This is a genomic window from Streptomyces sp. R44 (genome assembly GCF_041053105.1).
GTDB lineage: Bacteria > Actinomycetota > Actinomycetes > Streptomycetales > Streptomycetaceae > Streptomyces.
The window spans coordinates 6,971,541-7,027,428 of record NZ_CP163444.1; the positions used below are offsets into that span (position 1 = coordinate 6,971,541).

Sequence of the window (55,888 nt, forward strand, 5' to 3'; positions counted from 1 at the left end):
GAGTCGAACACCCGCTGCGCCGCCCGCAGCCGCTCCGGGAGCACCGACAGCAGCTCGGGGGCGATCCGCAGCGGGGGAGTGTCGGCGATCGGGAAACGGGCCGTGGTGCGGACCGCGTCCAGGCTGGCCTTGCCGCACAGCCCGCACGAGGACGTCGTGTACACGTTCCGCTCAAGGGTGATGTCCGGGACCTTCACCCCGGGGGCCAGCTGCACGTCCACCACGTTGTACGTGTTCCGGCCGTCGTCCGTGGCGCCCGCGCAGTACACGATGTTCCGCACGTCCTCGGCCGCCGCCAGAACCCCTTCGCTCACCAGGAAACCCGCCGCGAGCGCGAAGTCGTCGCCCGGCGTGCGCATGGTGATCGCGATCGGCCGCCCGTTCAGCCGGATCTCCAGCGGCTCCTCCGCCACCAGGGTGTCGGGCCGCGTGGTGACCGCACCGCCCCGGATCCGCAGGACACGCCGTCGCTCGGTGACCCGTCCCATCGTGACCGCACTCGATTCTCTCCGCAGGAAGGCCGGGAAGGCCCTGACCGCCCCATTCTCCGCCACGCCCCACCCCCGCAGGCGCAGCCGCGCACCCGCTCGTCCCCGGCCCGTTGTCACGGTCGGCCAAGCGATTCGGGGGAATGTTGGTGGTTTACGTCACCTGTTACTGATCAGTCGCTGGCAAGACTGGGGGATCCTGCCGGACGAACGAACCACCTAGGGGGTCCCGAGTATGACGGGCACTCGCATTGCCGCGCTCGGGCACTACCAGCCCGCCAAGGTGCTGACCAACCACGATCTCGCCGAGCTCGTCGACACGAGCGACGAGTGGATCCTCAGCCGGGTCGGCATCCGCACCCGCCACGTCGCCGGGCCCGACGAGCCCGTCGACGAGCTCGCCGCCCACGCGGCCGGCAAGGCGATCGCCACCGCCGGCCTCACCGTCGACGACATCGACCTCGTCCTCGTCGCCACCTCCACCGCGATCGACCGCTCGCCCAACACGGCCGCCCGCGTCGCCGCCCGCCTCGGCATGGGATCGCCCGCCACCATGGACCTCAACGTGGTCTGCGCCGGCTTCACCCACGCCCTGGCCACCGCCGACCACGCCATCCGGGCCGGGGCCTCCCGCCGCGCCCTCGTCATCGGCGCCGACAAGATGACCGAGATCACCGACTGGACCGACCGCACCACCTGCGTCCTCACCGGTGACGGGGCCGGCGCCGCGATCGTCGAGGCCACCGAGACCGACACCGGCGCCATCGGCCCGGTCCTGTGGGGCTCCGTCCCGGAGATGGGCCACGCCGTCCGCATCGAGGGCACCCCGCCGCGCTTCGCCCAGGAGGGCCAGTCCGTCTACCGCTGGGCCACCCAGCAGCTGCCCGCCCTCGCCCGGCAGACCTGCGAGCGCTCCGGCATCGCCCCCGAGGACCTCGCGGGCGTCGTCCTGCACCAGGCCAACCTGCGGATCATCGAGCCGCTCGCCGCGAAGATCGGCGCCGTGAACGCGGTCGTGGCCCGGGACGTCGTCGACTCCGGCAACACCTCGGCCGCCTCCATCCCGCTGGCCCTGGCCAAGCTGGTCGAACGCGGCGAGCTGCCGTCCGGCGCCCCGGTCCTGCTCTTCGGCTTCGGCGGCAACCTGTCGTACGCGGGACAGGTCGTCCGGGTGCCGTAGGGGCTCCGGGGATTCCGGGACCCGGGGCCTCGGCCGGCTGGGCGCCGGCCTCCGGCCCCAGGGGTCGGGGCCGTGACCCGTTCGGCGGAGACCGGTGGCGGCGGACCCGGCGCGGACCTAGCTTCGATCGCGGTGAGGGTCGTCCCTTCCCGGACGCGGAATCGCTCCGCTTCCGAGCCCTCACGCGATCTGGAGGACCGCCATGCGCGCGATACGTGCCGCTTCCGCCGCCCTGCTCAGCGCCGTCGCCGTCGTGTCGGTCGCGCCCCTGGCCCTGGCCGGCGACGGCAACAACAACATCACGTCGTTCGGCTTCTCCGTCACCCCCGCGACGATCGCCCCCGGCGGCACCGTCACCCTCACGTCCGAGGGCTGCGAAGTCCCGTCCGTGACCGTCACCTCCACCGTGTTCGAGACCGTGACCCTCAACGAGGGCCGCCCGGGCACCGCGACCGTGGACGTCGACGCCAAGGCCGGCGCCCAGTACGAGATCACCTTCGACTGCAAGGGCGAGCGGGGCACCGCGCCGCTCACCATCACCCCGGGCGGCGACACCGGCGGCACCACCGGACACGACACCGCCACCCACACCGGAGCCCACAAGGGCGTGAAGGCCGGCTACGGAACCGCCGCCGCCTCCGGCGCCGACACCGACGGGCTCGGCACCACCGAAGTCGTCACCGGCGTCCTGCTCATCGCCGGAGCGCTCGGCGCCGCCGTCGTGCTCACCCGCCGCCGCGCCGACGGCCGCACCTGACGGCCGGGCCCCGGGGGCCAGAAACGGCCCCTCCGCCCCGGTGTGACGAGGTCCGGGGCGGAGGGGCGCCAGCACACGGCGCACGACACACGACACACGGCGCACTGCACACGGCGCACGGCACACGGCACACGAGGAGGAGCGCGGACGTGGGGCGTGCGGACGGCACGGGAGGCCCGGACGGCACGGCACAGCCGGACCGCACCGGACGGCGCGGCGCCTGGGGCGTCGTCGCCGTCGTCCTCCTCGTCGGCGTCCACCTCGTGCGCGGCGGTACGGGGGAGCTCCAGGGGTCCGGCCCGCCGCAGCCCCTCGCCGCGGCCGCGCCCGACGGGACCCGCGCCGGCCTCGCAGCCCTCGCCCCCTTGCCCGTACCCCCTCCGCTGCCCGCCTCGCCCCCGGTCCGGGTCCGCGTCCCCGCCGTCCGCGTCGACGCCGCCGTCACCGGGGTGGGACTCGACGCCGACGGCTGGATCGAGGCCCCGCCGCCCGAGGACGGCCGGCTCGCGGGCTGGTTCACCGGCGCGGTCACCCCCGGCGAGCGCGGCACCGCCGTCGTCGTCGGCCACGTCGACACCCCGAACGGCCGGGCCGTCTTCTACGACCTCGGCGCCCTTGCCAAGGGACACCGCGTCGAGATCGCCCGCCGCGACGGCAGGACCGCCGTCTTCGCCGTGTACGGGGTCGAGGTCGTCCCCAAGCAGAACTTCCCCGCCGAACGGGTCTACGGCGACGCCGACGTCCCCGAACTGCGCCTGATCACCTGCGGCGGCACCTTCACCGAGGAGAACGGCTACGCCGGCAACGTGGTCGTCTCGGCCCGTCTGGTCGAGGTGCGCTGACCACCCTCTTCTCCCCACCCGAACCCTTCTTTGTCCCCAGGCGGGAAAAAGTGGGGCCGGATTCCTGCGCAACTTCTTCCCACCCCGGTACGCCACTGCTACGTTCCCCTCGAAAGCCCGAACACGAGCGTGTGCGAGAGGGAGGGACGCGTGAGGCGCATGACGGCACGACCTGCCAACCGGCACCAGGCGCGACTCCTCCGGCTGTTGCGCGACGGAGGACCCAACTCCCGCGCGCAGCTGGGAGACCAGATCGACCTCTCGCGCTCCAAGCTCGCCGTCGAGGTCGACCGGCTCCTGGAGACCGGCCTCGTCGTCGCCGACGGCCTCGCCGCCTCCCGCGGCGGCCGCCGCTCGCACAACATCCGCCTCGCGCCCGAACTCCGCTTCCTCGGCATCGACATCGGCGCCACGTCCATCGACGTGGCCGTCACCAACGCCGAGCTGGAGGTGCTCGGGCACCTCAACCACCCCATGGACGTCCGCGAGGGCCCCGTCGCCGTCTTCGAACAGGCCTTGTCGATGGCGGCGAAGCTCCGCTCCACGGGCATCGCGGAAGGATTCGACGGCGCCGGCATCGGCGTCCCCGGACCCGTCCGCTTCCCCGAGGGCGTCCCCGTCGCACCCCCGATCATGCCCGGCTGGGACGGCTTCCCCGTACGGGAGGCCCTCAGCCAGGAACTCGGCTGCCCCGTCATGGTCGACAACGACGTGAACCTCATGGCCATGGGGGAGCAGCACGCCGGCGTCGCCCGCTCCGTCGGCGACTTCCTCTGCGTCAAGATCGGCACCGGCATCGGCTGCGGCATCGTCGTCGGCGGCGAGGTCTACCGCGGTACGACGGGCAGCGCCGGCGACATCGGACACATCCAGGTCGAACCCGAGGGCCGCCCCTGCGCCTGCGGCAACAACGGCTGCCTGGAAGCCCACTTCAGCGGCGCCGCCCTGGCCCGCGACGCCGAGGATGCGGCGCGCGCCGGCCGCTCGGAGGAGCTCGCCGCCCGCCTCGCGGCGGCCGGACACCTCACCGGCGCCGACGTCGCCGCGGCCGCCGCCGCGGGCGACGCCACCTCACTCGCCCTCATCCGCGAGGGCGGCAACCGGGTCGGGCAGGTCATCGCCGGACTCGTCAGCTTCTTCAACCCCGGTCTGGTGGTGATCGGCGGCGGCGTCACCGGCCTCGGTCACAACCTCCTCGCCAGTGTCCGCACCCAGGTCTACCGGCAGTCCCTGCCCCTGGCCACCGGCAACCTCCCCATCGTCCTGGGCGAGCTCGGCCAGACCGCCGGCGTCACCGGCGCGGCCCGCCTCATCAGCGACCACCTCTTCTCCCCGGCGTAACCGCCGGTCCGTGGGCACACGTTCCTCCCCCGAACTCCGTCCGGGGGGACCCCCAGGCGGAACGGGTGGGCACACACCACCCACCGGGCCGCATCCGCCCGCCCACCCCCGAACCCCACCACCCCAGGCCACCCCACCGCCGGACGGCCACCCGCACCCGCCCGCCGAGGGGACCCCCGTCATGCCCCAGAACCACCCACCCCTGCTCACCATGTCCGGAATCACCAAGTCCTTCCCCGGCGTCCGCGCCCTCGACGGCGTGGACCTCGACGTCACCCCCGGCGAGGTCCACTGCCTCCTCGGCCAGAACGGCGCCGGCAAATCCACCCTCATCAAGGTCCTCGCCGGCGCCCACCAGCCCGACGACGGGCACATCACCTGGAACGGCGAACCCGTCCGGCTCCGCTCCCCGAGCGCCGCCGTCCGCCTCGGCATCGCCACCATCTACCAGGAGCTCGACCTCGTCGAAGGCCTCACCGTCGCCGAGAACGTCCACCTCGGACACGAGCCCACCACCGCCGGCTTCGTCCGCACCCGCGCCGCACGGGCCACCACCACCGCACTCCTCACACGCCTCGGCCACCCCGAGATCGACCCCGCCCGCCGCGTCGGCGAACTCTCCGCCGCCCAGCAGCAGATCGTCTCCATGGCCCGCGCCCTCTCCCACGACGTCCGTCTCATCGTCATGGACGAACCCTCCGCCGCCCTCGACCCCGACGAGGTCGACAACCTCTTCCGGATCGTCGCCGACCTCACCGCGGAAGGCGTCGCCGTCGTCTACATCTCCCACCGCCTGGAGGAGATCCGCCGCATCGGCGACCGCGTCACCGTCCTCAAGGATGGCCGGGCCGTCGCCCGCGGACTGCCCGCCGCGACCACCCCCACCCGGGACGTCGTCGCCCTCATGACCGGCCGGGACGTCCCGTACGTCTTCCCGGACCGGCCCGACCGGACCCCCACCACCGAACCCGTCCTCCGCGTCCAGGGCCTCGCCAGGAAAGGGGAGTTCGAGCCGCTCGACCTCGAACTGCGCCCCGGGGAGATCGTCGGCCTCGCCGGGCTCGTCGGCTCCGGCCGCTCGGAGATCCTGGAGACCGTCTACGGGGCGCGCAGACCCACCGCCGGCCGCGTCCTCGTCGACGGGCGGCCCCTGCGGCCCGGCAGCGTCCCCGCCGCAGTCCGCGCTGGCCTCGGCCTCGCCCCCGAGGAACGCAAGGCCCAGGGCCTGCTCCTCCTCGAATCCGTCACCCGCAACGTCTCCCTCTCCTCCCTCGCCCGCTTCTCCCGGGCCGGCTGGATCGACCGCACCGCCGAACGGGCGACCGCCAGGGCCGCGACCCGCGAGCTGTCCCTCCGCCCCGACCACCCCGACGCCCGCGTCCGCACCCTCTCCGGCGGCAACCAGCAGAAAGCGGTCCTCGCCCGCTGGCTGCTCCGCGGCTGCCGGGTCCTCCTCCTCGACGAACCCACCCGCGGCGTCGACGTCGGCGCCCGCGCCGAGCTGTACGCCGTCATCCGCCGCCTCGCCGACGACGGCCTCGCCGTCCTCCTCGTCTCCAGCGAGGTCCCCGAAGTCCTCGGCCTCGCCGACCGCGTCCTGGTCCTGCGCGAGGGCCGGGTCGTCCACGAGGCGCCCGCCCGCGACCTCGACGAACACCGCGTACTCGACCTCGTGATGGAAGGGAGTCCGACGGCATGACGCTCACCAGCCCGGCCGAGGTGCCGGCCCGGGAAGGCCGCCGCCGCGCACTCGGCCTGAGGGCCGACGTCCGCAACCTGTCCCTGCTCGGCGTCCTGGCCGCCCTGGTCGCCGTCGGCGGCCTCACCCGGCCCGCAGAGTTCCTCGCCACCTCCAACCTCCAGCTCGTCCTGACGCAGGCCTCCGTCATCGGCGTCGTCACCGTCGGCATGACCTTCGTCATCACGAGCGGCGGCATCGACCTCTCCGTCGGCGCGATCGTCGCCCTCGCCTCCGTCTGGGCCACCACCCTCGCCACCCAGGAGTTCGGCTTCGCCGGCATCCTCTTCACGGCGGTGGTCGTCGGCCTCGGCTGCGGCCTGGTGAACGGCGTCCTCGTCGCGTACGGCGGGATGGTCCCCTTCATCGCCACCCTCGCGATGCTCGCCTCCGCCCGCGGTCTCGCCCTGCAGATCACCGACGGCAGGACGCAGATCGTCACCGTCCCGTCCGTCCTCGACCTCGGCGTCCCCGACGCCTACGTCCTCGGGATCCCGCCGCTGGTCCTCGTCTTCGCCGCCGTCACCGCCGCCGGCTGGGTCGTGCTCAACCGCACCACCTTCGGCCGCCGCACGATCGCCGTCGGCGGCAACCCCGAGGCGGCCCGCCTCGCCGGCATCGACGTCCGCCGCCAGCGCCTCTTCCTCTATCTGCTGTCCGGCCTGTGCTGCGGCGTCGCCGCCTTCCTCCTGATCGTCCTCGCGGGGTCCGGCCAGAACACCAACGGCAACCTGTACGAACTCGACGCCATCGCCGCCGCGATCATCGGCGGCACCCTCCTCAGCGGCGGCCGCGGCACCATCGTCGGCTCCGTCCTCGGCGTCCTCGTCTTCACCACCATCACCAACATCTTCGCCCTCAACAACCTGCAGAGCGACGTCCAGCAGATCGCCAAGGGCGCGATCATCGTCGCCGCCGTCCTGGTCCAGCGCCGCACGGTCCGCGACACCGACGCCTGACCTCCCCCTGTAGTCCCCTCCGCAGTTCCCCCGCAGTCCTTCCCCCGCAGTCCTTCCCCCGCAGTCCTTCCCCCGTAGTCCTTCTCCTCGAAGGGTTGACCCGCCATGCCCGAAACCAGCCGCAGACACCTCCTCCTCGGCGGTGCCGCCGTCTCCGCAGGAGCCCTCCTCACCGCCTGCACCAGCAACGAACCGAGGAACGCCAAGGACACAGCCCCCGTCGCGAGCGCCGCCCCCGCCGCCGACGACAAGCCGGGCACCCCCGTCACCATCGGCTTCGCCGGACCGCAGGCCGACCACGGCTGGCTCAACGCCATCAACGAGAACGCCGAACGGCGCGCCAAGAAGTACTCCGACGTCACCCTGGAGATCACCGAGGGCTCCAACGACACCGCCGCCCAGATCGGCCAGGTCCAGACCCTCATCAACAAGAAGGTCGACGTCCTCGTCGTCCTCCCCGCCGACGGCAAGGCCCTCACCCAGGTCGGCCTCCAGGCCATGAAGGCCGGCATCCCCGTCGTCAACCTGGACAGGATCTTCGCCTCCCCACAGGCCTACCGCTGCTGGATCGGCGGCGACAACTACGGCATGGGCCTCAACGCCGGCCGCTTCATCGGCGAACAGCTCAAGGACAAGCCGGACGCCACCGTCGTCGAACTCGCCGGCATGGACAGTCTGGAACTCACCAAGCAGCGCACCCAGGGCTTCGACGACGCCCTCAAGAACTACCCCAACATCCGCAAGGTCGCCCGCCAGGCCGCCGACTTCACCGTCGAGTCCGGACAGGCCAAGATGGCCCAACTCCTCCAGGCACAGCCGAAGTTCGACGCCCTGTGGAACCACGACGACGACCAGGGCGTCGGCGCGCTCCGCGCCATCGCCCAGGCCGGCCGCAAGGACTTCCTCATGGTCGGCGGCGCCGGAGCCAAGTCCGCCATGGACGCCATCAAGGCCGACGACAGCGTCCTCAAGGCCACCGTCCTCTACCCGCCGACCATGGCCGCCTCCGCGATCGACCTCGCCCGCGCCCTCGGCCAGAAGAAGGGGATCGGCGGCATGGCCGAGCTGGAGATCCCCGCCTCGATCACCCTCTACTCGGCCGTCGTCACCAAGGAGAACGTCGACGAGTACCTCCCCACCGGCTTCAACTGACCTCGCCGGTCCCGGGAGCCACTCGCCGCGCACCACGAAACGGAGGAACCGTATGGAACAGACGGAGAGCGGGGCCGCACCGCCGGCGCTCGGCGTCGGCATGGTCGGCTACGCGTTCATGGGCGCCGCCCACTCACAGGGCTGGCGCACCGCGGGCCGCGCCTTCGACCTGCCGCTGCGACCGGTCCTCGCCGCCGTCGCCGGGCGCGACGCCGACGCCGTCCGGGCCGCCGCCCGCCGGCACGGCTGGGCCGCCGCAGAGACCGACTGGCGGGCCCTGATCGCCCGCGAGGACGTCCAGCTCGTCGACGTCTGCACCCCGGGCGACAGCCATGCGGAGATCGCCGTCGCCGCCCTGGAGGCCGGCAAGCACGTGCTGTGCGAGAAACCGCTCGCCAACTCGGTCGCCGAGGCCGAGACGATGGCGGCGGCCGCCGAGGCCGCCGCCGCCCGCGGCCAGATCGCCATGGTCGGCTTCAACTACCGCCGGGTGCCCGCCCTCACGTACGCCCGCAGCCTCGTCGCCGACGGCCGGCTCGGCACCCTGCGGCACGTCCGCGTCACGTACCTCCAGGACTGGCTCGTCGACCCCGACTTCCCGCTGACCTGGCGCCTGGAGCGCGAGCACGCCGGCTCGGGCGCGCTCGGGGACCTGGGCGCCCACGCCGTCGACCTCGCCCAGTACCTCGCGGGGGAGCCGCTGGTCGGCGTGTCGGCGCTCACCGAGACCTTCGTACGGAAACGGCCGAGGCTCGCCGGAGCCGGCGCGGGCGGTCTCGGCGGGGGAGCGGGCTCGGAGGAGTACGGGCAGGTCACCGTCGACGACGCCGCCCTCTTCACCGGGCGGCTCGCCTCCGGGGCGCTCGCCTCCTTCGAGGCCACCCGGATGGCCTCCGGACGCAAGAACGCGCTGCGCCTGGAGATCAACGGCGAGAAGGGCTCCCTCGCCTTCGACCTGGAGCGGCTCAACGAACTGTCCTTCCACGACCACACCGAGCCCGCCGTCTCGGCCGGCTTCCGCCGCATCCTCGTGACCGAACCCGGCCACCCGTACCTGGAGGGCTGGTGGCCGCCCGGCCACGGACTCGGCTACGAGCACACCTTCGCCCACCAGGCCCGCGACCTCGTCCACGCCATCGCCGGCGGCACCGCCCCCGCGCCCTCCTTCGCCGACGGCCTCCAGGTCCAGCGCGTCCTGGCGGCGGTGGAGGACAGCGCCCGGAACAACGCCGTCTACACCCCCGTACCGACCACCCCCGTACCGACCACCCCCGTACCGACCACCCCCGTACCGACCACCCCCGTATCCGGCTAGGAGGCGCCCGACCGTGCCACGACCCTTCACCCTCTTCACCGGCCAATGGGCCGACCTGCCCCTGGAGGAGGTCTGCCGGCTCGCCCGCGACTTCGGCTACGACGGCCTCGAACTCGCCTGCTGGGGAGATCACTTCGAAGTCGACAAGGCCCTCGCCGACCCCGCGTACGTCAAGGGGAGACGCGAACTGCTCGACGCGTACGGCCTGAAGTGCTGGGCGATCTCCAACCACCTGGTGGGACAGGCCGTCTGCGACCATCCGATCGACGAACGCCACCAGGCGATCGTGCCCGCCCGGATCTGGGGCGACGGCGACGCCGAGGGGGTCCGGCGGCGGGCCGCGCGCGAGCTCGCGGACACCGCGCGGGCCGCGGCGGCGCTCGGCGTCGACACCGTCGTCGGCTTCACCGGCTCGTCGATCTGGCACCTGGTGGCGATGTTCCCACCCGTCCCCGAGCGCATGATCGAGCGCGGCTTCGAGGACTTCGCCGAACGGTGGAACCCGATCCTCGACGTCTTCGACGCCGAAGGGGTGCGCTTCGCCCACGAGGTGCACCCCAGCGAGATCGCGTACGACTACTGGACCACCCAGCGGGCCCTGGACGCCGTCGGCCGCAGGCCGGCCTTCGGGCTCAACTTCGACCCGAGCCACTTCGTCTGGCAGGACCTCGATCCCGTCGGCTTCCTGTGGGACTTCCGCGACCGGATCTACCACGTGGACTGCAAGGAGGCCCGCAAGCGGCTCGACGGCCGCAACGGGCGGCTCGGCTCCCATCTGCCCTGGGGCGATCCCCGGCGCGGCTGGGACTTCGTCTCCGCCGGGCACGGCGACGTGCCCTGGGAGGACGTCTTCCGGATGCTGCGGTCCATCGGCTACGGCGGACCGGTCTCCGTGGAGTGGGAGGACGCCGGCATGGACCGGCTGACCGGGGCGCCCGAGGCGCTCTCCTTCCTCAAGCGGTACGACTTCGACCCTCCGGCGGCCTCGTTCGACGCCGCCTTCGGGGGCGGTGACTGACGTCCCGCGCTTCCACCGCGGAGGCTTTGTCCTCTCGCGGTGGAAAGTTCGACCGATGCGTGCACAAGGGGTTCACGGAGTGGACGAACCTCGCTACGGTCCCTGATGTGTACATGGCGTAACTGGCCCCTTCGACCAGCGTGACGGCGCACGCCGGTCCCCGGACACCCGCACACCCCTACTCCGGAGGACATCCGTGCACAGACAACGACTCCGAGCCAGGAAGACCCTCGCCCTCCTCACCGTCGGACTCCTCGCCCTCGGCGCCCCCCAGGTCCTCGCGGCCGAACCCGAAACCCCCGCCGCCGCTTCCGGCGAGGAGTTCCAGCAGGTCACCCTCGCCAAGGGCGGCGAGGAAGTCGGCGAACCCATGTCCCTCGCCGTACTCCCCGACCGCAGCGTCCTGCACACCGACCGCGGCGGCGAACTCCGCCGCACCGACGCCGCCGGCAACACCACCGTCATCGGCACCGTCCCCGTCTACTCCCACGACGAGGAAGGCCTCCAGGGCATCGGCCTCGACCCCGACTTCGCCCGGAACAGGGCCATCTACCTCTACTACGCCCCACCCCTGGACACCCCCGCCGGCGACGCCCCCAACGACGGCACCCCGGCCCAGTTCGCCCCGTACGACGGCGTCAACCGCCTCTCCCGCTTCACGCTCGACACCGACTTCACCCTCGACAACAGCAGCGAGAAGAAGGTCCTCGACATCCCCGCCACCCGCGGCATCTGCTGCCACGTCGGCGGAGACATCGACTTCGACGCCCAGGGCAACCTCTACCTGTCGACCGGCGACGACTCCAACCCCTTCGCCTCCGACGGCTTCACCCCCATGGACACCCGCCCCGGCCGCAACCCCGCCTTCGACGCCCGCCGCACCTCCGGCAACACCAACGACCTCCGCGGCAAGATCCTCCGCATCAAGGTCGCCGACGACGGCAGCTACACCGTCCCCGACGGCAACCTCTTCGCCCCCGGCACCGCCAAGACCCGGCCCGAGATCTACGCCATGGGCTTCCGCAACCCCTTCCGCTTCAGCGTCGACAAGACCACCGGCGTCCTGTACGTCGGCGACTACGGCCCCGACGCCGGCGCCGCCGACCCGAAGCGCGGCCCCGCCGGACAGGTCGAGTTCGCCCGCGTCACCCGACCCGGCAACTTCGGCTGGCCCTTCTGCACCGGCAAGAACGACCCCTACGTCGCCTACGACTTCACCACCGGCACCTCAGGCGCCACCTTCGACTGCGCCGCACTGAAGAACGAATCCCCGTACAACACCGGACTCGTCGACCTGCCCCCGGCCGAACCCGCCTGGATCCCCTACAACGGCGGCTCCGTACCCGAGTTCGGCACCGGCTCCGAATCACCCATGGGCGGACCCGTCTACCGCTACGACCCCGCCAACACCTCCCCGGTCAAGTTCCCCGAGTCCTACGACGGCGACTTCTTCGCCGGAGAATTCGGCCGCCGCTGGATCAAGCGCATCGACCAGGACACCGACGGCACCGTCCGCTCCATCAACCCCGTCCCCTGGACCGGCACCCAGATCATGGACATGGCCTTCGGCCCCGACGGCGCCCTCTACGTCCTCGACTACGGCACCGCCTGGTTCGGCGGCGACCACAACTCCGGCCTCTACCGCATCGAGAACGCCACCGGCGGCCACTCACCCGTCGCCGAAGCGAGCGCCGACAAGACCTCCGGCACCGCACCCCTCAAGGTCACCCTCTCCGCCGCCGGCACCACCGACGCCGACGGCGACCCCCTCACCTACAGCTGGGACTTCGGCGACGGCACCACCGCCACCACCGCCAACCCCACCCACACCTACCGCACCAACGGCACCTACGTGGCGACCGTGACCGCCAAGGACACCACCGGCCGCACCGGATCCGCCTCCGTCCACCTCACCGTCGGCAACACCGCACCCAAGGTCACCCTCCGACTCCCCACCGACGGCGCCCTCTTCTCCTTCGGCGACGACATCCCCTTCAAGGTCACCGTCAACGACCCCGAAGACTCCGCCACCGGCCCGATCGACTGCACCAAGATCAAGGTCACCTACGTCCTCGGCCACGACAGCCACGGCCACCCCGTCACCACCGCCAACGGCTGCACCGGCACCATCAAGACCTCCGCCGACGGCGGCCACGACGACGACGCCAACATCTTCGCCGTCTTCAACGCCGAATACACCGACAACGGCGGCGGCGGACAGCCCGCCCTCACCGGCAGCGACCAGGCCAAACTCCAGCCCCGCCACCGCCAGGCCGAACACTTCGACACCCAGAGCGGCATCCGCACCTACGACAAGACCCAGGCCCACGGCGGCCGCACCGTCGGCGACATCGACAACGGCGACTGGATCGCCTTCACCCCCTACCACCTCGCCGGCGCCACCCACCTCACCGCCCGCATCTCCTCCGGCGGCGCCGGCGGCCTCCTCGAAGTCCGCACCGGCTCACCCACCGGCACCCTCCTCGGCACCGCCCCCGTCCCCGTCACCGGCAGCTGGGAGACCTTCCAGGACATCGACATCCCCCTGCGCGCCGCACCCCGCAGGACCACCCAGCTCTACCTCGTCTTCAAGGGCGGCGCCGGAGCCCTCTACGACCTCGACGACTTCACCCTCTCCAGCACACCCATCGACCGCACCACCAAGCGCGTCCTCGTCTTCTCCAGGACCGCCGGCTTCCGCCACGACTCCATCCCCAGCGGCATCACCGCCCTCAAGGAACTCGGCGCCGACAACAACATCGTCGTCGACACCACCGAAGAACCACGCCAGTTCACCACCGGCAACCTCGCCCGCTACGACGCCGTCGTCTTCCTCTCCACCACCGGCGACGTCCTCGACACCGACCAGCAGACCGCCTTCGAGCAGTACGTCTCCGCCGGCGGCGGCTACATGGGCATCCACGCCGCAGCCGACACCGAATACGACTGGGGCTTCTACGGCGGGCTCGTCGGCGCCTACTTCCAGTCCCACCCCCAGATCCAGCCCGCCACCGTCCGCGTCGAGGAGCACACCCACCCCGCCACCGCCCACCTCGACGGCCCCTGGCAGCGCACCGACGAGTGGTACAACTACCGCACCAACCCCCGCGAGCAGGCCCGCGTCCTCGCCACCCTCGACGAGACCACCTACCAGGGCGGCACCATGAAGGGCGACCACCCCATCGCCTGGTGCCAGACCTACGGCGGCGGCCGCTCCTTCTACACCGGCGGCGGCCACACCAAGGACTCCTACACCGAACCCGCCTTCCGGCAGCACCTCCTCGGCGGACTCCAGTACGCCACCGGCCGGACCAAGGCCGACTGCAGCCCGCAGACCGGCTACCGCAGCCTCTTCAACGGCGAGACCCGCGAGGGCTGGAAACAGGCCGGACCCGGCGCCTTCGACGTCACCGACGGCGAACTCCGCTCCACCGGCGGCATGGGACTCCTCTGGTACCAGGCCAAGGAATTCCGCTCCTACTCCCTCACCCTCGACTGGAAACTCACCGGCGACTCCAACTCCGGCGTCTTCCTCGGCTTCCCCGCCTCCGACGACCCCTGGTCCGCCGTGAACAACGGCTACGAGGTCCAGATCGACGCCACCGACACCCCCGACCGCACCACCGGAGCCGTCTACGGCTTCAAATCCGCCGACCTCAAGACCCGCGACCAGGCCCTCCGGCCGCCCGGCCAGTGGAACACGTACGAACTCCGCGTCACCGGCGAACGCCTCCAGGTCTTCCTCAACGGCGTCAAGATCAACGACTTCACCAACACCGACCCGGCCCGCAGCCTCACCGACGGCCACATCGGCATCCAGAACCACGGAGCCGAGGACCAGGTCGCCTTCCGCGACATCCGCATCAAGGAACTCCCCTCCTGACGGGACCTCCCGTCCGACGGACCGTCTGAAGCCGGCGTCCGACGAACCGTCCGACGAACCGTCCGACGCCCGCCGTCCGACGAACCGTCCGACGCCCGCCGTCCGACGCGCATGCCCTACGGGAGCCGCCCTCTCACGGGAGCCGCCCTCTCACGGGAGCCGCCGTCCGACGGGAGTCCGCCACAGCCGACGGTGGGCGGGGAGGCGCCGTACCCCCCGCCCACCGTCACCACCACCCCCCTTCTCCTCCAGCTCTCCTCCAGAGGGAGGCCGACGCCATGACCACCGCACCCCGCACCGGAATCTGGCTCATCGGCGCGAGAGGCTCCGTCGCCACCACCACCGTGGCCGGCTGCGCCGCCCTCGTCGCCGGACTCCACCCGCCCACCGGCATGGCCACCGAGACACCCGACCTCGCCGACGCCGGCCTCCCCCCGCTCGCCTCCCTCGTCTTCGGCGGCCACGACACCACCGACTGCCCCCTCCCCAAACGCGCCGAACAACTCACCACCGCCGGCGTCCTCCCGCACGGCCTCGCCCACGCCGTCGCCACCGAACTCGAAGCCGCCGACCTCGAGATCCGCCCCGGCGGACCCGCCCCCGGCGACACCCGCACCGACGAACAGCTCATCACCGCCTTCACCATCGACCTGACGGACTTCCGCCGAAGGATTGGCCTGGACCGCGTCGTGGTCGTCAATGTGGCCTCCACGGAGCCGGCGTCGGGGGGCGCCGGGCTCCCACCCAGCACCCTCTACGCCGCAGCGGCACTCCGCGCCGGCTGCCCGTACGTCAACTTCACCCCGTCCACCGGACTGCGACACCCCGCCCTCGCCGCACCGCTCGCCGCCACCGGACTGCCCCACGCGGGCCGCGACGGCAAGACCGGACAGACCCTCCTGCGAGCCGTGCTCGCCCCGATGTTCCGCCAGCGGGCCCTCACCGTACGCGCCTGGTCCGGCAGCAACCTCCTCGGCGGCGGTGACGGAGCCGCCCTCGCCGACCCCGCGGCCGCCGCCGCCAAGAACGCCGGCAAGGAACGCGTCCTCACCGACACCCTCGGCACCACCGTCGAAGGCCAGGTCCACATCGACGACGTCCCCGCCCTGGGGGAGTGGAAGACCGCCTGGGACCACATCGCCTTCGACGGCTTCCTCGGCACCCGCATGATCCTCCAGACCCTCTGGCAGGGCTGCGACTCCGCCCTCGCCGCCCCCCTCGTCCTGGACCTCGCCCGCCTCACCGCCCGCGCCCACGAAACCGGCCGCACCGGCCCCCTCGACGACCTCGCCTTCTACTTCAAGGACCCCGAAGGCACCCCACCGGCCTCCCTCGCCGACCAGTACCACCGCCTCATCGCCTTCGGCCGCACCCTCGCCGACCCCACCCCGGGGCAGGGCGCCCGATGACCGGCCGCGCCGCCGGAACGGCACGCGCCTGGGCGGAGCTGCTCCGCGTCTCCGCACTGCCCTCCGTACCCGGCGACGCCCTCGCCGGAGCCGCCACCACCGGGGCCCGCCCCGGCCGCGGCACCCTCCACGCCATCGGCGCCTCCCTCTGCCTGTACGAGGCGGGCATGGCCCTCAACGACTGGGCCGACCGCCACGAGGACGCCCTCGAACGCCCCCATCGGCCCCTCCCCTCGGGCCGCGTCACACCCGGCGCCGCCCTGGCCGCCTCGGCGGCACTGACCCTCGCCGGCCTCGGCCTCGCCTCCCGCGCAGGCCGCCCCGCCCTCGTCACGGCCACCGCCCTCGCCACCACCGTCTGGGCCTACGACCTCGGCCTCAAACACACCCCGGCCGGCCCCGCCACCATGGCCACCGCCCGCGCCCTCGACCTCCTCCTCGGCGCGCTCGCCTCAGCCAAGCCGACACCCCGACCCGCCCTCGACGCCGCCCGCGCCCTCCCTTCCGCCGCCCCCGACGCCGCCCGTGCCCACCCTTCCCCCGCCGCCCTCGACGCCGCCCGCGCCCTCCCCTCCGCCCGCCGCCCTCCTCGCCGCCCACACCTACGCCGTCACCGCCGTCTCCCGACACGAAACCCGGGGCGGCTCCACCCGCACCCCCCTCGCCGCCCTCGCCGTGACCCTGGCGGTCGCCGGAGCGACCTCGGGCACGGGGAAGGGCGCCGTCACCGGAGAGGTCCCGCGGAATCCGCCTCCCCCGGGGGCCCCCGCCCCCCCCCCCCCCCCCCCCCCCCACCCTCCCCGCTCCCACCTCCCCCCTCTCCCGTCGGCTCGGGCCATGGCTGGTCCTCGCCTACGCCCGCACCCCCCGCCACCCTCCTCCTGCACGCCGCGCTCAACCCGTCCGCGGCGCTCACCGAGCGGGCCGTCGGAGGTGGGATCCGGGCGACGATCCCGCTCCAGGCCGCGCTGGCCGCCCGAGGTGGGGCGCCCGGGACCGCGCTCGCCCTCCTCGGCCTGGTCCCGGCCGCCCGCGCACTCGCCCGAAAGGTGAGCCCGACATGAGCCACCCCTCCCCGGTAGGCCACCCCGACGACGGCACGGCACTCCGCCCCGCCCCCCGCTTCGGCTACGGCACCAACGGGCTCGCCGACCTCCGTCTCGACGACGCCCTCGCGCTGCTCGCCGACCTCGGCTACGACGGTGTCGGGCTGACCCTCGACCACATGCACCTCGACCCCCTCGCCCCCGACCTGGCCGCCCGCACCGCCCGGGTCGCCCGGCGCCTGGGCGAGCTCGGGCTCGGTGTGACCGTCGAGACCGGCGCCCGCTACGTCCTGGACCCGCGCCGCAAGCACGGCCCGTCGCTGCTCGACCCGGACCCGGAGGACCGCGCCGCCCGCGTACGACTCCTCCTGCGGGCCGTGCGGGTGGCCGCCGACCTCGGCGCGCACGCCGTGCACTGCTTCAGCGGCACCCTCCCCGCCGGCACCCCGTCCGACGAGGCCTGGAAGCGGCTCGTCTCCTCACTCCCTCCCGTCCTGGAGGCCGCCGAAGCGGCCCGCGTGCCCCTCGCCGTCGAACCCGAACCCGGTCATCTCCTCGCCACCCTCGACGACTTCCACCACGTGCGCGGTCTCCTCGGAAACCCCCCTCCCTCGGTCCTCGGTCTCACCCTCGACATCGGCCACTGCCAGTGCCTCGAACCCCTCCCTCCCGCCGACTGCCTCCGCACCGCCGCCCCCTGGATCCACCACGTCCAGATCGAGGACATGCGACGCGGTGTGCACGAACACCTCCCGTTCGGCGACGGGGAGATCGACTTCCCGCCCGTCCTGGCCGCCCTGGCGGAACTCACCGCGGCCGGCTACCCGGGCCTGACGGTCGTCGAGCTGCCCCGGCACTCCCACGCCGGCCCCGAACTCGCTCGCTCCTCCCTCTCGTTCCTGCGCCAGGAGACCCCGGCATGCTGACCGAAACCGCCCGAGCCTGGCTGGACACCGCCCTCGCCGATGCCGCCGGCGGCACCCCCGCCTGGGAACCCCACTTCGTGGCCGCCGGTCGGCACTGCGGCCCCGCGCACGCGGACGAGGTCCGCACCCGCCTCCTCCGGGCAGCCGGCGCCGGGCCCGACACCCTCGCCCGCCTCTACCACCACGGCACCGCCGCCGAACGCCGCGCCGTCCTCGTGGCCCTCCCCTCCCTCGTCACCGGCCCGCAGGCCCTGCCCCTCGTCGAGGACGCCCTCCGCACCCACGACACCACCCTCGTCGCCGCCGCCCTCGGCCCCTACGCCGCCACCCACCTCACCCCCCACGCCTGGCGGCACGCCCTCCTCAAGTGCCTGTTCACCGGAGTCCCGGTCGCCGCCGTGGCCGGTCTCGCCGAGCGCGCCGCCGGTGACACCGAACTCGCCCGGATGCTCGCCGACCACGCCGCCGAACGCACCGCCGCAGGCCGCCCCCTCCCCGCCGACCTGGCCCGCGTCCTCGTCCTCACCGCCCCCGCCGAGGAGTCCTGATGCGCATCTTCGACCCGCACATCCACATGACCTCGCGCACCACGGACGACTACCGGGCGATGCACGGCGCCGGTGTCCGCGCCGTCGTCGAACCCTCCTTCTGGCTCGGCCAGCCCCGCACCTCGCCCGCCTCCTTCCTCGACTACTTCGACTCCCTCCTCGGCTGGGAGCCGTTCCGCGCCGCCCAGCACGGCATCGCCCACCACTGCGCCCTGGCCCTCAACCCCAAGGAGGCCAACGACCCCCGCTGTACCCCCGTCCTCGACGCGCTGCCCCGGTACCTCGCCAAGGACGGCGTCGTCGCCGTCGGCGAGATCGGGTACGACTCCCTGACACCGGCCGAGGACACCGCCCTCGCCGCCCAGCTCCAGCTCGCCGCGGACCACGGCCTGCCGGCCCTCGTCCACACCCCGCACCGCGACAAGCTCACCGGCCTGCGCCGCACGATCGACGTCGTCCGCGAGTCCGCCCTTCCCCCGGACCGCGTCCTCCTCGACCACCTCAACGAGACCACGGTCAAGGAGGCCGCCGACAGCGGCGCCTGGCTCGGCTTCTCCGTCTACCCCGACACCAAGATGGACGAGGACCGGACGGTCGCGATCCTGAAGGAGTACGGCACCGGCCGCGTCCTCGTGAACTCCGCCGCCGACTGGGGCCGGAGCGACCCCCTCAAGACCCGGGCGGTCGCCGACGCGATGCTCGCCGCCGGCTTCACGGACGACGACGTCGACCAGGTCCTGTGGCGCAACCCCGTCGCCTTCTACGGCCTGGGCGGACGCCTCCACCTCGACCTCCCCGCCCCACCGGACCTGCACGAGGGCAACTCCGTCCTCCGCGGCGGGGAATGAGGCGCCCCGATGCGCTTCCGGCACCCGGACGGCTCCACCGTCCACCTCGCCTACTGCACCAACGTGCACCCGGCCGAGACCCTCGACGGCGTCCTCGCCCAGCTCCGCGACCACTGCGAGCCGGTCCGCCGCCGCCTCGGCCGCGACCGCCTCGGCATCGGCCTCTGGCTCGCCCGGGACGCCGCCCGCTCCCTGACCGCCGACCCGGCCTCGCTCCGGGCGCTGCGTGCCGAGCTCGACCGCCGGGGCCTCGAAGTGGTCACCCTGAACGGCTTCCCCTACGAGGGCTTCGGCGCCGACGAGGTCAAGTACCGCGTCTACCGGCCCGACTGGACCCGCCCCGAACGCCTCGCCCACACCACCGACCTGGCCCACCTCCTCGCCGCTCTCCTCCCCGAGGACGTCACCGAAGGCTCCGTCTCCACCCTCCCGCTCGCCTGGCGGACCCGATGGACCACCCGGGCCGCCGCCACCGCCCACACCGCCCTGACCAGCCTCGTCACCCGACTCGACGCCCTGGAGGACCTCACCGGGAAGAACATCCGGATCGGCCTCGAACCGGAACCCGGCTGCGCCGTCGAGACCGTCGCCGACGCCGTCGCCGCGCTCACCTCCGCGCCGGGCCTCCGCGGCCCTCGTATCGGCGTCTGCCTCGACACCTGCCACCTCGCGACCTCCTTCGAGGACCCGCGCACCGCCCTGGAGTCGCTCGCCGACGCCGGCATCACCGTCCCCAAGGCCCAGCTCTCCGCCGCCCTGCACGCCGAGCACCCGCACCTCCCCGAGGTCAGGACCGCGCTCGCCGCCTTCGCGGAACCCCGCTTCCTCCACCAGACCCGCACCAGAACCGCCGCCGGCCTGCGCGGCACCGACGACCTCCCCGAAGCCCTGGCCACCCCGGCCCCCGGACCCGGCGGGAAGCCCGGCACGGCCCCCGGCCACGGACTTCCCGACGCGACCCCGTGGCGCGCCCACTTCCACGTACCGCTGCATACGCCCCCCGCCCCTCCGCTCGCCTCCACGCTGCCCGTCCTCCGGGACACGCTCGCCCTCCTCGTCGGCGGCCCGCATCCCCGCACCCGCCACCTGGAGGTCGAGACCTACACCTGGCAGGTCCTCCCTCCCGACCGGCGCCCCCGCACCCGGGCCCGGCTCGCCGACGGCATCGCCGCCGAACTGACCCTGGCCCGCGACCTGCTGACCGACCTCGGCCTCAAGGAACTGCCATGACCGACCTCGGCCTCAAGGAACTGCCATGACCGACCTCGGCCTCAAGGAACTGCCATGACCGACACGCGGCCCACCCCCCTCCTGGTCCTCGACGTCGTCGGTCTCACCCCACGACTCCTCCCGCACATGCCCCACCTCGCCGCCCTCGCCCGCAGCGGCTCCCAGGCCCCGCTCTCCACCGTCCTGCCCGCCGTCACCTGCACCGCTCAGACCACCTTCCTCACCGGCACCCTCCCCGCCGAGCACGGCATCGTCGGCAACGGCTGGTACTTCCGCGAACTCGGCGACGTCCTGCTGTGGCGCCAGCACAACGGCCTCGTCTCCGGCGACCGCCTCTGGGACGCCGCCCGCCGCGCCCACCCCGGCTACACCGTCGCCAACATCTGCTGGTGGTACGCCATGGGCGCCGACACCGACATCACCGTCACCCCCCGACCCGTCTACTACGCCGACGGACGCAAGGAACCCGACTGCTACACCCGTCCCCCCGCCCTCCACGACGAACTCACCGAGAAGTTCGGCACCTTCCCCCTCTTCCACTTCTGGGGCCCGGGCGCCGACCTCGTCTCCAGCCGGTGGATCGTCGACGCCACCCGGCACATCCTCCGCACCCGCCGCCCGGACCTCGCCCTCTGCTACGTCCCGCACCTCGACTACGACCTCCAGCGCTACGGCCCCGACGATCCGCGCTCCTTCCGCGCCGCCGCCGAGCTCGACACCGTCCTCGCCCCGCTCCTCGCCGACGCCCGCGCCGAGGGACGCACGGTCGTCGCCCTCTCCGAGTACGGCATCACCCGCGCCGACCGGCCCGTCGACATCAACCGCGCCCTGCGCCGCGCCGGCCTCCTGGAGGTCCACACCCAGGACGGCATGGAGTACCTGGACCCCATGACCTCCCGGGCCTTCGCCGTGGCCGACCACCAGATCGCGCACGTCTACGTCCGACGCCCCGGCGACCTGCCGGCCGTCCGGGAAGCGCTCGCGGACCTCCCCGGTCTCGACACGCTGCTCGACGACGACGGCAAGAAGGAACACGGCCTCGACCACCCGCGCTCGGGGGAGCTGGTCGCCCTCGCCGAGCCCGACGCCTGGTTCACGTACTACTACTGGCTCGACGACGCCCGCGCCCCCGACTTCGCCCGGCTCGTCGAGATCCACCGCAAGCCCGGCTACGACCCCGCCGAACTGCTCATGGACCCGCTCGACCCGTACGTCCGGATCAGGGCGGCCAAGGAGATCGCCCGCAAGAAGCTCGGCATGCGCTACCGGCTCGCGGTCGTCCCTCTGGACCCGTCACCTCTTCGCGGCAGCCATGGCCGCCTCCCCACGAGCGAGGACGAAAGTCCGCTCATTCTGTGCTCCACCCCCCGCGCCGTAAGCGGCCGCGTCGCGGCCACCGATGTGAAGAACCTGCTGCTCAGGCTGGCCGGAGTCACGTAGGACCGCCACGACCCCGACCGGAATCCAGTGAAGCAGACCCCGACGACAGCCAAGGAGTTATCCACAGATGAGTCGTATCCGCCGCACCGGCCGTACCGACAGCGCCGCCGACCCCGAGCTCGGCAGGCGGCTCAGCAGGCGCGACATGCTGGGCGTCGCCGCCGGCGCGACCGCCGCCGCCCTCCTCGGCGCCGCGGCGCCCGCGGCGGCGGCCACCGCCGCCGACCCCGCGACCCAGGGGGAGGGGTCCGGCCGCCCCGTCCTGCCGCCGGGGCGCCTCGGCATCCAGCTCTACTCGCTGCGCGACAAGGTCGCCACCCTCGGCTTCGCCGCCGTCTTCGCCGAGCTGCAGAAGTACGGCTACGACGAGGTCGAGTACGCCGGATACGGCCAGGGCGCCGCCGGCCCGCTGACCCTCGCCGAGCTGAGGAGCCTCACCCGCGACCACGGGCTGCGGGCCATCGGCAGCCACGTCGGCTACTACGCGAACGACCCCGCCGCGTACACCTTCGCCCAGAACCTCGACCGGGTCCTCGACGACGCCGCCGCCCTCGGCCTGGCGCACATCGGCACCGCCTCCGGCCCCTGGCGCTACGGCGCCACCGTGGACGGCTGGAAGCGCTGTGCCGAGGAGTTCAACCGGTTCGGCGAGGCGGCGCGCGAGCGGGGCATGAAGTTCTACCAGCACAACCACTCGGAGGAGTTCTCCTTCGCCACAGACCGCCCCGACGTCCGGCTCTACGACGTCCTCCTCGCCGAGACCGACCCCGAGCTCGTGCACCTGGAGATGGACGTCTTCTGGGCGTACGTCGGCCAGTACCGCTACTCGGTCCGCCCGGACGGCACCCCCGCGCCGTTCGACCCCCTCGACTACGTCCTGGCCCAGCCGCAGCGCTATCCGCTCTTCCACGTGAAGGACGGGGACCGCGACGACTCGGTGGTGCCCTACGGCTACCGGATGACCGACGTGGGGGACGGGGACATCGACTACCGGCGCTTCATCTCCGCGGTCGACCGCACCCACCACGGCAGGAGCGGCCACCACTGGCAGACGGAGCGCGACAACCCCGTCGACTCCCTGACCTTCGCGCGCAGGTCCAGCGCGCACCTCCACTCGCTGCGAGAGAAGGGCTGACCGGGGGCGCGCGGCTCTCGTCACCCTGCGCGTACGGGGGCGAGCAACCCGTACGGGGGGTGGGGCGGTCCGGACCGGATCGCGGTCGATGAGGCCGTCCCACCCCACTGACCATGGAAAACGCTGGTGAAAGGCACCTCGAACCCCTGGTAGAGTTATCTCTGTCGCCGCGGGGGAAACCCCGGAGCGACAGACACCTTGTCCGGGTGGCGGAATGGCAGACGCGCTAGCTTGAGGTGCTAGTGCCCTTTATCGGGCGTGGGGGTTCAAGTCCCCCCTCGGACACCACGTGAAAGTGCCGGTCGATCTCGAATCGACCGGCATTTCGCGTTATCCACAGGTGGGGCATCGTCCGAGTTCAGAGGGGTGGACGGCGCCTATCCTGGGGGAGTGAACGAGAACATTCCTCCTTGCCCCCAGTGCTCCAGTGAGCACACGTACGAGATGAACAATCTGGTGGTGTGCCCGGAGTGCGGCCACGAGTGGGTTCCCGCCGCCGAGGGCGCGACCGGCTCCGCCGATGCCCCCGGGGAGCGTGTGATCAAGGACGCCGTCGGCAACGTGCTCAGTGACGGCGACACCGTGACCGTCGTCAAGGCGCTCAAGGTCAAGGGCAACCCGTCCGGCATCAAGGCCGGCACCAAGGTCCGCAACATACGCCTCGTCGACGGCGTCGACGGCCACGACATCGACTGCCGCATCGACGGCTTCGGGGCGATGCAGCTCAAGTCGAGCGTGGTCAAGAAGGCCTGACGCGCCCCCGCCGTCCCCGGTCGCACTCACCGCGCGGGGGGCCCGCCACCGTCCTAGGCTGAGGTGATCGTGCGTCGCCCACCGAGCGGCGGAGGCATCCCATGGCCGACGGCACCGACGGCAGCACCCCCTCAGGACCTCCCCCTTCCGGTCCACCCTCCGGGCCCCTGAGCGGCCCGCCCCCGCGGAGGCCCTCGGGGAGGTGGTTCCTCCTCGCCCTACTGATCGGCGGGATCGGCCTTGTCGTGGGCCTGGTCGGCATCCTCATGGGTGCGGGGGTTTTCGACGGCGGTGGGCGGGCCGAGGGGGAGACTCCGGGACCGGCGTCACCCTCGACGCCCGCATCGCGGAGTACCGGGACCACTCCATCTCCCGCACCGACAGCTCTGACCTCCGTCGACCGTGCGCACGCCTTCGGTGAGACGCAGAAGTACGCGGACGGGGTCGAGGTGACGGTGTCCGTGCCGAGGACCTTCTCGCCTTCGCAGGGTGCATCGGGGCACAAGGAGGGGTACACGGCCGTGGTGGTGGACGTGGCCGTACGGAACGGCACCGGCGAGCGGATCGACCTCGGGAGCGTCGTGGTGACGGGGCGGGACGCGGAGGGCCGGGAGCTCGCGCGCGTCTTCGACGCCGAGCCGCCGCCCGTGCTCGGGCTTCACGGCACCCTGCTTGCCGGACGCAAGGCCGTCGGCGGGTACGGCTTCGACCTGCCGCCCGGTTCGGCGAGGGAGGTCGACGTAGAGGTCGGCATCGGTCCGGACGGCAGACCCTCCGCCTTCTGGAGCGGTCGGATCCCCTGACGTGACGCCTTTCCGCCTTCTGGAGCGGTCGGATCCCCGACGTGACGCCTTTCCGCCTCTTGGAGCGGTCGGATCCGCCGACCGACGTGTCGCCCCTACGCCTTCCGTGCCACCACGAGCCTGCAATGCGGGCTGCCGTCCTCGCGGTGGCCCAGGGGTTCGATCGGGACGAGAGTGACCTCGAAGCCCGCGTCCTCCAGGCGGGTGCGGACGTCCGCGAGGCGGAAGGTGCGGTAGTACATGACGAACGGGGGGCGCCAGACGGCGTTCCTCAGGCGCATCGCCGTGTCGAAGCCCCACAGGGTCCAGTAGAGGCGGGAGCCCACCGGGGGTGGGGCCGGGAGGGGGAAGGCGAAGGTGCCGCCGGGGCGGAGGGCGGCGTGGACCTGGGTGAAGAGGGTGCGCTGGGCCGCCGGGAGGAAGTGGCCGAAGGCGCCGAAGCTGACCGCCAGGTCGAAGACCGGGGCGAAGGGGAGTGCGAGGGCGTCGGCGCGGACCAGGTCGGCGGTCGGGTGGGCGTTCCGGGCCCGGGTGAGCATGCCCGTACTGAAGTCGACGCCCGTGACGCGGCCCGCGCAGACGGAGCGGAGGACGCCGAGGCCGGCGCCGGTTCCGCAGCAGACGTCGAGGCCGGAGTCGAAGGGCCCGAGGGTCTCCAGGGTGTCGGCGACCGCGGTCAGGAGCCGGTCGGAGGTGCGGAACGGGGTCGCGTCGAATTTGTTCGCGAGCAGGTCGTAGCCGTGCTCGACCGAGGAGAGGGCCTGGACGGTCAGCTCGCGGAGGCTGGGGCCCTGCGGGGTGAACATGGCATCGAGCCTAGGGGTTTCCCGCCGGTCGCGCGGGGGCTCGGGGTGGAGAGGCCTCGGTCGGGTGATCCTTCCGTGCCGTCATCACCAACCGTATGTGTCAGAGCGCGCTGCGTACCGGCGGTGCCGGCCATGATGGGGCGATGCCCGTGAGCTGGCAGACGAGGAGGTAGAGGGGGATCGGCGGGGTGTAGGGGGAGGTGCCGTCGGGGTGGTGGATGAGGCGGGGGCCGCGGTCCGGGATCTCGGCGCCGGGGGCGTAGCAGGCGGGCAGGGGCCAGGTGAGGTCGTGGTCGGAGCCGGCGGGGACGAGCCACCACCACCAGTCGGAGTCGGCGTAGATGCAGCCCTTGGCGGGGAGCCGGGAGAGGATCTTGAAGCCGAAGCGGGCGGGGACGCCGACGGCGTCGCAGCCGAGGCCGGTGTGGAGTCCGACGGGGACGGTGAGGCGGGTGGCGCCGAGTTCTGCTGCCCGGGTCGGGGGGCGGAGGGGTTCCGGTGAGCGGCGCTGGGCCGGGACGGCGGTGTCGCCCGGGCGGAGGGCCGGGCGGCCGGTGGCGTCGGGGGACCTGAGGCTGCGCGGGATGATGCGGAGGGACCTCAGCACGGTTCCCCCATGCCGTGGGCGAGTTCCGCCCAGACGATCTGCGCGGTGCCGTGGCCGGTGCGGTCGGCGCCCCAGGCGGTGCAGAGGGCGTCGACGATGAGGAGGCCGCGGCCGCGTTCCTCCTCGCCGCAGTCGCGTATGCGCGGTCCGGCGGGGCCGCCCTCGTCCCGTACGGCTATCCGCAGGGTGTCCTCGCCTTCGCGGAGTTCGCAGACGATGCGGTCGCTCGCGGTGTGTACGACGGCGTTGGTGACGAGTTCGGAGACGACGAGGGCGACGGTGTCGCGTATCTCGGGGTCGCAGCCCCAGAGGATGAGCCGTTCCTCGGCGAGTCTGCGGGCGCGGGCGACGGAGGCGGTGAGGGCCGGGAGTTCGAAGGCGAAGCGGCGGACGGGATCGGTGTGCTGCTGTGGGCGCTGGGCCATGACCCGAGGGGCTCGCGGGCTCATGAGACCTGAGGGCTGCGCGTTACCAGAAGCCACGACCGGTTCCTCACAACAGTGGGCAGGACTGCCGTACGGCGCTGTCGCCGTGGCGCGGTGGCGCACGGCGGCAGCGTGTACTGGTTCACCGGAACACTGTCCTCCTGAGTCGGACACTTGGCAAGTGGCACTCTGAAAATTGCAGAGTGCTGTGTTCTCTCTGGCCCGGCTTCGTGGCACACTCGTCGAAACAGTGCGTCGGGGAGGTCTGAGAGTGAGCGAGCCGCGGTCCGCCCCGACGGTGGGACAGGTCGTCCTCGGAAAGCGTCTGCAGGACCTGCGCGAGCGGGCCGGCATGAAGCGGGAAGAGGCGGCGAAGATCCTGCGGGTGGCCCCGGCCACCGTCCGGCGGATGGAGACCGCCGAGGTCGCGCTGAAGATTCCGTACGTGCAGCTCCTGTTGAAGGAGTACGGGATCACGGACTCCGAGGCCGAGGGCTTCGTCGCCCTCGCGGAGGAGGCCAACCTCCCCGGCTGGTGGCAGCGGTTCCATGACGTGCTGCCCGGCTGGTTCTCCATGTACGTCAGCCTGGAGGGGGCCGCGAGCCTCATCCGGGCCTATGAACCCCAGTTCGTCCCCGGTCTGCTCCAGACCGAGGAGTACGCCCGCGCCATTCTGCGCAGCGGGGCGGTCGGTGCCGGCAGCGATGCCGGCAAGGACGAGGACGCCGAGCGCCATGTAGCCCTGCGGATGGAGCGCCAGTCCCTCTTGACCAGGGACGACGCCCCGAAGTTCTGGGTGATCATGGACGAGACGGTGTTCCGCCGACCGGTCGGCGACGGGCCCGAAGTGATGCGCGACCAGCTCGACCGGCTGCTCGAAGCGTCAGAGCTGCCGAACGTCACCCTGCAGATCGCGGAGTTCGCGTCCGGCCACCATCCCGGCACCTACGGGCCGTTCGTCCTCTTCCGCTTCGCCATGCCCGAACTCCCGGACATGGTCTACAGCGAGTACCTGACCGGCGCCGTCTACCTCGACGCGCGTCCCGAGGTGGCATCCCACCTGGAGGTCATGGACCGCATGGCGGCGCAGGCCGCGACTGCACAACGCACGAAGGAGATTCTCCGGAATCTCCGCAAGGAGCTGTGAATGGATCGCATATACAACGGCATGCCCGCCGCTGAGCTCGGTGCCGAGGGTTGGCACAAGCCCTGGAGCGGCGGGAACGGGGGCAACTGCGTGGAGGCCATGAAGCTGGCCGACGGCAGAGTCGCCGTGCGACAGTCCGCAGACCCTGAAGGACCAGCGCTCATCTACACCCACGGGGAGATCGCCGCTTTCATCCAGGGCGCCAAATCCGGCCAGGCTGACTTTCTGCTCACCTGACCCCTTCCATCCCACGCCTACCATCGCGTAACTCTTGTTGCTGTGCCACCCGTTCGTCCCGACCAGGAGAGCCGATGACCCAGGACCCCACATCCGTGAGGATCGACACCAGCAAGCCGCATCCCGCGCGCATGTACGACTGGTTCCTGGGCGGCAAGGACAACTACCCGGTCGACGAGGCGATGGCACGCCAGCTGCTCACCGTCGACGCCCGGGGCCGGGACATGGCCCGCGTCAACCGGGCCTTCATGCACCGTGCCATCCGCTGGCTCAGCGCCCACGGCGTCCGCCAGTACCTGGACGTCGGCACGGGCATCCCGACCGAGCCCAACCTGCACCAGATCGCGCAGGAGGCCGCGCCGGAGTCCCGCATCGTCTACTGCGACAACGACCCGATCGTGCTCGCGCACGCGGCCGCCCTGCTGCGCTCGACCCCGGAGGGGGCCACCGAGTACATCCAGGCGGACGCCCGCGAGCCCGAGATCATCCTCGAAAGGGCCGGAAAGGTCCTTGACTTCGACCAGCCCATCGCGCTGTCGATGCTCGCCCTTCTGCACTTCGTGGGGGACGAGGACGGCGCGTACGAACTGGTCTCCAAGATCGTCGAGAAGCTCGCGCCGGGCAGCTACCTCGTCCTCTCCCATGTCACCGGGGACTTCGACCCCGAGGGCGCGGCGAAGGCGAGTGCCATGTACAAGGCGCGCGGGCTGACCCTGCGGCCCCGCTCGCGCGACGAGCTGGCCGCGTTCTTCGAGGGCCTCGAGTTCGTCGAGCCCGGCGTCTCGCTCACCGCCGACTGGCACCCGGAGCTGGGCGAGCCCGTCCCGGTCCAGGGCGACGACCCCATCCCGGGGTGGGCCGCGGTGGCCCGCAAGCCCTGACCCGACCCGCGTACGCGACGGGCCCGCCGACACCGTCGGCGGGCCCCTCCTCGTCCGACGGCTACGGCTACGGCTCCACCAGTGTCACCAGGAAGCTCCGTGCCCGGCCGGTGTTCCCGGCCGAGTCGATCGTGCGGTACTCGACGGTGTGCGTGCCGTAGTCCGGGCTCGCGTCGTCCCAGGGCACCGCCCGGCTCCGGCCCAGCTTCCCGTACACGAGGTCGTCGATCACCGTGCCGCCCGGCGAGAAGCGGAACGGCGCGCCGGCGTCCGTCGGCCAGCCGTAGTACGTGTACCAGCCGTCGCCGTCGACGCGGAACTGGCTGACGACGGCCCCGTCCCGGTCGCCCCGCGCGGTCAGCCGCATGGTGAACGCGTCGTCGTAGACGTACTCCACCGGCCGCCCGGGACGCCGGACCGTGCGCAGCGGCTGGGACAGCTCGTACGTGGCGGTGGCGGGGAGGGCGTCCACCGTCCAGCTCAACTCCTCGTCCGTGCCCGGGATGCGCGCGGTCAGCGTGTGCGTGCCGGGGGCGACGGGGAGCGCGCCCAGGTTCAGATCACGGTCGTTGCGGCCGTACGTGGAGACCGGCCGCCCGTCCAGGCGCCAGCGCACGGTGGGGGTGCCGTGGGCCGTGTGGGTGGTGTCCGCGTGGACGACGCTCCGGGCGCCGACGGGGGAGCCGGTCGGGGTGTGCCCGGTGAAGCCGGGATCCTCCGGGCCTCGGACCGTGCTCAGTGTGGGGTCCACCGTCCACGTCACCGTCCGGGTGAGCGCCGCCGAGCCGCGGACGGCCGGGTCGCGGACGAAGGGCGTCGGGTCGGTGACCGTCGCGGTCAGGGTGTGCGTGCCGGGGGAGACCGGCAGCCGTCGCAGGTCGACGGTGCGGGCGCCGCCGGTGTCGAGGGCCTGCCCGTCCAGCTTCCAGGTGACGGCGAGCGCGCCGCCCACCGGGTGCAGGGTGTCCACCCACACCGTGCGGTCCGCTCCGATCGGCGCCGTGTTCGGGGTGTGGTCCTGGACCAGGTTCACCTTCGCCGAGATCGCCCGGACCATCACCTCGCGTTCCACCTGGTCGAAGGCGTAGCCGAGGGTCTTCATGAGGGAGTGGCGGCTCGGGCGCCAGACGCCCTCCGTGCTGTACATGCCGCCCTCGTGGCGGCCGATGACCCCGCCGGACTCGCTCTCCTCGCCCAGCCAGCGCCACCACTTGGCCCGCTGCTCACGCATCTGGCGCTCCGTCAGGAGCGTGTGGTGGACGGAGGACGGCTCGGGGCCTTCGTAGGCCCCGCCCGGGACCCCGCGCGCGTAGTAGTCGTACTCGTCCTGGAGGCCGCCGAGCGAATGCCCTATCTCGTGCGGGGTGATGAGCGAGGAGAGGGCGTTGCCGCCGGAGGCCGTGGCGTAACTTCCGCCCGCGCCGCCGTAGGTGGAGCTGTGGGCGAGGGCGACGATCTGGCGGTTGGCGCGGCTCGTGCCGGGGACGAGGTCGGCGAGCGCGGCGGCCTTCCGGCTGTCGACGGTGAGCAGCCGCTGCACGCTGTCCGGGTCGCAGCCGCCCCAGAAGCCCATGTCGAGCGCGGTGTCGCGGGCGGGTGCGGTGAGGCCCGGGTCGCAGTCGACGCCGGACTCGGCCGAGGGGGCCTCCACCGCCCACACGTTGATGTAGGAGCGGTAGGAGGCGAAGGGCTCGATGCTCCACAGGGTGTTCAGGTGCCGTTCCAGGTCGGCCCGGAAGGCCGGCATCTCGGCCGCGGTGTAGCCGTCGCCCATGAACACCAGGTTGAACCGGCGGTCGGCGGGCCCGGTGGTCTGTACGGGGACGACGGCCGGCCCCTCACCGGACGTGGGTGTTTCGGCGGCCGCCGGTGCCGTTCCCAGCAGACCGGCGGCCAGCAGACAGACCGCGGCGAGGCGCGCCGCCGCACCTCGAACTCCCTTGCGCTGTGAGGTCATGGGGCGCGAGCCTAGGCCGCACCCCCGGCCTCGTAAAGATGTTCGTCAGTCGTCTGTTTGCCGCCCGGTCGTCTCAGCTTCGGAGCCAGGCAAGGCCGGGGTGCTCCGCGGTGTAGCCCTCCACCAGACGGCGCGCCACCGTCACCGAGTCCACCAGCGGATGCAGCGCGAACGCCTTGACGGCCGTCGCCCGCGAGCCGCTCTCCACCGCCGCGAGGACCTCGCGCTCCACCGCCTTCACCGCGGTCACCAGGCCGACGGCGTGGTACGGCAGCGGGGCCACCGACACCGGGTGGGCGCCGTTCGCGTCCACGAAGCACGGCACCTCGATCACGGCGTCCGCGTCGAGCACGGAGAGCGTCGAGCCGTTGCGGACATTGAGGATGAGGGTCGTCCGCTCGTCCCGGGCGATCGCCCGCATGAGCGCGAGCGCCACCTTCTCGTAGCCGCCCGATTCCAGGTCCTCCTCGTCGCGTTCCCCGATTCCGGCGGCCTCCCGGTTGGCGGCCATGTAGGTGGCCTCTCGGTCGGCGAGCGTACGGTGCCAGGCGGCGAGGGCCGGCGTGTCGGGCTTGGCCATCTCCTCGTAGAAGGCGCCCTGCTGGTCGCGCAGATACGCCCCGCGCGTCCGCTCGGCCGTCCGGTAGGCGTGCACGGCCTCCCGGTTGAAGTAGTAGTAGTGCAGGTACTCGTTGGGGATCGCGCCCAGCGAGCGGAGCCACTCCGGGCCGAACAGCCGGCCCTCCTCGAAGGAGCCGAGCTTCTCCTCGTCGGCGAGCAGCCGCGGCAGCACGTCCTGTCCGCCGACCCGCAGCCCCCGCAGCCAGCCCAGGTGGTTGAGGCCCACGTAGTCGATCCAGGCCTCGTCGGGGTTCGCGTCCAGGATGCGGGCGACCCTGCGGCCGAGGCCCACGGGGGAGTCGCAGATGCCGACGACCCGGTCGCCGAGGACGCGGGACATCGCCTCCGTGACCAGCCCTGCCGGATTGGTGAAGTTGATGACCCAGGCGTCGGGGGCGAGTTCGGCGATCCTCCGTGCGATGCGTACGGCCACGGGCACGGTACGCAGCCCGTACGCGATGCCGCCCGCGCCCACCGTCTCCTGGCCGAGCACGCCCTCGGCGAGCGCGATCCGCTCGTCGGCCGCGCGGCCTTCCAGACCGCCGACCCGGATCGCGGAGAACACGAAGTCCGCCCCGCGCAGCGCCTCGTCCAGGTCCGTCGTCGCCGTCACGGCCGGCGCGTCCGGCACCCCCTCCGCCTGGTCCGCGAGGACCCGCGCGATGGCCGAGAGCCGGCCCTCGTCGAGGTCGTACAGGGTGACGTGGGTGACCCGCCCCTCGGCGTGGTCGCCGAGGAGGGCGCCGTACACCAGCGGCACCCGGAATCCGCCGCCTCCGAGAATCGTCAGTTTCATGGTCGTACGCTACTCGGACGGGCCCGCTGAGCAGGGGGATTCCGGACCGCCGTCCACGGCGGCGTCCACATGCCGGGCGTCTCCGCCTCGCGGAGGGTGGGGGACAATGAGGCCATGTCCCGACGCAAGACCCGCCCCCGTACGTCCCCGGTCGCGCCCGTCCCTGCCGTGACCGCGGCCTCGCCCTGCCCCTGCGGACTCGACGCCGCGTACGGCGCGTGCTGCGGCCGGTTCCACTCGGGCACCGGCACGGCACCGACAGCCGAGCTCCTCATGCGCTCGCGCTACAGCGCCTTCGTCGTCCGCGACGAGGCGTATCTGTTGCGCACCTGGGCGCCGGAGACCAGGCCGGGCGAGGTCGACTTCGACCCGGGGATGCGCTGGGCCGGCCTGGAGATCGAGGAGACCGGTCAGGGCACGGCCTTCCACCAGCAGGGCACCGTCACCTTCACGGCCCGCTACGTCCACGGCGGCGAACCCGGCGCGCTGCACGAGCGGAGCCGCTTCGCCCGCCACGAGGGCGCGTGGGTGTACGTGGACGGCGACTTCATCGAATAGGCCGTGTCCGGCCGCCCATTGAATGTTCAATGGGCGGCCGGGAACTGACGCGCGATTTGCCGCTCTTCTGCGGCCGTCAGTAGACTGATCGAAGGAATGCAAGGCGCCGGCTGGACCTCGACCACTCGGTGGTCCGTCCCCCGGTCGACCGTGGCGAGCCCGCGTGTGAAAGGGCCGCCCCAACGGGTTTGGCGTCCCTGATCCCGACGCCCGACGTCTGGACTCGGTGCAATACCGATTCCATTGATGCACGAGGAACGGTCATGGGTATCCTCGCTCCTTCGAAAGCGCATCGCCGGCGGCATGTCACCGCCGCCACGGCGACCATCATGGCAGCCGCCGTCAGCCTCGCTGTTCCTGGTGCGGCATCGGCGCGGACACCAGCAGAACCCGCGGGCGCTCACACGCTGGTCTCCCTGGTGAATTGTGCGCCCACTCCGCCGTGGGTGTCGACTTACGACTTCGACGGCGACCTGAAGATACAGGGCGGCTGTTTCACCCTCGGCCGTCACGTCTTCGTCATGGTGAAGCACAACAACGGCACGGTGTATTTCAAGAAGTGGGTGGTGGCCCGGGAGCACCCCAACCTCGCCGGAGGCTGGGTCAACGTCAACACGAATCTCCATGCGCCCTGTTACGGCCCGCACAACGGATATGCACGTGGGTATGACGAGTCCACGGACAAGTGGTCGGCCAGATTCCCCGTGACGATCTGCACGCGCTACGACTGACGTGGAGGCGGGGCGGGGGCGGTGGTTCAGCGCACGCCCGCGCCCACCGCCACCCGGCCCCTCGGGAGGCCGGCCGCGAGGTCCTCGGCGACGATCTTCTTGGCGATGGCGTCCGTCGCGACCCGCAGCTCGGGTCCGCTGGGCCGGCCGCGCTCCTGCGCGACGACGTCGGAGAGCCACTGGCCCCAGGCGTGGGTGATGACCTCCGCCTCGCGCTTGCCCGCCGTCGTGTGCGAGAGCAGGTTGCCGTCGCGGGTGAGGAAGCCCTCGTCGACCATCCGGTCGAAGACCGGGAGGAGCACCTCGGGCGGCACCCGGCGGCCGGCCGAGATCAGGCCGAGGCTGGCGTGCCCGACCGTCCGCGTGAAGAGTTCGACCTGCATCACCGCCCAGGCTCCCGCCGTGTCGAGCCGGGTGTCGGACGCGGAGACGATCGCCTTGGCCGTGTCGTAGTCGGTGCGGCGCAGGATGCGGCCGACGGCCAGTTCGAGGAGCTTCTCCGAGTCGCCGGACATGGTGGGGGAGCCGAAGCCCTCGCCCATGTCGGGGGCGGCGGAGCGGGCCGAGTCGCGCAGCTCCACCTGCTTGAGGAAGAGGGCGACGACGAAGCCGACGGCGGCGACCGGCACCGTCCAGAGGAAGACGGTGTGCAGGGTGTCCGCGTATGCCTGGACGATCGGCTCGGCGATCAGGTCCGGGAGTCCGTGCAGGCCGGCGGGGCTCTGCGCGGCCTGCGGGATCACCGCCGGGTTCACGCCGAGGCTCCTGGCGATGGTGCCGGCCTCGACGATGCCCGACGCGAGGTTGGGCTTGAGGGAGTTGGCGTAGATCGTGCCGAAGACGGCGGTGCCGAAGGAGCTGCCGAGGGTGCGGAAGAAGGTGACGCCGGAGGTGGCGGTGCCGAGGTCGGCGTAGTCGACGGTGTTCTGCACGGCGATGGTCAGGACCTGCATGCACAGGCCGATGCCGACGCCGAGCACGAACATGTACAGCGACTCCAGCCAGGTGCCGGTGTCGGGCCCCATGAGGGAGAGCAGGAAGAGGCCGACGCCCATCACCAGACAGCCGACGATGGGGAAGACCCGGTAGTGGCCGGTCTTGCTGACGACGTTGCCGCTGAAGATGGAGGCGATCAGCAGGCCGATGACCATGGGCAGGGTCCGGATGCCGGACATCGTCGCCGATTCCCCGTCGACGTACTGCAGATACGTCGGCAGGAAGGTCATGGCGCCGAGCATGGCGAAGCCGACGACGAAGCTGAGCACGGAGCAGACCGTGAAGACGGGGTTCCCGAAGAGCCGCATGGGCAGCATGGGTTCGGCCGCCCGGGTCTCCACCCAGCAGAACAGCGCCAGGGCGACGAGGCCGCCCGCGAAGAGCCCGATGATGACGCCGGAGCCCCAGGCGTACTCGTTGCCGCCCCAACTGGTCGCCAGGATCAGGGCGCTGGAGCCGATCGCGACCAGTGCGATGCCGAGGTAGTCGATGACCGGCCGGCTCGCCGAGCGCACCGAGGGGATCGTCCGGGCGGCGGCGATCACGACCAGGATCGCGATCGGCACGTTCACGTAGAACGCCCAGCGCCAGCTCGCGTGGTCGGTGAACAGCCCGCCGAGGAGCGGGCCGATGACGGTCGAGACACCGAACACGGCGCCGATCGCGCCCTGGTACTTGCCGCGTTCGCGCAGCGGGATCACATCGGCGATGAGCGCCATCGAGGTGACCATGAGACCGCCGGCGCCGATGCCCTGGAGCCCGCGCCAGACGATGAGCAGCGTCATGTTGGTGGCGAGTCCGCAGAGGAACGAGCCGGTGATGAAGACGACCGCGGAGATCTGGAAGATCACCTTGCGGCCGAAGAGGTCGCCGAACTTGCCGACGAGGACGGTCGCGACCGTCTCGGCGAGGAGGTACGAGGTGACCACCCACGACATGTGGGCGGCGCCGCCGAGGTCCGAGACGATCGTGGGCAGGGCGGTGCCGACGATCGTCTGGTCGAGGGCGGCGAGGAGGACGCCCAGCATGATCGTGCCGAAGACGATGTTGCGGCGGCGGCTGTCGAGCACGGGTGGCTCGGTGGCGGCCGAGGGCGCGGGCGCTGCGTCGCTGGTCGTGGTCACTCTCGCAGCGTCACACCGCCGCCGCCCTCATGCATGCGGGGGACGGCCGAACAGGTGTACCCCGTCAGGGGGTGACGGGGAGCTTGGGGTGGTGCTTGGCGAGGATCTTGTTGGCCCGCGCGAGGGCGGCGAGGGCGTGCTCGCGGTCCGCCCGGTCCTCCGCGCAGAGCGGTCCCCGGAAGCGGTACACCTCGCGCGCCGCGCAGTCCGCGTCGACCTCCGCCTGGAGGACGTGGAGCGGCAGACAGGCGCCGATCATCGCGGCCACGCTGTCGGGGATCGGTACGGGAACGAGGCGCGAGGGCGAGGTGATCACGGGTCAGTCCTAGTCGGTCCGGGGAGGGTACGGAAGGGTCTCCTCTCCATACGTACCGGATCGCGGTACGGGTTCCGGTACGGCGATGTCGCGGCCGGGCAACAGCGGAACGGGCCGCCGGACGGGCGGGCGGCCCGAACGCCGCGGCGCCGTGCCCGGTGCTCGGGACGTTCCCGCAGGTACGGGGCAGGGCGGCGGCCGCCGGGCGGTGCACGGTCTCCGCGTACCGGCCGGAAGCCCGGTGCGAGCGGGGCCGGTTCGGGCATGCCGAATGTGTGGCATCTCACGTTGCGCCCCGGGCCGCCTCTCGGGACGGGTGAGGCCTATGTGAGGATCTCGGCCAGATCGTACGAGACGGGCTCGTCCAGCTGCCCGTAGCCGCAGGACTCCGGCGTCCGGTCCGGGCGCCACCGCTTGAACTGCGCGGTGTGGCGGAAGCGGTCCCCCTCCATGTGGTCGTAGCCGACCTCGCAGACCCGCTCCGGCCGCAGCGCCACCCACGACAGGTCCTTCTTGCCCGACCAGCGGCTCGGCGCGCCCGGCAACCGGGCCCCCTCGTGCGCGGTCTCGTCCGTCCAGGCCGCCCACGGATGCCCGTCCGGGGGGTCCATCCGGAGCGGCTCCAGCTCCTCGACGAGCTCGGCGCGGCGGGCGGCGGTGAAGGCCGCGCAGACGCCGACGTGCTGGAGGACGCCCCGGTCGTCGTACAGGCCGAGCAGCAGCGAGCCGACCACCGGCCCGCTCTTGTGGAAGCGGTATCCGGCCACGACGACATCGGCCGTCCGCTCGTGCTTGATCTTGTACATGAGGCGGGCGTCCGGCCGGTACGGCAGGTCGAGCGGCTTGGCGATCACCCCGTCGAGCCCGGCGCCCTCGTACTGCTCGAACCAGCGCGCGGCGAGCTCGGGGTCCCGGGTCGCCGGCGCCAGGTGGACCGGCGCGTCGACCCCGTCGAGGACCCGCTCCAGGGCCTCCCGGCGCTCGCTCAGCGGGGTGTCGAGCAGCGCGTCGTCCCCGAGGGCGAGCAGGTCGAAGGCGATGAACCGGGCCGGGGTCGTCTCCGCGAGCATCCGGACCCGGGAGTCCGCCGGATGGATCCGCTCGGAGAGCCGGTCGAAGTCGAGCCGCCCCTCGTGCTCGATCACGATCTCCCCGTCGACCACGCAGCGCTCCGGCAGCCGGGCCGCGAGCGCCTCGACCAGCTCGGGGAAGTAGCGGGTGAGCGGCTTGCCCGTACGGCTGCCGATGACCAGCTCCGACCCGTCCCGGTGCACGATCGCGCGGAAGCCGTCCCACTTCGCCTCGTACTGCATCCCGGGCGGGATCCGCTTCACGGACTTGGCGAGCATCGGTTTCACGGGCGGCATCACCGGAAGATCCATGGGCTGATTGTCCGGTATGCGGGAGTTGTCGGCGAGCCCTAGGCTGACGGGCATGGCAGGCAAGGCGGCAGCGGTGGAGCTCGAAGTCGGCGACCGGACCGTGCGGGTCTCCAACCCCGACAAGGTGTACTTCCCCGAGCCCGGCTACACCAAGATGGACCTCGTCCAGTACTACCTGGCCGTCGGCGACGGCGTCACCCGCGCCCTGCGGAACCGCCCCACCACCCTGGAGCGCTACCCCGACGGGGTGACCGGCGAGTCCTTCTTCCAGAAGCGCGCTCCGAAGTACCTGCCCGACTGGATCCCCACGGCCCACATCACCTTCCCCAGCGGCCGTTCGGCCGACGAGATGTGCCCCACCGAGCCGGCGGCCGTGCTCTGGGCGGCCAACCTCGGCGCCGTCACCTTCCACCCCTGGCCGGTGCGCCGCGAGGACACCGACCATCCCGACGAGCTGCGCATCGACCTCGACCCGCAGCCCGGCACGGACTACACCGACGCCGTCCGCGCCGCCCACGAGCTGCGCGCGGTCCTCGACGAGCACGGACTGCGCGGCTGGCCGAAGACCTCGGGCGGCCGGGGCCTCCACGTCTTCGTGCCGATCCTCCCCGAGTGGACGTTCACCCAGGTCAGACGGGCGGCCATCGCCTGTGGGCGGGAGCTGGAGCGGCGGATGCCGGACCGGGTCACGATCAAGTGGTGGAAGGAGGAGCGCGGCGAGCGGATCTTCGTCGACTACAACCAGACGGCCCGGGACCGCACGATCGCCTCCGCCTACTCCGTACGTCCCCGCCCGCACGCCCCCGTCTCGGCGCCGCTGCGGTGGGACGAGATCGACGAGGCCGTGCCGCGGGACTTCGACATCAGGACGATGCCTGCCCGGTACGCGGAGGTCGGCGACGTCCACGCGGACATGGACGACGAGCGGTTCAGCCTGGAGTCGCTGCTCGAACTGGCCCGGCGGGACGAGGCGGAGCACGGTCTGGGCGATCTGCCGTACCCGCCGGAGTACCCGAAGATGCCGGGCGAGCCGAAGCGGGTGCAGCCGAGCCGGGCGAAGAAGGAGCCTCCTGTCGAGGGTTGAGGGCTGAGGGCCGGTGACGCCTCCGGGTGGGCGCCACCGGCCCTCGCCGTTCACTCTAAAACAACACGAACGGTCGTGCTAGCATTTTTCTGTAGCCAGGACGACCGAGGAGATCCGGCATGTACCCGATGGCTCCGCTCATCCGCACCGCCCTGAACACCACCGCACGCGTCGCCCCCGGCCCGGCCGGCCGCTGGGCCTTCCACCTCTTCGTCCGGCCGCTGGGCAGGGCGAAGGTGAGGCCGGAGGAGCAGGCGCTCCTCGCCGCCGCCCGCACCGGGACCCTCCGCGTCCGGGGCAAGGAGGTCGTCACGTACGCCTGGGGCGACGGCCGGCGGCCCGTCCTCCTCGTCCACGGCTGGTCCTCCCGCGCCTCACGGCTCGGCGCCTTCGCCGAGGAGCTGCTCGCGCGCGGGTACAGCCCGGTCGCCTTCGACGGACCCGGCCACGGGGAGTCCTCCGGCAAGGCCACCAACATCGTCGAGTACCGGGAGATCATCCGGGAACTGCACGCCCGGCACGGCGACTTCGAGGCGGTCGTCGCCCACTCCTTCGGCGTCCTCGCCTCGCTCTTCGCCCTCCGCGACGGCGTCCGCACGGCCCGCTTCGTGGGCCTCGGCGGCGTCGGCTCCTTCGCCATGCTCATGGAGGGCTTCCGGGCCGGACTCGGCCTGGACCAGCGGGTGGTGCGGGCCATGCGCGGGTACGTCGAGGGGCACCTCGCCCCCGGCGAACCGGGCGTCTGGGACCGCTTCGGCGCCGACCACGCGCCCGGCGAACTCGGCGCGCCCGTCCTGCTGTTCCACGACGAGGGCGACGACATGGTGCCCCTGGCCCAGGCGCGGTTCCTCGCCCGGACCCACCGCGAGCGGGGCCGGCTCGTCGTCACCCGCGGACTCGGCCACCGGCGCATCCTCACGGACGCGGACGTCGTGGCCGAGGCGGTGGAGTTCGTGACCGCCGGCTCCGTCACGGAACCGGCGGTCACGACACGCGAGGGAGTCAGCTCGACGGCGTCGTGATCGTCGCCGCGTTGTTGCCCGTCCGGGGATCGGGGGTGGAGGCGGTGGCCGAGGCCCCGTTGGTGACGGCCGCCTTCGAGCGCACCACCACCTTGAGCGTGAGGGTCGCCGTGCCGCCTGCGGCCAGGGGGCCGAAGCGGCAGGTCACGGTGTCCGTACTGCCCACCGCCGGGGTGTCGCACGTGCCCGAGGACGGGGTGGCCGAGGTGAAGCGGACGGTGGCGGGGAGGCTGTCGGTGAGGACCACGTCCTCCGCCGCGGTCGGGCCGTGGTTGCGGACACGGACCGTGTAGGTGAGCGTGCCGCCGTCGGCCACCGGCTCCGGGCTCGCCGCGATCGACGTCGCCAGGTCGGCGAGCGGCCGGGACACGGCGATGGTGTGCGCGTCGCCGGCGGAGATCGACGTGACACCTTCGAGGTACCGCAGGCAGGGCGAGGTCTGGCCGATGGCGCAGACCCGGAACGGCGTGTGGCGCTCCAGCTCGGTGCCGTCGCCGAGCTGGCCGTAGGCGTTGAAGCCCCAGGCGCGGACGGAGCCGTCGGTGCGCAGCGCGAGGCTGTGATAGCCGGAGACGCCGCCGGCGACGGCCGAGACCCCGGTCAGATGGCCCGAGCAGCCGCCCGGCGCGCAGACCTGGACCGGGACCCGCCGGTTCGTGACGGTGCCGTCGCCGAGCTGGCCGTAGATGTTGTTGCCCCAGGCCACGGCGGTGCCGTCGGCGCGGGCGGCCAGGGTGTGGAACGCGCCCGCGGCCACGGACCTCACGCCCGTCAGGTACGAGGTGCACGGCGCGGTCTGCCCGATCGCGCAGACCGGCGCGGGGGCGGCGGCCTGGCCACCGGTGCCGTCGCCGAGCGCGTCGCCGTAGCCCCAGGCGGTGACCGAGCCGGTGGAGAGCGCCGCGACGCTGTGGTAGATGCCGGCCGCCACGGAGACGGCGTCGTACACGTCGTTGACGAACACCGGGCCGGGCCGCGGTGTGGTCGTGCCGTCGCCGATCTGACCGTTGCCGTTGTAGCCCCAGGCGGTGACGAAGCCGTCGGAGCGCAGCGCGAGGGTGTGCTGATAGCCGGCGGCGACGCGGGTGATGCCCGTCAGGTACGAGGTGCAGGGAGCGGTGCTCCCGACGGCGCAGACCCGGACGGGTGTCAGCCCGTCCGTGAGTGTGCCGTCGCCGAGCAGGCCCCCCGCGCCCCAGGACACCACGGTCCCGTCGGCGAGCAGGGCGAGGCTGTGGTTGTCGCCGGCGGCGACGGCGGCGACACCCTTCAGGAAGGACGCGCACGGCGCGGGTTCGCCGACGGCGCAGACCTGGACGGGGGTGTCCCGGTCGTTCCTGCTGCCGTCGCCGAGCTGACCGCTGCCGTTGGACCCCCAGGCGACGACCGTGCCGTCCTCGCGCAGCGCGACGTTGTGCCCGCCGCCGCCCGCGACCTGCACGAACCTGTCGAGTGGCGTGGTGCAGGTGACGTTCCCGCAGGCCCGCCCGGGAACCAGTTGCGAACCCGTGGTGCTGCCGTCGCCGAGCTGGCCGCGCCCGTTGCTCCCCCAGGTCAGGACGGTGCCCGGCGGGGCCGTACGGATGTCCCGTGCCCCCGCGCTGTCGGCGTGCGCGGGGGACGGGGCGGACAGGCCGGGGCCGGGCAGCAGCAGGGCGGAGGCCAGGGCGGCCACGACGGCGAGTCGTCTTCGCGGGCGTGGTCCCCGGCGGGCGCCGGGCGGGGTGTCCGGGACGGACATACGCGCTCCTCTCAGCGGGCGGACCGGACCGCGGGCGGGAGTGCAGGCGGTTCCGGCCGACCCGCTCACCATGCGGGCGCGCTCGGGAGCGTGCGTACGCGCGACACCTGGCCTTCACTCGATCAGCGAGTGCGCCGTAGCCGGGCGGGCGGCCCGGGGTGCGGTGGGCGCGGGGACGTGAGAGGAAGGAGCCTTGGGACGAGCCCGGCCGGGCGGCCCCGGCTCGGTGTCACGGACCGGCCCGGCCTGGTGGGCTCGGCTCAGGCCTCGTCGGTGAGCGCCGCCCGGCCCTGGTCCGTCGCCGAGGCGAGCAGCCGTGCCGTGATGCCCCGTTCGGCGCGGGCGTACGAGCCGGGGTCGCCGAAGAGGACGGACTGCGCGTTGGCCGCCTCCATGAGCGCGATCACCTCGAAGGCCAGCTGCTCCACGTCCAGGTCCTCGGTGAAGTCCCCGACGGCACGCGCCTCCGTCAGGGCCCCCTCCACGTACGCGGTCCAGTCGCGGCGGGTCCCGGCGACGGCGTCGTGGACCGGGCCCGTACGGGCGTCGAACTCGGCCGAGACCGCGTAGAAGAAGCAGCCGCCCGCGAAGACCCGCTCCGAGGAGTACGCGAGCCAGTTCCGGCACAGCTCGCTGACCCGCCGCGCGCCCGGCGGCAGGTCCTTCAGGGGCGCGACGACCCGGTCGGCGAAGACGGCGACGGCGGCCCTGACGGTCGCGAGCTGGAGCTCCTCCTTGGAGCCGAAGAGGGCGAAGACGCCGCTCTTGCTCAGCTCCAGCTCGGTCGCGATGCGTCCCAGGGACAGGCCTTCGAGGCCCTCGACCGAGGCGATGTCCATCGTCCGGCCGAGGACGAGCCGCCGGGTCTGGTTGCCCCGCTCGACGCGTCCGTCGGTCCTGGTGCCGGTGCCGCTTCCGGTGCTGCCGCTCATGACCCCATCGTACTGAACGCACGACCGTGCGGAAATCTTCGCGCTCCGGGGGCTATCCCGCCCGCTCTCCCGGGTCCCGCCGCTCCGACGGGGCGAGCAGCAGCACCTCCAGGGCCCGCGCGCAGGCCCGCGCCTGGGCCAGGTACCAGTCGAGCCGCGCGTCGGTGATCAGCTCGGGCGTCGAGCGGACCGCGAGCGCGAACCGGGCGTGCCCCGTGCGTTCCAGGACCGGCACGGCCACCGTCCGCACCCCATGGGCCGACTCGCCGTCGTTGAGGGCGTATCCCGCCTCCCGTACCCGCGCCAATTCGGCGGCCAGGGCGGGAGGTTCGACGATGGTCCGCTCCGTGAACGCGTACAGCGGCGGCAGCGAGCGCGGGCCGGCCTCGCCCGCCCGCGGCCAGGCGAGGAGCACCTTCCCGAGCGCCGTCGAGTGCAGCGGCCGGCGCAGCCCCACCTTCGGGGTCACCGAACCGCCCGCCACGATCACGGCGTGCGGACCGCTCCGCAGCGCCAAGTCGGCCGTCGCGCCCGTCCGTTCGGCCAGATCCGAGAGCTCGGGCGCGGCCAGGTGCAGCCCCCGCTGGTGGTACGAGAGGCGGCCCAGCTCGGTCATCGCCGGACCGAGACGGTAGCGCGCGGTCCGGGCGTCCTGCTCCAGGAAGCCCGCGCCCAGCAGGGTGCGGGCCAGGCGGTGCGCCGTGGAGGTGGAGAGCCCGAGCCGGCGCGCGAGGTCGGAGGCGCTCAGGTCGGGCCCGTTGTCGTGGAAACAGTGCAGCACGTCCAGTGCGCGGCGGACCGCCTGGGCGCCCGCCGGGGGTCGGACGATGCCGGCCTCGGTCGTCATAGGGTTCGCTCCCCGTGGGTGATCGGGTCCCCACGCTCCCACATGGCGGGAGCCGAATCAGGCTCCGGGCAAGGTCGGAAACACTCCGTTCATACGCAATCCCACATCGTGGGAGCCGAGTTGTGGGCGGTGGAACAACCGTGGCAAGGTTCCGGCCAACACACCACGGCGGCACCGAGCCGGAAGGAGCAGGCCCGCGATGAACGCACGACACGTACCGCTCGCCCTCACCCGGCGCCGCCACATCGACCTGGCACGCGTCACCGGCACCGGCTGTCGCTGACACCCGCCCCGACCCGACACCGGCTCCAGGACGTCACCGACTCCAGGCCGACACCAGGCTCCGGTAGGACACCGGCTCCGGTCCGACACCGGCTCCAGCCGAACATCCGGCTCCGGTCCGACACCGGCCCCGGCCCGACGTCCGGCCTGACCTGAGGTCCCGCCTGACCTGAGGTCCTGCCCCGGCCGGCTCCCGGCCATCGCCGGCGCGTCCGGCCGTGGCTTTCGAGCCACGCCGTCGGGACCGGACACGCCGAGAGCGCCACGCGCCCACGCCCACCGGCGTCCTGCCGGTCCACCGTGGCCGCCGGCCTTCTCGGACGAGCCTTCCTCCACCCAGGCCGTGCCCCGCCCGACTCTCCCGATCCACCACATCCCGGGATGCCCTCCATGACGTACGCCCGCGTGCCCGACACGCTCTGGTTCACCCGCTGCCCCGTCCCCACCGCCACCGGCGTCGCCGCCGACCGCGGCTGGCTGGCGGGGGAGTTCGCCCCCGACGGCATCGCCGTCCGCTCGCTCCAGGACGCCGAACCCGGCGCCGACCGCGCCACCCACTTCACCCACGCCCTGCCCGGCCTCTTCCGCGAAGGCGGCAACGTGCCCGCGCTGTGGGCCCGTTCGCGCGGCGAGCGCACCCGGCTCGTCGGGCTCACCTGGATCGAGGAGCGCCAGGTGGTGCTCGTCGCCCCCGGCTCCCCGGTGCGCGGGGCCGCCGCCTTGCGCGGACTGCGGCTCGCCGTGCCGCGCCACTCCGTGCCCATCGACTTCTGGCGGGCGATGGCCCTGCGCGGCTTCGAGGGCGTCCTGGCCTCGGCCGGGTACGGACTCGGCGACGCCGTCCTCGTCGACGTACCGGCCGACGGCCATCAGGGCCAGTGGGCGGCCGAGCTCGACGCCCTGCGCCGGGGCGAGGTCGACGCCGTCTACGTGAAGGGGGCCCTCGCCGTCGAGGCGGCCCGCCGCGCCGGCGCCGAGGTGGCCGTCGAGCTCGACGAACTGCCCGACCCCGCGCACCGCGTCAACAACGGCACCCCGCGCCCCCTCACCGTCCACCAGGACCTCCTGGACGACCACCCCGAGCTCGTGGCGCGCTTCCTCGCCGTACTGCTCCGCGCCGCCGACTGGGCCGCGGGCGAGCCCGACGAGGTCGCCCGCATCCTCGGCGCCGAGACCGGGGCGGGCGCCGAGGGCGTCGCGGGCGCCTACCGGCCCGGCACCCACCGCACCCTCCACCCGGACCTGTCCGGCACCCGGCTCGACCTGCTCGCCCGGCAGGAGGAGGCCCTGCGCGCCCACGGCTTCCTGCCCGAGGCGGTGGACGTACGGGCCTGGACCGACCCGGAACCCCTGCGCCGCGCCCACCAGATCGCGGCCGCCGCGCAGGACCCGACCGCGCAGGACCCGACCGCCCCGGAACCGACCGCCCAGCCCGTCCCGTAACACCCGCCTCGCACCCCCCGCCCCCGCCCCACCTGCCCCGCATCCCCCCCCCCCCACCCGCACCCGCTTCCGGAGGAAGACCGTCATGCGCCCACTCACCCCGCTCGCCGCTCTGGCGGCCCTCGCCGCCCTCTCCACCGTCACCGCCTGCGGCGGCGCGGACGGCGGCGGCGACCCGAAGGGGAAGAAGGGCGGGGAGGCGACGGTCACCGTGCGCATCCCCGACCCCGGCAACGCCGGCGTCCTCGCCCGCGGCAAGAAGGACGGCAGCCTCGACAAGGCCCTCGCCGCCGTCGGTGCCAAGGTCGCCTGGACCGGCAGCGCCGGACCCTTCGCCCCGGCCGCCCAGGCGATGAACGCCGACCAGCTGGACATCGCGACCGGCTCCATCACCTCCGGCATCACCTCCCTCTCGCAGAGCCCCGGCTTCGCCTTCTTCACCGCCACCGACCCCGACCCCGTCGGCGAGGGCATCCTCGTCCGCGAGGGCTCGGACATCACCTCCGTCCAGGACCTCGTCGGCCGCAAGGTCGCCGTCAACAAGGGCGGCACCGGCGAGTACCTGCTCCTCAAGGCCCTCGCCAAGGCCGGGATCCCCGCCGACAAGGTCGAGCGCGTCTATCTCCGCCCCGACCAGACCGCCGCCGTCTTCAACGCCGGACAGGTCGACGCCTGGGCCGTCTGGTCCACGTACGCCGTCGCCGAGATCGGCAGCGGCAAGGCCCACTTCGTCGCCGACGGAACCGCCATCGGCTCCGACAACTACAGCCTCAACGCGGTCCGTTCGGACTTCGCCGCGCAGCACCCCCAGATCGTCAAGGCGCTCTACGCCTACCTCCACGAGCACAGCGCCAAGGAGAAGAAGAACCCCACCGCCTACCTCAACGTCTTCACCGACGCCGGCCCCACGGCCGTCAACGGCAAGGCCAAGGACGTCCAGATCGCCTTCACCGCCAAGGGCGGCACGGTCGACCCCATCGGCCCCGAGGACATCAAGCGCTTCGAGACCGTGGCGCGCTTCTACGCCGACCAGAAGGTCACCCCGAACCAGGTCGACATCGCCGCCCACCTCCTCGACGTCGAGAAGCTGTGATGACGGCCGCCACCGAGGAGCAGGAACGGCCGGAGGGGCTCGTCGCACCGCGTCCACCCGTCCGCCGCGCCCGCTCCCGCACCTACGCCGTCACCGTCCGCGCGCTCGGCCCGTTCGCCCTGCTCGCCCTGTGGTGGGCCTCCTCCGCCACCGGCCTCCTCACCCCCGACGTCCTCGCCTCGCCCGCACAAGTCATCGACGCGGTGGGTGAGTTGTGGGGGAACGGGCAGCTGCCCGACGCGCTCGCCACCTCCCTCACCCGCTCCGGCCTCGGTCTGGTCATCGGCCTCGCCGCCGGACTGACCCTCGGCATCACCACCGGCTTCACCCGGCTCGGCGACGAACTCCTCGACTCCTCCCTCCAGACCCTCCGCACCATCCCCTTCCTCTCCCTCGTCCCCCTCTTCATGGTCTGGTTCGGGATCAACGAGACCGCGAAGATCCTGCTCATCGCCGTCGCCACCACCTTCCCGATGTACGTCTCCACCACCGGCGGCGTCCGCAACACCGACCGCAAACTCGTCGAGGCCATGCGCAGCTTCGGTCTCGGCCGGCTCGCGATCGTCCGCCAGGTGGTCCTCCCCGGCGCCCTGCCCTCGCTCCTCGCCGGACTGCGGCTCTCCATGACCCTGAGCGTCATCGCGCTGATCGCTGCCGAGGAGATCAACGCCACCGAGGGCATCGGCTATCTGATGTCCCAGGCCCAGAGCTACGCCCGCACCGACATCCTCGCCGTCTGCATCCTCGTCTACGGACTCCTCGGCCTCGCCGCCGACGTGTTCGTCCGCGGCCTGGAGCGGATCCTCATGCCCTGGCGCACCGCCGGACCGGGAGGGACGAAATGACCGCAGTACGGGTCAGGGGACTGCGCCGGGTCTTCGGCGACCGCGCCGTCCTCGACGGCCTCGACCTCACCATCGGGCGCGGCGAGTTCGTCGCCCTGCTCGGTGCCAGCGGCAGCGGCAAGACCACCCTGCTGCGCATCCTCGGCGCCCTCGACGGAGCCGACGGGGGAGAGGCCCTCGTGCCGGCCGCCCGCACCATCGTCTTCCAGGAGCCCCGGCTCATCCCCTCCAAGAAGGTCCTCGCCAACGTCACCGTCGGGCTGCCGCGTGGCGCGCAGACGCGGACGACCGGACTGCGGGCGCTCGCCGAGGTCGGCCTGGAGCGGCACGCCGACGCCTGGCCGGCCACCCTGTCCGGCGGCGAGGCCCAGCGCGTCGCCCTCGCCAGGGCGCTGGTCCGCGAACCCGAACTCCTGCTGCTCGACGAGCCGTTCGCCGCGCTCGACGCGCTGACCCGGCTCCGCATGCAGGACCTCGTCGGCGAACTGCGCCGGATCCACCGGCCCGCCGTGCTGCTGGTCACCCACGACGTCGACGAGGCCGTACGCCTCGCCGACCGGGTCGCCGTGCTGCGCGACGGCCGGCTCGTCACCGACGAGCCCGTGACCGTCCCCCGCCCCCGCGACCCCGGCGACCCCGCCTTCGTGGCCCTGCGCCGCCGCCTCCTCGCCGACCTCGGCGTCCACACGCCCGAAGAAGCCCCTGCCGCCCCTCTCGAAGGAGTCTCCGCATGACCGTCGTCATCGGTGTCCACCGCAGCAACCCCTCCCTCTACCACCTCTCCCGCCTCGGCTACGCGGAGGAGGAGCTCGCCTCCCTCGGCGAGACCGTGACCTGGCACCCGTACACCGACGGGGTCCGCACCGGCGCCCACCTCGCCGACGGCACCATCGACTTCGGCGGCACCGGCTCCACCCCGCCGGTCACCGCGCAGGCCGCGGGCCACGACATCGTCTACACGGCGGTCTCCGCGCCCCGCCCCGAGCACGGCGCCCTCCTCGTCCCCGAGGACAGCCCGGTCCGCACCGTCGCCGACCTCAAGGGCGGCACCGTCCACCTCGCCGTCGGCTCCTGGCAGACGCATCTCGTGGCCAAGGCCCTGGACGACGCCGGACTCTCGTACGCGACCGACATCACCCCCGTACGCGGCGACTCCGGCAGCGAGGCGAAGCTGCGGGCCGGCGAGATCACCGCCTGGGTCGCTCAGGGGGCCGAACTCGCCGCGGCCCGCCGCAGGGGCGGTCTGCGCACCCTGATCCGTACCGGCGAGGTCATCAGCGACCGGTCCGTCTTCTTCACCCGCCGCGACCTGGCCGAGCAGCGGCCCGAGCTCGTCGAGGCGCTCACCCGCGCGCTGCGGCGGGCCGACGCGTGGGCCGCCGCGCACCCGCGCGAGGCCGCCGAGATCGCCGCCGCCGACCAGGGCGGCACGGTCGAGGACTGGGAGACCGCGCTGCGCGCCCTGCCCTGGACGATCGAGGAGGTCGGCGAGGAGTTCATCGCCGAGCAGCAGCGGGCGGCGGACATCTTCCACCGCACCGGCTTCGTCGACCGCGCGATCACCGTCGCCGACGCCCTGCCCAGGAAGGCGTGACCCGATGACGACCCCCGCCCCCGAGGTCCTCTGGTACATCATCCCGCGCGAAGGCGCCTACCCGTGGGAGCCGGAGGGCCGCCGCCCCGTCGACCTCGGCTATCTCGCCCAGCTCGCCGGGACGGTCGAACGCCTCGGTTTCACCGGCGCGCTGCTCGCCACCGACCTGTACGACGTGTGGCCGCTCGGCTCCGCGCTCGCGGCCTCCACCAGCACCCGTTTCAAGCCGTTGCTCGCCGTCCACCCGGGGCTGATCTCACCGACCCTGCTGGCCAAGATGGCGCTGAGCTTCGACAACCTCTTCGGCGGCCGGCTCCGGTTCAACGTCGTCAACGGATCGACGAACTCCCTGCGGGAGTACGGCCTGCACGTCGAGCACGACGAGCGGTACGAACTGAGCGCCGAGTACTGGTCGATCGTCAAGCGGCTCACGGCCGGCGAGGTCTTCGACCACAAGGGGAGGTTCTACGACCTCAGGAACGCCGGAGCGTCCTTCCGCGACCTGCGTCCCGTCCAGGAGCCGCACGTCCCGCTCTGGTTCGGCGGCTCCTCGGCGCCCGGCATCGAGATGGCCGCCGAGCACGTCGACGTCTACCTCACCTGGGGCGAGCCCCCGCAGCTGCTCAAGGAGAAGCTGGACCACGTCCGGGCCAGGGCCGCCGCCCACGGCCGCACCCTCCGCATCGGGCTGCGGCTCCACCTGATCGTCCGGGACACCGAGGACGAGGCCTGGGCCGCGGCCGACCGGCTCCTGGACGTGACCAGCGAGGCGACGTACGCCCGGCAGCTCGGGGAGCGCGCGGGCGAGGACGGCGTCGGCTGGCAGCGCCAGTTCCGCCAGCACGGCGGCAGGGTGCCGGCCCGGGCCCGCGAGCTGGAGACCCATCCGAACCTGTGGCCCGGCATGAGCCTGTTCCGGCCGGGCCCCGGCACGGCCGTCGTGGGCTCCACGGCCCAGGTCGTGGAGCGGCTCAAGGAGTACCAGGAGCTGGGGGTGGACACGTTCATCCTGTCCGGGAACCCGCTCCTGGAGGAGGCGTACCGGGTGGCCGAGACGGTCCTCCCGGCGCTGGGTATCCGCCATTGATCGAACGTTGATGGCGTGTTTACGGTGCCCCGGCAAGCTGTCGGTCATGCAGACGGATACCGACGTGCTGACGGCCCCCGACCTCTCCTGGCGCGAGAACGCCCTGTGCGCCCAGGCCGGACCGGAGTTCTTCTTCCCGGCCCCCGGCTCCTCGACGCGTGAGGCGAAGCAGCTGTGCGGGGCGTGCGAGGGGCGCCTGGCGTGCCTGGAGTACGCACTGAGCCACGACGAGAGGTTCGGGGTGTGGGGCGGGCTCTCCGAGAAGGAGCGTGGGCGGCTCAAGCGGCAGGGCCGCTGAGCCGCCCGAGCGGGGGGCGCGGCTCAGCCGGCGGCGCGGGAGGCCATCCGGGCCTTGCGGGCCGCGAGCTTCTCGTCGAACTTGCTGGCCTCGCTGTCCAGGCCGTTCATGTAGAGCCCCAGCTCCTCCTGGGCGCGCAGGCCGTCGGGGCCGAGGCCCTCGATCTGGAGGACCTTGAGGAAGCGCAGGACGGGCTGGAGGACGTCGTCGTGGTGGATGCGCATGTTGTAGATCTCGCCGATCGCCATCTGCGCGGCCGCCCGCTCGAAGCCCGGCATGCCGTGTCCGGGCATCCGGAAGTTGACCACGACGTCCCGCACGGCCTGCATGGTCAGGTCGGGGGCGATCTCGAAGGCCGCGCCCAGCAGGTTGCGGTAGAAGATCATGTGCAGGTTCTCGTCGAGCGCGATGCGGCTCAGCATCCGGTCGCAGACGGGGTCGCCGGACTGGTGGCCGGTGTTGCGGTGCGAGATGCGGGTGGCGAGCTCCTGGAAGGCCACGTACGCGACGGAGTGCAGCATCGAGTGCCGGTTGTCGGACTCGAAGCCCTCGCTCATGTGCGCCATCCGGAACTGCTCCAGCTTGTCCGGGTCGACGGCGCGCGAGGCGAGCAGGTAGTCGCGCATCACGATGCCGTGGCGGCCCTCCTCGGCGGTCCAGCGGTGCACCCAGGTGCCCCAGGCGCCGTCGCGGCCGAAGAGGCTGGCGATCTCGTGGTGGTAGCTCGGGAGGTTGTCCTCGGTGAGCAGGTTGACGACGAGGGCGATCTTGCCGATGTCGGTGACCTTGGACTGCGACGGCTCCCAGGCCTCGCCGTCCTCGAAGAAGCCGGGGAAGTTGCGGGCGTCGGACCAGGGCACGTACTCGTGCGGCATCCAGTCCTTGGTGACCTTCAGGTGCCGGTTGAGCTCCTTCTCCACGACCTCTTCCAGCGCGTAGAGCAGCCGTGCGTCGGTCCACCCTGCCGAGCTGCCGAGGGAGGGAGAGGTGAGCGTCACGGGAACTCCTGGGGACGGAGAGGGGGGCATACGGGCATACCTACGGATTCGTAGGTTACGAGACCGTAGGTTAAGCCTCCGTAAGGCGTCGGCCAAGCCCGTCCCGGCGATGTCCGGTTACGTTCCGTTATGTGCGCTGCTCCGGCGGGGTGCCGGAGACGCAGGTCACGTCCGGGCCGGCCGTCGAGAATCCCGCGGTCGACTACGCAGCGCAGACGCCCCGCGGCTCAGAGCAGATGATCGGCCGCTCCGGCCTTCACCGCCGAGATGAGCGCCCGCAGCGCCTCGACGGAGTCGCTGACGTAGTCGTCGGGGGAGAGCGTCGAGCCGATGTAGGCACGCCCGGAGCCGTCGAGGCCGAAGCGGAAGCAGTTGGCTCCCTCGCTGCAGAAGGCCTCGTTCCAGTCGATCGCGACGGCGGCGGGGGCGGTGGGGGCGTGGGTCGTGACGTTCATGGTGGGGGGGTCCCTCACAGATCCTGGGATATGGCGCGGACGAACGCGCGCGATTCGGTCGCGGACAGCGCGAGGCCGCGCAGTCGGTCCAGCAGACCGCGGTACCGGCGCAGTTGCATGTCGGTGTCCAGCAGGAGCGATCCGTGGGAGGAGTCGAGCTGCACGGTGTCGAGCTGCGGCACCGGCGCGGTCACGTAGGTGAACGACTGGCCCGCCCCCGGGAAACCCCCTGCGGTGAAAGGAATCACGCGTACGGAGACGGTGTCCCGCTCGGTGTGGTTCAGGATGTGCTCCAGCTGGGCCCGCGCGACCTTCGGCCCGCCGAACTGCATGCGCAGCGCCGCCTCGTGGATCACGGCCTCGTACCGCACCGGCCGGTCCCGGTCCAGGATCTGCTGGCGGTGCAGCCGCAGGGCGAGCCGGGCCTCCAGGTCGGGTTCCGGCAGTGGGGGGACGGCGGTGTCGAAGACCGCCCGGGCGTGCTCCTCGGTCTGCAGGAGGCCCGGGATGTGGGTGGTGACGGAGGTCTCCAACTCGGATGCGTGGAACTCCAGTTCGGCGATGTCGAGGAGGGCGGGCGGCAGCAGTCCGCGGTGCTCCTCCCACCAGCCCCGGTCCCGCTCCTGGGTCATGCCGGCGAGGAGGTCGACGAGTCCGGTGTCCGGGCAGCCGTAGTTGAAGGCGAGGGTGCGGACGCGCTCGGCGCTGATCCCGAAGCGGCCCGACTCGATGTTCGGGATGCGGGTGCGGTCGACGCCCAGGAGGGCGGCGGCCTGCTGGGCCGACATCCCCGACTGTTCGCGCAGTTTGCGCAGTTCGCTCCCGAGGCGCTGCTGTCGCGCGGTCGGGCTGCTCCTGGGTGGCACGCTGACTCCCTTTCGTTCCATGGCGCCGCGGCGCGGGTGAGGCGCCCATTTCGGCCCGGAATGGAACGACTACCCGCAAGTAGTAGCACCGTGCTCCGGTCGTGCGCTACGGTCGGTAGCGCAAGTCTCACACGGGGCTACCGTTCCCGTGTGCGTGTACCCCCCATGCACAAGGAAATGTGAGCAAACCGATGAAGGGCGCCCTGCGTTGCCTCCCGACCGCCGCCGCGGCCGGGCCCGTACCTCCCGCCACGGAGAACCTCAGCTACTCGATGCTGCTCCCCGGCGGCGCCTACTGCGCGGGACTCGCGCGGGAGGCGGTCCGCCCGCTCCTCACCCGGCACGGTCTGTCCGAACTCTGCGAGACCGCCGCCCTCGCCGCCTCCGAACTCGTCTCCGCCGCCTACCGGTTCACCCCCGACCGGGAGATGATCCTGCGCGTCCGCTGGCAGTACGAGGCACTGCGGATCGTCCTCTACGACCAGCACCCGGCCCATGCCTCGCCGCACGCGGCCGAGGAATGCCGCGACCGCCGCAGCCGCAGCATGTGGCTGCTGGCCGCGGCGGTCGACGCACACGGCGGGGACTGGGGACTCGCCCCCGTCCTCACACCCGGCGGAGGCACCAAGTCCTGGGCCTTACTCCACCGCTAGGGCCGGCCCGCTAGACCCCGGCATCACTCCGGCGAGGGTTCGGGGCCGTCCCCCTGACCTCCTCCGCCGTCGTCGGCCGCAGCTCACCGTCGAGCAGCAGCCAGCGGGTGATCCCCAGAGACTCCAGGAACGCCACGTCATGGCTCGCCACGATCAGCGCCCCCTCGTAGGCGTCGAGGGCCGCCGTCAGCTTCCGCACCGACGCCATGTCCAGATTGTTCGTCGGCTCGTCCAGCATCAGCAGCTGCGGAGCCGGCTCCGCGAGGAGCAGCGCGGCCAGCGTCGCCCGGAACCGCTCCCCGCCCGACAGGGTGCCGACGGGCTGATCCGCCCGCGCCCCACGGAACAGGAACCGGGCGAGCCGGGCCCTGATCGTGTTCGGCGTCGCCGTGGGCGCGAAGCGGGCCACGTTCTCCACCACGCTCAGCCCGTCGTCGAGCACGTCGAGCCGCTGCGGCAGGAAGCGGAGCGGCACCCGCGCGTCCGTCTCGCCCGACAGCGGCTCCAGCTCGCCTGCGATCGTCCGGAGCAGCGTCGTCTTCCCGGCGCCGTTCCGGCCGACCAGCGCGATCCGCTCCGGGCCGCGCAGCTCGAACGCGCCGCCGACCCTGGCCCCGTACCGCAGCTCGAGATCCCGCAGGTGCAGGACCTCGCGGCCCGGCGGCACCGAGGTGCGCGGCAGCTCGACCCTGATCTCGTCGTCGTCCCGCACCGCCTCCACGGCCGCGTCGAGCCGCTCCTTCGCCTCCGAGAGGCGCTCCGCGTGCAGCGTGCGCTGCTTGCCGGCCGCGACCTGGGCGTCGCGCTTACGGCCGTTCGCCACGATCTTGGGGACGACCTTGTTCTCGAAGCTCTTCTGCCCGTACCGCTTGCGACGGGCCAACTTCATGTGCGTCTCGGACAGTTCGCGCTTCTGCCGCTGTACGTCGGCCTCGGCGACCCGCACCATCCGCTCCGCCGCCTCCTGTTCGGCGGCGAGCGCCGTCTCGTAGGCGGACCAGTTGCCGCCGTACCAGGCGACCTCTCCGTCGCGGAGATCGGCGATCTGGTCGACGCGCTCCAGGAGTTCACGGTCGTGGCTGACCACGACCAGGACCCCGGACCACTTCTCCACCGCCTCGTACAGCCGGGCGCGGGCGTGCAGATCCAGATTGTTGGTGGGCTCGTCGAGCAGGAGTACGTCAGGTCGGGCGAGCAGCAGCGCGGCGAGGCGCAGCAGCACGGACTCGCCGCCCGAGATCTCGCCCACGGTCCGGTCCAGGCCGACGTGGTCGAGCCCGAGCTGGTCGAGGACGGCCCGGGCCCGCTCCTCCACGTCCCAGTCGTCGCCGATCACGGTGAAGTGCTCCTCCGAGGGGTCGCCCGCCTCGATGGCGTGCAGGGCGGCCCGCTTGCCGGCGATGCCGAGGATCTCGTCCACCCGGCGCCCGGTCTCCAGGACCAGGTTCTGCGGGAGGTGGCCGAGCTCGCCGGTGACCCGGACCGTGCCGTCCTGCGGTTTCAGCTCGCCCGCGAGCAGCTTCAGGAGCGTGGACTTGCCGGAGCCGTTGAGCCCGACGAGGCCGGTGCGGCCCGGGCCGACGGTGAGCCGGAAGTCGTCGAAGACCTCGGTGCCGTCCGGCCAGGAGAAGGAGAGAGCGGAGCAGGTGAGGAAAGTGGGGTGATGCGCCATGGAGGCCTCCCGGTCGCGTAGGCGTGGAAATGGGGCAACGCGAGAGACACCGGGGCGCGGGCAGTGTGGAGAACGGCTCGTACGCCGAGGTCGAGAACGGCACACGCGGCACAGGGGGCACGCGCGGCTCGGTGTCTCGCAACCTCAGACGAGCAACGTCCTTCTCCGATCGGGTGACGACAAGGTCAGGAACGACCGTACGCGCGGGACCGGAGGAGCGGCAACCGATTTGACGCGGACGCGGCTACGGGCGCTCGCGGAGCAGTTCCGCGAGGTCCTGGTCCCAGTCCAGGTACTGGTGCTCGCGCCCGGCCGGGACGAGGTGCTGCGAGCGTTCCAGGAAGCGGCGCAGCTCGGAGGTCCGCACATGGACCATCGCGACGCCTTCCGGGGCGTGGAACTCGACGACGGTGCGGTCGTAGCCGTACGGGCGCAGGCGCACGTCCCCGACGCCGGCCGGGCGCTCGACCCCCTGGACGAGGAGTTCGCGAGCGAAGGCCCAGGAGACCTCGACGCCCTCCAGGGTCGCCGGCGGCGGGAAGGCCATGCTCACGGCGTACGGATCCTCACGGTCGTACCGGAGGGTGGCGGGGACGGTCTCCATCCGGGGAGCGGATGCGACCAGACGGGCTTGCACGGCCTGCTCGATGACGGCGGACAAGACCGGCTCCTCTCACGCGGGCTTCGGATCCTGTGCGTCTCCCCGACACCAGGGCACCTGACACCCCTCTAGACGAGCGAAGCGGTGGGAACGTGCACTCGGGCCCCACGTGACCTGTGTCACCGCGGTCTCTGAAACGCATCCGGCGCGAGGGTGGTCGTCGGCTCGTGCCGCCGGGCGCCCCTGCGCGTATGGCTGGGGTGGGTGGGGGTGTGCGGCTTGAGTGGGGTGGGTGCGTGTTCGTGGTGGGGGTGGGGGTCAGCGTTGTTCGGGGACGTCGTCGTCGTCCGGTTCCGCGCAGGGGCCCGAGTGGTCGCAGTACGGCTGGTTCCCCGAAGCGCCGCAGCCGCAGAGCATCACCCGGGTCTCGTGGCGGTCGCCGTGGGCGCCGGTCACGACCAGGTCGCCCCGGACCACCAGCTGGCCGGAGGGGGTGCGGTGCACCGTGGTGGGGGAGTCCGGGGGCTCGGGGACGGCGTCCTCGGGGCGGTGGTGGTACTGCAGCGCCCCGGAGGGGCAGCGCCGGACGACCTCCGCGACCCGGTCCGGTTCGGCGGCGTCGGGCAGCACCCACGGGCGCCGTGACACGTCGAAGACCTCCGGCAGGCCGTGAACGCACTCGGCCGCGTGCAGACAGCGGCGTGGCTCGAACGTGACGGTGATGCCCTCGCCCTCGTACTCCTTGAGGCGGGGCCGTTCCTCCGTCGTCCCTTCACCTTCCGTCATGCGACCCAGCCTAGGAACGACCGGCCCGGGACGCACCCTGGACGGGGAGCCGCCCGGGGCACTAGCTTCCGGCGCCATGACGTCCATGGGGAAGACGAGACGAATGATGTCGGTGGGGCTGATCGGGGCGGCGCTCGCGCTGACCCTGGCCGCCCCGGCGCGGGCCGGGGAGACCCCCACGGCAGCGGCCGGCT

At 72.6% G+C, this 55,888-nt stretch carries 54 protein-coding genes and 1 tRNA gene (2 of these 55 only partly in view); 37 read left to right on the forward strand and 18 right to left on the reverse strand.

What is annotated here, in order from left to right; all coding sequences use genetic code 11:
• On the reverse strand, positions 1-488 hold the 5' portion of the coding sequence (gene fdhD / locus AB5J54_RS32575) for a formate dehydrogenase accessory sulfurtransferase FdhD (protein ID WP_369147494.1). The gene continues 349 nt to the left of window position 1, outside the view; 488 of the gene's 837 nt are visible here — the first part of the coding sequence; its start codon is at positions 486-488; the stop codon falls past the left edge of the window.
• A 235-nt stretch (positions 489-723) separates the two neighbouring features.
• Here fdhD and AB5J54_RS32580 point away from each other — a divergent pair, with 235 nt between their 5' ends.
• The 21 genes from AB5J54_RS32580 (at position 724) to AB5J54_RS32680 (ending at position 24,811) form a co-directional block, all read left to right on the forward strand.
• A complete protein-coding gene (locus AB5J54_RS32580) occupies positions 724-1,668 on the forward strand; it encodes a beta-ketoacyl-ACP synthase III (RefSeq protein ID WP_369147495.1) in 945 nt (314 codons plus the stop codon).
• Positions 1,669-1,870: 202 nt separating this feature from the next.
• Complete coding sequence (locus AB5J54_RS32585; protein ID WP_369147496.1) at positions 1,871-2,425, forward strand: hypothetical protein; 555 nt, start codon at positions 1,871-1,873, stop codon at positions 2,423-2,425.
• 149 nt (positions 2,426-2,574) lie between these two features.
• Complete coding sequence (locus AB5J54_RS32590; RefSeq protein ID WP_369147497.1) at positions 2,575-3,267, forward strand: class F sortase; 693 nt, start codon at positions 2,575-2,577, stop codon at positions 3,265-3,267.
• Positions 3,268-3,426: 159 nt separating this feature from the next.
• Positions 3,427-4,608 (forward strand): ROK family protein, encoded by a 1,182-nt coding sequence (locus tag AB5J54_RS32595; RefSeq protein ID WP_369147498.1) that lies wholly within the window; start codon positions 3,427-3,429, stop codon positions 4,606-4,608.
• Positions 4,609-4,789: 181 nt separating this feature from the next.
• Positions 4,790-6,307: a sugar ABC transporter ATP-binding protein gene (locus tag AB5J54_RS32600; RefSeq protein WP_369147499.1), complete on the forward strand. Its 1,518-nt coding sequence runs from the start codon at positions 4,790-4,792 to the stop codon at positions 6,305-6,307.
• The gene (locus AB5J54_RS32605; protein WP_369147500.1) at positions 6,304-7,305 is read left to right on the forward strand and encodes an ABC transporter permease; all 1,002 of its coding nucleotides are present in this window, start codon (positions 6,304-6,306) and stop codon (positions 7,303-7,305) included. Before AB5J54_RS32600 ends, AB5J54_RS32605 begins: the two co-directional genes overlap by 4 nt.
• A 105-nt stretch (positions 7,306-7,410) precedes the next feature.
• Positions 7,411-8,457 (forward strand): substrate-binding domain-containing protein, encoded by a 1,047-nt coding sequence (locus AB5J54_RS32610; protein WP_369147501.1) that lies wholly within the window; start codon positions 7,411-7,413, stop codon positions 8,455-8,457.
• A 52-nt stretch (positions 8,458-8,509) separates the two neighbouring features.
• A complete protein-coding gene (locus tag AB5J54_RS32615; protein WP_369147502.1) occupies positions 8,510-9,772 on the forward strand; it encodes a Gfo/Idh/MocA family protein in 1,263 nt (420 codons plus the stop codon).
• A gap of 13 nt (positions 9,773-9,785) precedes the next feature.
• Positions 9,786-10,790, forward strand: coding sequence for a sugar phosphate isomerase/epimerase family protein (locus AB5J54_RS32620; RefSeq protein WP_369147503.1), 1,005 nt, complete (start codon positions 9,786-9,788; stop codon positions 10,788-10,790).
• Between the two features lie 196 nt (positions 10,791-10,986).
• Entirely contained in the window at positions 10,987-14,673 is a 3,687-nt protein-coding gene (locus AB5J54_RS32625; protein ID WP_369147504.1) for a ThuA domain-containing protein, read from the forward strand.
• A gap of 278 nt (positions 14,674-14,951) precedes the next feature.
• Positions 14,952-16,082: an inositol-3-phosphate synthase gene (locus tag AB5J54_RS32630; protein ID WP_369147505.1), complete on the forward strand. Its 1,131-nt coding sequence runs from the start codon at positions 14,952-14,954 to the stop codon at positions 16,080-16,082.
• Positions 16,079-17,146: a UbiA family prenyltransferase gene (locus AB5J54_RS32635; RefSeq protein WP_369147506.1), complete on the forward strand. Its 1,068-nt coding sequence runs from the start codon at positions 16,079-16,081 to the stop codon at positions 17,144-17,146. Before AB5J54_RS32630 ends, AB5J54_RS32635 begins: the two co-directional genes overlap by 4 nt.
• The gene (locus AB5J54_RS32640) at positions 17,143-18,054 is read left to right on the forward strand and encodes a sugar phosphate isomerase/epimerase family protein (protein WP_369147507.1); all 912 of its coding nucleotides are present in this window, start codon (positions 17,143-17,145) and stop codon (positions 18,052-18,054) included. Before AB5J54_RS32635 ends, AB5J54_RS32640 begins: the two co-directional genes overlap by 4 nt.
• Positions 18,048-18,602: an EboA domain-containing protein gene (locus tag AB5J54_RS32645; RefSeq protein WP_369147508.1), complete on the forward strand. Its 555-nt coding sequence runs from the start codon at positions 18,048-18,050 to the stop codon at positions 18,600-18,602. Before AB5J54_RS32640 ends, AB5J54_RS32645 begins: the two co-directional genes overlap by 7 nt.
• Positions 18,602-19,450 (forward strand): TatD family hydrolase, encoded by an 849-nt coding sequence (locus AB5J54_RS32650; protein WP_369147509.1) that lies wholly within the window; start codon positions 18,602-18,604, stop codon positions 19,448-19,450. Before AB5J54_RS32645 ends, AB5J54_RS32650 begins: the two co-directional genes overlap by 1 nt.
• A gap of 9 nt (positions 19,451-19,459) precedes the next feature.
• Positions 19,460-20,680, forward strand: coding sequence for a metabolite traffic protein EboE (gene eboE, locus AB5J54_RS32655; RefSeq protein WP_369147510.1), 1,221 nt, complete (start codon positions 19,460-19,462; stop codon positions 20,678-20,680).
• Positions 20,681-20,734: 54 nt separating this feature from the next.
• Complete coding sequence (locus AB5J54_RS32660; RefSeq protein WP_369147511.1) at positions 20,735-22,120, forward strand: alkaline phosphatase family protein; 1,386 nt, start codon at positions 20,735-20,737, stop codon at positions 22,118-22,120.
• Between the two features lie 67 nt (positions 22,121-22,187).
• Positions 22,188-23,255: a sugar phosphate isomerase/epimerase family protein gene (locus AB5J54_RS32665; protein ID WP_369147512.1), complete on the forward strand. Its 1,068-nt coding sequence runs from the start codon at positions 22,188-22,190 to the stop codon at positions 23,253-23,255.
• A 200-nt stretch (positions 23,256-23,455) separates the two neighbouring features.
• Positions 23,456-23,543, forward strand: a tRNA-Leu gene (locus tag AB5J54_RS32670).
• A 102-nt stretch (positions 23,544-23,645) separates the two neighbouring features.
• Complete coding sequence (locus AB5J54_RS32675; RefSeq protein ID WP_369147513.1) at positions 23,646-24,008, forward strand: zinc ribbon domain-containing protein YjdM; 363 nt, start codon at positions 23,646-23,648, stop codon at positions 24,006-24,008.
• A 521-nt stretch (positions 24,009-24,529) separates the two neighbouring features.
• Complete coding sequence (locus tag AB5J54_RS32680) at positions 24,530-24,811, forward strand: hypothetical protein (RefSeq protein ID WP_369147514.1); 282 nt, start codon at positions 24,530-24,532, stop codon at positions 24,809-24,811.
• A gap of 95 nt (positions 24,812-24,906) precedes the next feature.
• Here AB5J54_RS32680 and AB5J54_RS32685 read toward each other — a convergent pair whose 3' ends face one another.
• The 3 genes from AB5J54_RS32685 to AB5J54_RS32695 all read right to left on the reverse strand — a co-directional run bounded on the left by AB5J54_RS32685 (position 24,907) and on the right by AB5J54_RS32695 (position 26,649).
• Entirely contained in the window at positions 24,907-25,617 is a 711-nt protein-coding gene (locus AB5J54_RS32685) for a class I SAM-dependent methyltransferase (RefSeq protein ID WP_369147515.1), read from the reverse strand.
• A gap of 100 nt (positions 25,618-25,717) precedes the next feature.
• Positions 25,718-26,224: a hypothetical protein gene (locus AB5J54_RS32690; protein ID WP_369147516.1), complete on the reverse strand. Its 507-nt coding sequence runs from the start codon at positions 26,222-26,224 to the stop codon at positions 25,718-25,720.
• The gene (locus AB5J54_RS32695) at positions 26,218-26,649 is read right to left on the reverse strand and encodes an ATP-binding protein (protein WP_369147517.1); all 432 of its coding nucleotides are present in this window, start codon (positions 26,647-26,649) and stop codon (positions 26,218-26,220) included. The genes AB5J54_RS32690 and AB5J54_RS32695 overlap by 7 nt, the downstream gene beginning before the upstream one ends.
• Before the next feature lie 271 nt (positions 26,650-26,920).
• Between AB5J54_RS32695 and AB5J54_RS32700 the strand changes: the two genes are divergently transcribed.
• The 3 genes from AB5J54_RS32700 to AB5J54_RS32710 all read left to right on the forward strand — a co-directional run bounded on the left by AB5J54_RS32700 (position 26,921) and on the right by AB5J54_RS32710 (position 28,914).
• Complete coding sequence (locus tag AB5J54_RS32700) at positions 26,921-27,796, forward strand: helix-turn-helix transcriptional regulator (protein ID WP_369147518.1); 876 nt, start codon at positions 26,921-26,923, stop codon at positions 27,794-27,796.
• Positions 27,797-28,033, forward strand: a complete 237-nt coding sequence (locus tag AB5J54_RS32705) for a DUF397 domain-containing protein (RefSeq protein WP_015037566.1) — start codon at positions 27,797-27,799, stop codon at positions 28,031-28,033.
• A 74-nt stretch (positions 28,034-28,107) separates the two neighbouring features.
• Positions 28,108-28,914, forward strand: coding sequence for an SAM-dependent methyltransferase (locus tag AB5J54_RS32710; protein WP_369147519.1), 807 nt, complete (start codon positions 28,108-28,110; stop codon positions 28,912-28,914).
• A gap of 67 nt (positions 28,915-28,981) precedes the next feature.
• Here the strand turns inward: AB5J54_RS32710 and AB5J54_RS32715 are convergent, their stop codons facing one another.
• The gene (locus AB5J54_RS32715; protein ID WP_369147520.1) at positions 28,982-30,871 is read right to left on the reverse strand and encodes a M64 family metallopeptidase; all 1,890 of its coding nucleotides are present in this window, start codon (positions 30,869-30,871) and stop codon (positions 28,982-28,984) included.
• Positions 30,872-30,944: 73 nt separating this feature from the next.
• The gene (locus tag AB5J54_RS32720; protein WP_369147521.1) at positions 30,945-32,288 is read right to left on the reverse strand and encodes a 6-phospho-beta-glucosidase; all 1,344 of its coding nucleotides are present in this window, start codon (positions 32,286-32,288) and stop codon (positions 30,945-30,947) included.
• 114 nt (positions 32,289-32,402) lie between these two features.
• Between AB5J54_RS32720 and AB5J54_RS32725 the strand changes: the two genes are divergently transcribed.
• The gene (locus AB5J54_RS32725) at positions 32,403-32,846 is read left to right on the forward strand and encodes a YchJ family protein (protein WP_369147522.1); all 444 of its coding nucleotides are present in this window, start codon (positions 32,403-32,405) and stop codon (positions 32,844-32,846) included.
• Positions 32,847-33,109: 263 nt separating this feature from the next.
• Complete coding sequence (locus tag AB5J54_RS32730; protein WP_369147523.1) at positions 33,110-33,577, forward strand: hypothetical protein; 468 nt, start codon at positions 33,110-33,112, stop codon at positions 33,575-33,577.
• A gap of 26 nt (positions 33,578-33,603) precedes the next feature.
• Here the strand turns inward: AB5J54_RS32730 and AB5J54_RS32735 are convergent, their stop codons facing one another.
• From AB5J54_RS32735 to AB5J54_RS32745, 3 genes are all read right to left on the reverse strand, one after another.
• Complete coding sequence (locus AB5J54_RS32735) at positions 33,604-35,697, reverse strand: MDR family MFS transporter (RefSeq protein WP_369147524.1); 2,094 nt, start codon at positions 35,695-35,697, stop codon at positions 33,604-33,606.
• Between the two features lie 64 nt (positions 35,698-35,761).
• On the reverse strand, positions 35,762-36,010 hold the full coding sequence (locus tag AB5J54_RS32740) for a hypothetical protein (protein ID WP_369149533.1): 249 nt from the start codon (positions 36,008-36,010) through the stop codon (positions 35,762-35,764).
• Positions 36,011-36,336: 326 nt separating this feature from the next.
• Positions 36,337-37,395, reverse strand: a complete 1,059-nt coding sequence (locus tag AB5J54_RS32745) for an ATP-dependent DNA ligase (protein ID WP_369147525.1) — start codon at positions 37,393-37,395, stop codon at positions 36,337-36,339.
• Positions 37,396-37,447: 52 nt separating this feature from the next.
• Here AB5J54_RS32745 and ligD point away from each other — a divergent pair, with 52 nt between their 5' ends.
• Both ligD and AB5J54_RS32755 read left to right on the forward strand, forming a co-directional pair.
• Positions 37,448-38,479: a non-homologous end-joining DNA ligase gene (ligD, locus tag AB5J54_RS32750; protein ID WP_369147526.1), complete on the forward strand. Its 1,032-nt coding sequence runs from the start codon at positions 37,448-37,450 to the stop codon at positions 38,477-38,479.
• A gap of 119 nt (positions 38,480-38,598) precedes the next feature.
• Positions 38,599-39,501, forward strand: coding sequence for an alpha/beta fold hydrolase (locus AB5J54_RS32755; protein ID WP_369147527.1), 903 nt, complete (start codon positions 38,599-38,601; stop codon positions 39,499-39,501).
• Here the strand turns inward: AB5J54_RS32755 and AB5J54_RS32760 are convergent.
• The 3 genes from AB5J54_RS32760 to AB5J54_RS32770 form a co-directional block, all read right to left on the reverse strand.
• On the reverse strand, positions 39,482-41,242 hold the full coding sequence (locus tag AB5J54_RS32760; protein WP_369147528.1) for a hypothetical protein: 1,761 nt from the start codon (positions 41,240-41,242) through the stop codon (positions 39,482-39,484). The two genes, AB5J54_RS32755 and AB5J54_RS32760, sit on opposite strands and share 20 nt — an antisense overlap.
• A 260-nt stretch (positions 41,243-41,502) precedes the next feature.
• Positions 41,503-42,174 (reverse strand): TetR/AcrR family transcriptional regulator, encoded by a 672-nt coding sequence (locus AB5J54_RS32765; RefSeq protein WP_369147529.1) that lies wholly within the window; start codon positions 42,172-42,174, stop codon positions 41,503-41,505.
• 52 nt (positions 42,175-42,226) lie between these two features.
• Positions 42,227-43,021 carry an IclR family transcriptional regulator gene (locus AB5J54_RS32770; RefSeq protein ID WP_369147530.1) on the reverse strand — a complete coding sequence of 265 codons (795 nt, stop codon included), beginning with the start codon at positions 43,019-43,021 and terminating at the stop codon, positions 42,227-42,229.
• Between the two features lie 672 nt (positions 43,022-43,693).
• Here AB5J54_RS32770 and AB5J54_RS32775 point away from each other — a divergent pair.
• The 7 genes from AB5J54_RS32775 to AB5J54_RS32805 all read left to right on the forward strand — a co-directional run bounded on the left by AB5J54_RS32775 (position 43,694) and on the right by AB5J54_RS32805 (position 49,663).
• Positions 43,694-44,746: an ABC transporter substrate-binding protein gene (locus AB5J54_RS32775; protein ID WP_369147531.1), complete on the forward strand. Its 1,053-nt coding sequence runs from the start codon at positions 43,694-43,696 to the stop codon at positions 44,744-44,746.
• Between the two features lie 85 nt (positions 44,747-44,831).
• The gene (locus tag AB5J54_RS32780) at positions 44,832-45,839 is read left to right on the forward strand and encodes an ABC transporter substrate-binding protein (protein ID WP_369147533.1); all 1,008 of its coding nucleotides are present in this window, start codon (positions 44,832-44,834) and stop codon (positions 45,837-45,839) included.
• On the forward strand, positions 45,839-46,684 hold the full coding sequence (locus AB5J54_RS32785) for an ABC transporter permease (protein WP_369147534.1): 846 nt from the start codon (positions 45,839-45,841) through the stop codon (positions 46,682-46,684). Before AB5J54_RS32780 ends, AB5J54_RS32785 begins: the two co-directional genes overlap by 1 nt.
• Positions 46,681-47,418, forward strand: coding sequence for an ABC transporter ATP-binding protein (locus AB5J54_RS32790; protein ID WP_369147535.1), 738 nt, complete (start codon positions 46,681-46,683; stop codon positions 47,416-47,418). The genes AB5J54_RS32785 and AB5J54_RS32790 overlap by 4 nt, the downstream gene beginning before the upstream one ends.
• Entirely contained in the window at positions 47,415-48,278 is an 864-nt protein-coding gene (locus AB5J54_RS32795) for an ABC transporter substrate-binding protein (protein WP_369147536.1), read from the forward strand. The genes AB5J54_RS32790 and AB5J54_RS32795 overlap by 4 nt, the downstream gene beginning before the upstream one ends.
• A gap of 4 nt (positions 48,279-48,282) precedes the next feature.
• Positions 48,283-49,365 carry an LLM class flavin-dependent oxidoreductase gene (locus AB5J54_RS32800; protein ID WP_369147537.1) on the forward strand — a complete coding sequence of 361 codons (1,083 nt, stop codon included), beginning with the start codon at positions 48,283-48,285 and terminating at the stop codon, positions 49,363-49,365.
• A gap of 46 nt (positions 49,366-49,411) precedes the next feature.
• A complete protein-coding gene (locus AB5J54_RS32805) occupies positions 49,412-49,663 on the forward strand; it encodes a WhiB family transcriptional regulator (protein WP_369147538.1) in 252 nt (83 codons plus the stop codon).
• Between the two features lie 23 nt (positions 49,664-49,686).
• On the opposite strand, the gene AB5J54_RS32810 is transcribed toward AB5J54_RS32805, so the two are convergent.
• From AB5J54_RS32810 to AB5J54_RS32820, 3 genes are all read right to left on the reverse strand, one after another.
• A complete protein-coding gene (locus tag AB5J54_RS32810) occupies positions 49,687-50,661 on the reverse strand; it encodes an acyl-ACP desaturase (RefSeq protein WP_369147539.1) in 975 nt (324 codons plus the stop codon).
• Positions 50,662-50,888: 227 nt separating this feature from the next.
• The gene (locus tag AB5J54_RS32815; protein ID WP_369147540.1) at positions 50,889-51,116 is read right to left on the reverse strand and encodes a hypothetical protein; all 228 of its coding nucleotides are present in this window, start codon (positions 51,114-51,116) and stop codon (positions 50,889-50,891) included.
• 14 nt (positions 51,117-51,130) lie between these two features.
• Positions 51,131-51,982, reverse strand: a complete 852-nt coding sequence (locus AB5J54_RS32820; RefSeq protein WP_369147541.1) for a helix-turn-helix domain-containing protein — start codon at positions 51,980-51,982, stop codon at positions 51,131-51,133.
• A 179-nt stretch (positions 51,983-52,161) separates the two neighbouring features.
• Here AB5J54_RS32820 and AB5J54_RS32825 point away from each other — a divergent pair, with 179 nt between their 5' ends.
• On the forward strand, positions 52,162-52,635 hold the full coding sequence (locus AB5J54_RS32825; protein ID WP_369147542.1) for an ATP-binding protein: 474 nt from the start codon (positions 52,162-52,164) through the stop codon (positions 52,633-52,635).
• Positions 52,636-52,645: 10 nt separating this feature from the next.
• Here AB5J54_RS32825 and AB5J54_RS32830 read toward each other — a convergent pair whose 3' ends face one another.
• The 3 genes from AB5J54_RS32830 to AB5J54_RS32840 all read right to left on the reverse strand — a co-directional run bounded on the left by AB5J54_RS32830 (position 52,646) and on the right by AB5J54_RS32840 (position 55,694).
• Positions 52,646-54,307 carry an ABC-F family ATP-binding cassette domain-containing protein gene (locus AB5J54_RS32830; RefSeq protein WP_369147543.1) on the reverse strand — a complete coding sequence of 554 codons (1,662 nt, stop codon included), beginning with the start codon at positions 54,305-54,307 and terminating at the stop codon, positions 52,646-52,648.
• A 244-nt stretch (positions 54,308-54,551) separates the two neighbouring features.
• Entirely contained in the window at positions 54,552-54,968 is a 417-nt protein-coding gene (locus tag AB5J54_RS32835; protein ID WP_369147544.1) for an SsgA family sporulation/cell division regulator, read from the reverse strand.
• Between the two features lie 258 nt (positions 54,969-55,226).
• A complete protein-coding gene (locus AB5J54_RS32840; protein WP_369147545.1) occupies positions 55,227-55,694 on the reverse strand; it encodes a (4Fe-4S)-binding protein in 468 nt (155 codons plus the stop codon).
• A 76-nt stretch (positions 55,695-55,770) separates the two neighbouring features.
• On the opposite strand from AB5J54_RS32840, the gene AB5J54_RS32845 reads away from it, so the two are divergent.
• Positions 55,771-55,888, forward strand: partial view of a WD40/YVTN/BNR-like repeat-containing protein gene (locus AB5J54_RS32845; RefSeq protein ID WP_369147546.1) — the beginning only. 968 nt of this gene lie beyond the right edge of the window; 118 of the gene's 1,086 nt are visible here — the first part of the coding sequence; the start codon lies at positions 55,771-55,773; its stop codon lies off the right edge, out of view.

Excerpts from the sequence above, each read along its gene's own strand:
- AB5J54_RS32600 (WP_369147499.1), top strand. The coding sequence starts at position 4,790 with ATGCCCCAGAACCACCCACCCCTGCTCACCATGTCCGGAATCACCAAG.
- AB5J54_RS32710 (WP_369147519.1), top strand. The coding sequence starts at position 28,108 with ATGACCCAGGACCCCACATCCGTGAGGATCGACACCAGCAAGCCGCAT.
- AB5J54_RS32755 (WP_369147527.1), top strand. The coding sequence starts at position 38,599 with ATGTACCCGATGGCTCCGCTCATCCGCACCGCCCTGAACACCACCGCA.
- AB5J54_RS32665 (WP_369147512.1), top strand. The coding sequence starts at position 22,188 with ATGAGTCGTATCCGCCGCACCGGCCGTACCGACAGCGCCGCCGACCCC.
- ligD (WP_369147526.1), top strand. The coding sequence starts at position 37,448 with ATGGCAGGCAAGGCGGCAGCGGTGGAGCTCGAAGTCGGCGACCGGACC.
- AB5J54_RS32720 (WP_369147521.1), bottom strand. The coding sequence starts at position 32,288 with ATGAAACTGACGATTCTCGGAGGCGGCGGATTCCGGGTGCCGCTGGTG.
- AB5J54_RS32645 (WP_369147508.1), top strand. The coding sequence starts at position 18,048 with ATGCTGACCGAAACCGCCCGAGCCTGGCTGGACACCGCCCTCGCCGAT.
- AB5J54_RS32765 (WP_369147529.1), bottom strand. The coding sequence starts at position 42,174 with ATGAGCGGCAGCACCGGAAGCGGCACCGGCACCAGGACCGACGGACGC.
- AB5J54_RS32785 (WP_369147534.1), top strand. The coding sequence starts at position 45,839 with ATGACGGCCGCCACCGAGGAGCAGGAACGGCCGGAGGGGCTCGTCGCA.
- AB5J54_RS32815 (WP_369147540.1), bottom strand. The coding sequence starts at position 51,116 with ATGAACGTCACGACCCACGCCCCCACCGCCCCCGCCGCCGTCGCGATC.
- AB5J54_RS32650 (WP_369147509.1), top strand. The coding sequence starts at position 18,602 with ATGCGCATCTTCGACCCGCACATCCACATGACCTCGCGCACCACGGAC.
- AB5J54_RS32840 (WP_369147545.1), bottom strand. The coding sequence starts at position 55,694 with ATGACGGAAGGTGAAGGGACGACGGAGGAACGGCCCCGCCTCAAGGAG.
- AB5J54_RS32715 (WP_369147520.1), bottom strand. The coding sequence starts at position 30,871 with ATGACCTCACAGCGCAAGGGAGTTCGAGGTGCGGCGGCGCGCCTCGCC.
- AB5J54_RS32780 (WP_369147533.1), top strand. The coding sequence starts at position 44,832 with ATGCGCCCACTCACCCCGCTCGCCGCTCTGGCGGCCCTCGCCGCCCTC.
- AB5J54_RS32635 (WP_369147506.1), top strand. The coding sequence starts at position 16,079 with ATGACCGGCCGCGCCGCCGGAACGGCACGCGCCTGGGCGGAGCTGCTC.
- AB5J54_RS32685 (WP_369147515.1), bottom strand. The coding sequence starts at position 25,617 with ATGTTCACCCCGCAGGGCCCCAGCCTCCGCGAGCTGACCGTCCAGGCC.
- AB5J54_RS32730 (WP_369147523.1), top strand. The coding sequence starts at position 33,110 with ATGGGTATCCTCGCTCCTTCGAAAGCGCATCGCCGGCGGCATGTCACC.
- AB5J54_RS32800 (WP_369147537.1), top strand. The coding sequence starts at position 48,283 with ATGACGACCCCCGCCCCCGAGGTCCTCTGGTACATCATCCCGCGCGAA.
- AB5J54_RS32795 (WP_369147536.1), top strand. The coding sequence starts at position 47,415 with ATGACCGTCGTCATCGGTGTCCACCGCAGCAACCCCTCCCTCTACCAC.
- AB5J54_RS32705 (WP_015037566.1), top strand. The coding sequence starts at position 27,797 with ATGGATCGCATATACAACGGCATGCCCGCCGCTGAGCTCGGTGCCGAG.
- AB5J54_RS32605 (WP_369147500.1), top strand. The coding sequence starts at position 6,304 with ATGACGCTCACCAGCCCGGCCGAGGTGCCGGCCCGGGAAGGCCGCCGC.
- AB5J54_RS32615 (WP_369147502.1), top strand. The coding sequence starts at position 8,510 with ATGGAACAGACGGAGAGCGGGGCCGCACCGCCGGCGCTCGGCGTCGGC.
- AB5J54_RS32830 (WP_369147543.1), bottom strand. The coding sequence starts at position 54,307 with ATGGCGCATCACCCCACTTTCCTCACCTGCTCCGCTCTCTCCTTCTCC.
- AB5J54_RS32595 (WP_369147498.1), top strand. The coding sequence starts at position 3,427 with ATGACGGCACGACCTGCCAACCGGCACCAGGCGCGACTCCTCCGGCTG.
- AB5J54_RS32745 (WP_369147525.1), bottom strand. The coding sequence starts at position 37,395 with ATGGATCTTCCGGTGATGCCGCCCGTGAAACCGATGCTCGCCAAGTCC.
- AB5J54_RS32610 (WP_369147501.1), top strand. The coding sequence starts at position 7,411 with ATGCCCGAAACCAGCCGCAGACACCTCCTCCTCGGCGGTGCCGCCGTC.
- AB5J54_RS32695 (WP_369147517.1), bottom strand. The coding sequence starts at position 26,649 with ATGGCCCAGCGCCCACAGCAGCACACCGATCCCGTCCGCCGCTTCGCC.
- AB5J54_RS32630 (WP_369147505.1), top strand. The coding sequence starts at position 14,952 with ATGACCACCGCACCCCGCACCGGAATCTGGCTCATCGGCGCGAGAGGC.
- AB5J54_RS32805 (WP_369147538.1), top strand. The coding sequence starts at position 49,412 with ATGCAGACGGATACCGACGTGCTGACGGCCCCCGACCTCTCCTGGCGC.
- AB5J54_RS32660 (WP_369147511.1), top strand. The coding sequence starts at position 20,735 with ATGACCGACACGCGGCCCACCCCCCTCCTGGTCCTCGACGTCGTCGGT.
- eboE (WP_369147510.1), top strand. The coding sequence starts at position 19,460 with ATGCGCTTCCGGCACCCGGACGGCTCCACCGTCCACCTCGCCTACTGC.
- AB5J54_RS32640 (WP_369147507.1), top strand. The coding sequence starts at position 17,143 with ATGAGCCACCCCTCCCCGGTAGGCCACCCCGACGACGGCACGGCACTC.
- AB5J54_RS32790 (WP_369147535.1), top strand. The coding sequence starts at position 46,681 with ATGACCGCAGTACGGGTCAGGGGACTGCGCCGGGTCTTCGGCGACCGC.
- AB5J54_RS32725 (WP_369147522.1), top strand. The coding sequence starts at position 32,403 with ATGTCCCGACGCAAGACCCGCCCCCGTACGTCCCCGGTCGCGCCCGTC.
- AB5J54_RS32770 (WP_369147530.1), bottom strand. The coding sequence starts at position 43,021 with ATGACGACCGAGGCCGGCATCGTCCGACCCCCGGCGGGCGCCCAGGCG.
- AB5J54_RS32760 (WP_369147528.1), bottom strand. The coding sequence starts at position 41,242 with ATGTCCGTCCCGGACACCCCGCCCGGCGCCCGCCGGGGACCACGCCCG.
- AB5J54_RS32585 (WP_369147496.1), top strand. The coding sequence starts at position 1,871 with ATGCGCGCGATACGTGCCGCTTCCGCCGCCCTGCTCAGCGCCGTCGCC.
- AB5J54_RS32775 (WP_369147531.1), top strand. The coding sequence starts at position 43,694 with ATGACGTACGCCCGCGTGCCCGACACGCTCTGGTTCACCCGCTGCCCC.
- AB5J54_RS32580 (WP_369147495.1), top strand. The coding sequence starts at position 724 with ATGACGGGCACTCGCATTGCCGCGCTCGGGCACTACCAGCCCGCCAAG.